This is a genomic window from Actinomycetospora chlora, assembly GCF_039542135.1.
Taxonomy (GTDB): Bacteria; Actinomycetota; Actinomycetes; order Mycobacteriales; family Pseudonocardiaceae; genus Actinomycetospora; species Actinomycetospora chlora.
In genome coordinates this window covers 1-57671 of sequence record NZ_BAABHO010000040.1, presented here as the reverse complement: position 1 = coordinate 57671, position 57671 = coordinate 1, and the positions used below count along the sequence as shown (strand labels likewise).

Annotated in this window: 48 protein-coding genes (1 of these 48 running past the window's edge); 24 read left to right on the top strand and 24 right to left on the bottom strand. The window is 75.9% G+C overall.

Features of this window, described 5'->3' with window-relative positions; all coding sequences use genetic code 11:
• On the top strand, positions 1-2905 hold the 3' portion of the coding sequence (locus tag ABD994_RS21970; RefSeq protein WP_345420132.1) for a bifunctional cytochrome P450/NADPH--P450 reductase. The gene continues 347 nt to the left of window position 1, outside the view; only the last 2905 of its 3252 coding nucleotides appear in the window; the start codon falls outside the window, past its left edge; it ends in the stop codon at positions 2903-2905.
• Positions 2906-2976: 71 nt separating this feature from the next.
• Here the strand turns inward: ABD994_RS21970 and ABD994_RS21965 are convergent, their stop codons facing one another.
• Genes ABD994_RS21965 through ABD994_RS21945 form a run of 5 tightly spaced genes read right to left on the bottom strand, consistent with a single transcriptional unit; the run spans position 2977 to position 7010 of the window.
• Positions 2977-3315 (bottom strand): HPr family phosphocarrier protein, encoded by a 339-nt coding sequence (locus ABD994_RS21965; RefSeq protein WP_425550099.1) that lies wholly within the window; start codon positions 3313-3315, stop codon positions 2977-2979.
• A complete protein-coding gene (locus ABD994_RS21960; protein ID WP_345420129.1) occupies positions 3312-4841 on the bottom strand; it encodes a PTS fructose transporter subunit IIC in 1530 nt (509 codons plus the stop codon). Before ABD994_RS21960 ends, ABD994_RS21965 begins: the two co-directional genes overlap by 4 nt.
• The gene (locus tag ABD994_RS21955) at positions 4838-5299 is read right to left on the bottom strand and encodes a PTS sugar transporter subunit IIA (protein WP_345420127.1); all 462 of its coding nucleotides are present in this window, start codon (positions 5297-5299) and stop codon (positions 4838-4840) included. The genes ABD994_RS21960 and ABD994_RS21955 overlap by 4 nt, the downstream gene beginning before the upstream one ends.
• On the bottom strand, positions 5296-6243 hold the full coding sequence (pfkB, locus tag ABD994_RS21950; RefSeq protein WP_345420124.1) for a 1-phosphofructokinase: 948 nt from the start codon (positions 6241-6243) through the stop codon (positions 5296-5298). The genes ABD994_RS21955 and pfkB overlap by 4 nt, the downstream gene beginning before the upstream one ends.
• Positions 6240-7010 carry a DeoR/GlpR family DNA-binding transcription regulator gene (locus tag ABD994_RS21945; protein ID WP_345420121.1) on the bottom strand — a complete coding sequence of 257 codons (771 nt, stop codon included), beginning with the start codon at positions 7008-7010 and terminating at the stop codon, positions 6240-6242. The genes pfkB and ABD994_RS21945 overlap by 4 nt, the downstream gene beginning before the upstream one ends.
• Positions 7011-7177: 167 nt before the next feature.
• On the opposite strand from ABD994_RS21945, the gene ABD994_RS21940 reads away from it, so the two are divergent.
• Positions 7178-8875 carry a putative PEP-binding protein gene (locus ABD994_RS21940; protein WP_345420118.1) on the top strand — a complete coding sequence of 566 codons (1698 nt, stop codon included), beginning with the start codon at positions 7178-7180 and terminating at the stop codon, positions 8873-8875.
• 6 nt (positions 8876-8881) lie between these two features.
• On the opposite strand, the gene ABD994_RS21935 is transcribed toward ABD994_RS21940, so the two are convergent.
• From ABD994_RS21935 to ABD994_RS21925, 3 genes are all read right to left on the bottom strand, one after another.
• Positions 8882-9184: an HPr family phosphocarrier protein gene (locus tag ABD994_RS21935; RefSeq protein ID WP_345420115.1), complete on the bottom strand. Its 303-nt coding sequence runs from the start codon at positions 9182-9184 to the stop codon at positions 8882-8884.
• Between the two features lie 73 nt (positions 9185-9257).
• Positions 9258-9896: a maleylpyruvate isomerase family mycothiol-dependent enzyme gene (locus ABD994_RS21930; protein WP_345420112.1), complete on the bottom strand. Its 639-nt coding sequence runs from the start codon at positions 9894-9896 to the stop codon at positions 9258-9260.
• Positions 9897-9951: 55 nt separating this feature from the next.
• Complete coding sequence (locus ABD994_RS21925; RefSeq protein WP_345420109.1) at positions 9952-10530, bottom strand: TetR/AcrR family transcriptional regulator; 579 nt, start codon at positions 10528-10530, stop codon at positions 9952-9954.
• 75 nt (positions 10531-10605) lie between these two features.
• Between ABD994_RS21925 and ABD994_RS21920 the strand changes: the two genes are divergently transcribed.
• Positions 10606-11715 (top strand): cytochrome P450 family protein, encoded by a 1110-nt coding sequence (locus tag ABD994_RS21920; RefSeq protein ID WP_345420106.1) that lies wholly within the window; start codon positions 10606-10608, stop codon positions 11713-11715.
• Positions 11716-11718: 3 nt separating this feature from the next.
• On the opposite strand, the gene ABD994_RS21915 is transcribed toward ABD994_RS21920, so the two are convergent.
• From ABD994_RS21915 to ABD994_RS21905, 3 genes are read right to left on the bottom strand one after another with little or no spacing between them, the layout of a single operon-like run.
• Entirely contained in the window at positions 11719-12540 is an 822-nt protein-coding gene (locus ABD994_RS21915; RefSeq protein WP_345420103.1) for an IclR family transcriptional regulator, read from the bottom strand.
• A gap of 14 nt (positions 12541-12554) precedes the next feature.
• Entirely contained in the window at positions 12555-13796 is a 1242-nt protein-coding gene (locus ABD994_RS21910; protein ID WP_345420100.1) for an MFS transporter, read from the bottom strand.
• A gap of 27 nt (positions 13797-13823) precedes the next feature.
• On the bottom strand, positions 13824-15383 hold the full coding sequence (locus tag ABD994_RS21905) for a bifunctional 3-(3-hydroxy-phenyl)propionate/3-hydroxycinnamic acid hydroxylase (protein WP_345420097.1): 1560 nt from the start codon (positions 15381-15383) through the stop codon (positions 13824-13826).
• Between the two features lie 94 nt (positions 15384-15477).
• On the opposite strand from ABD994_RS21905, the gene ABD994_RS21900 reads away from it, so the two are divergent.
• Genes ABD994_RS21900 through ABD994_RS21890 form a run of 3 tightly spaced genes read left to right on the top strand, consistent with a single transcriptional unit; the run spans position 15478 to position 18340 of the window.
• The gene (locus ABD994_RS21900; protein ID WP_345420095.1) at positions 15478-16437 is read left to right on the top strand and encodes an amidohydrolase family protein; all 960 of its coding nucleotides are present in this window, start codon (positions 15478-15480) and stop codon (positions 16435-16437) included.
• Positions 16434-17279 (top strand): dioxygenase family protein, encoded by an 846-nt coding sequence (locus tag ABD994_RS21895; RefSeq protein ID WP_345420092.1) that lies wholly within the window; start codon positions 16434-16436, stop codon positions 17277-17279. Before ABD994_RS21900 ends, ABD994_RS21895 begins: the two co-directional genes overlap by 4 nt.
• Positions 17280-17284: 5 nt before the next feature.
• Positions 17285-18340, top strand: a complete 1056-nt coding sequence (locus ABD994_RS21890; protein ID WP_425550098.1) for a maleylacetate reductase — start codon at positions 17285-17287, stop codon at positions 18338-18340.
• Positions 18341-18344: 4 nt separating this feature from the next.
• Here ABD994_RS21890 and ABD994_RS21885 read toward each other — a convergent pair whose 3' ends face one another.
• Together ABD994_RS21885 and ABD994_RS21880 are read right to left on the bottom strand one after the other, a co-directional pair.
• Positions 18345-19697 carry an FAD-dependent oxidoreductase gene (locus ABD994_RS21885; RefSeq protein ID WP_345420089.1) on the bottom strand — a complete coding sequence of 451 codons (1353 nt, stop codon included), beginning with the start codon at positions 19695-19697 and terminating at the stop codon, positions 18345-18347.
• Positions 19694-20344, bottom strand: coding sequence for a PadR family transcriptional regulator (locus tag ABD994_RS21880; RefSeq protein ID WP_345420086.1), 651 nt, complete (start codon positions 20342-20344; stop codon positions 19694-19696). The genes ABD994_RS21885 and ABD994_RS21880 overlap by 4 nt, the downstream gene beginning before the upstream one ends.
• A gap of 77 nt (positions 20345-20421) precedes the next feature.
• Between ABD994_RS21880 and guaA the strand changes: the two genes are divergently transcribed.
• From guaA to ABD994_RS21865, 3 genes are read left to right on the top strand one after another with little or no spacing between them, the layout of a single operon-like run.
• Positions 20422-21981, top strand: coding sequence for a glutamine-hydrolyzing GMP synthase (gene guaA, locus ABD994_RS21875; RefSeq protein ID WP_345420083.1), 1560 nt, complete (start codon positions 20422-20424; stop codon positions 21979-21981).
• A gap of 31 nt (positions 21982-22012) precedes the next feature.
• Positions 22013-23110 (top strand): aminotransferase class I/II-fold pyridoxal phosphate-dependent enzyme, encoded by a 1098-nt coding sequence (locus ABD994_RS21870; RefSeq protein WP_345420147.1) that lies wholly within the window; start codon positions 22013-22015, stop codon positions 23108-23110.
• A 46-nt stretch (positions 23111-23156) separates the two neighbouring features.
• Entirely contained in the window at positions 23157-24380 is a 1224-nt protein-coding gene (locus ABD994_RS21865; RefSeq protein ID WP_345420080.1) for an FAD-dependent monooxygenase, read from the top strand.
• Between the two features lie 123 nt (positions 24381-24503).
• Here the strand turns inward: ABD994_RS21865 and ABD994_RS21860 are convergent, their stop codons facing one another.
• Together ABD994_RS21860 and ABD994_RS21855 are read right to left on the bottom strand one after the other, a co-directional pair.
• The gene (locus ABD994_RS21860) at positions 24504-25235 is read right to left on the bottom strand and encodes an IclR family transcriptional regulator (RefSeq protein WP_345420077.1); all 732 of its coding nucleotides are present in this window, start codon (positions 25233-25235) and stop codon (positions 24504-24506) included.
• The gene (locus tag ABD994_RS21855; protein WP_345420074.1) at positions 25232-26656 is read right to left on the bottom strand and encodes an APC family permease; all 1425 of its coding nucleotides are present in this window, start codon (positions 26654-26656) and stop codon (positions 25232-25234) included. Before ABD994_RS21855 ends, ABD994_RS21860 begins: the two co-directional genes overlap by 4 nt.
• Before the next feature lie 280 nt (positions 26657-26936).
• On the opposite strand from ABD994_RS21855, the gene ABD994_RS21850 reads away from it, so the two are divergent.
• Complete coding sequence (locus tag ABD994_RS21850) at positions 26937-28355, top strand: APC family permease (RefSeq protein ID WP_345420072.1); 1419 nt, start codon at positions 26937-26939, stop codon at positions 28353-28355.
• A gap of 46 nt (positions 28356-28401) precedes the next feature.
• Entirely contained in the window at positions 28402-30348 is a 1947-nt protein-coding gene (locus ABD994_RS21845) for a primary-amine oxidase (RefSeq protein WP_345420069.1), read from the top strand.
• Positions 30349-30413: 65 nt separating this feature from the next.
• Here ABD994_RS21845 and ABD994_RS21840 read toward each other — a convergent pair whose 3' ends face one another.
• On the bottom strand, positions 30414-30689 hold the full coding sequence (locus ABD994_RS21840; RefSeq protein ID WP_345420066.1) for a hypothetical protein: 276 nt from the start codon (positions 30687-30689) through the stop codon (positions 30414-30416).
• A complete protein-coding gene (locus ABD994_RS21835) occupies positions 30682-31902 on the bottom strand; it encodes a PspC domain-containing protein (RefSeq protein ID WP_345420063.1) in 1221 nt (406 codons plus the stop codon). Before ABD994_RS21835 ends, ABD994_RS21840 begins: the two co-directional genes overlap by 8 nt.
• A 175-nt stretch (positions 31903-32077) precedes the next feature.
• Here ABD994_RS21835 and ABD994_RS21830 point away from each other — a divergent pair, with 175 nt between their 5' ends.
• Positions 32078-33391 (top strand): ATP-binding protein, encoded by a 1314-nt coding sequence (locus ABD994_RS21830; protein WP_345420060.1) that lies wholly within the window; start codon positions 32078-32080, stop codon positions 33389-33391.
• Positions 33388-34053: a response regulator gene (locus ABD994_RS21825; RefSeq protein WP_345420057.1), complete on the top strand. Its 666-nt coding sequence runs from the start codon at positions 33388-33390 to the stop codon at positions 34051-34053. Before ABD994_RS21830 ends, ABD994_RS21825 begins: the two co-directional genes overlap by 4 nt.
• A gap of 6 nt (positions 34054-34059) precedes the next feature.
• On the opposite strand, the gene ABD994_RS21820 is transcribed toward ABD994_RS21825, so the two are convergent.
• From ABD994_RS21820 to ABD994_RS21805, 4 genes are all read right to left on the bottom strand, one after another.
• A complete protein-coding gene (locus tag ABD994_RS21820) occupies positions 34060-35811 on the bottom strand; it encodes a serine/threonine-protein kinase (protein ID WP_345420054.1) in 1752 nt (583 codons plus the stop codon).
• A 110-nt stretch (positions 35812-35921) separates the two neighbouring features.
• The gene (locus ABD994_RS21815) at positions 35922-37868 is read right to left on the bottom strand and encodes a hypothetical protein (protein WP_345420051.1); all 1947 of its coding nucleotides are present in this window, start codon (positions 37866-37868) and stop codon (positions 35922-35924) included.
• A 330-nt stretch (positions 37869-38198) separates the two neighbouring features.
• Positions 38199-38516, bottom strand: coding sequence for a hypothetical protein (locus ABD994_RS21810; protein WP_345420047.1), 318 nt, complete (start codon positions 38514-38516; stop codon positions 38199-38201).
• A 96-nt stretch (positions 38517-38612) separates the two neighbouring features.
• Positions 38613-38966, bottom strand: coding sequence for a chorismate mutase (locus ABD994_RS21805; protein ID WP_345420044.1), 354 nt, complete (start codon positions 38964-38966; stop codon positions 38613-38615).
• Positions 38967-39478: 512 nt separating this feature from the next.
• On the opposite strand from ABD994_RS21805, the gene pcrA reads away from it, so the two are divergent.
• Entirely contained in the window at positions 39479-41785 is a 2307-nt protein-coding gene (pcrA, locus tag ABD994_RS21800) for a DNA helicase PcrA (protein ID WP_345420144.1), read from the top strand.
• Between the two features lie 238 nt (positions 41786-42023).
• On the opposite strand, the gene ABD994_RS21795 is transcribed toward pcrA, so the two are convergent.
• Positions 42024-43223, bottom strand: coding sequence for a M23 family metallopeptidase (locus tag ABD994_RS21795; protein WP_345420041.1), 1200 nt, complete (start codon positions 43221-43223; stop codon positions 42024-42026).
• 334 nt (positions 43224-43557) lie between these two features.
• Positions 43558-44511 carry an esterase/lipase family protein gene (locus tag ABD994_RS21790; RefSeq protein ID WP_345420038.1) on the bottom strand — a complete coding sequence of 318 codons (954 nt, stop codon included), beginning with the start codon at positions 44509-44511 and terminating at the stop codon, positions 43558-43560.
• A 292-nt stretch (positions 44512-44803) separates the two neighbouring features.
• Between ABD994_RS21790 and sucC the strand changes: the two genes are divergently transcribed.
• The 7 genes from sucC (at position 44804) to ABD994_RS21755 (ending at position 52617) form a co-directional block, all read left to right on the top strand.
• On the top strand, positions 44804-45976 hold the full coding sequence (sucC, locus tag ABD994_RS21785) for an ADP-forming succinate--CoA ligase subunit beta (RefSeq protein WP_345420035.1): 1173 nt from the start codon (positions 44804-44806) through the stop codon (positions 45974-45976).
• Position 45977: 1 nt separating this feature from the next.
• On the top strand, positions 45978-46862 hold the full coding sequence (sucD, locus tag ABD994_RS21780) for a succinate--CoA ligase subunit alpha (protein WP_345420032.1): 885 nt from the start codon (positions 45978-45980) through the stop codon (positions 46860-46862).
• Between the two features lie 43 nt (positions 46863-46905).
• Entirely contained in the window at positions 46906-48465 is a 1560-nt protein-coding gene (locus tag ABD994_RS21775; RefSeq protein WP_345420029.1) for a DUF5336 domain-containing protein, read from the top strand.
• Positions 48466-48600: 135 nt separating this feature from the next.
• Positions 48601-49989: a cell division protein PerM gene (locus ABD994_RS21770; RefSeq protein WP_345420026.1), complete on the top strand. Its 1389-nt coding sequence runs from the start codon at positions 48601-48603 to the stop codon at positions 49987-49989.
• A gap of 59 nt (positions 49990-50048) precedes the next feature.
• Positions 50049-50666, top strand: coding sequence for a phosphoribosylglycinamide formyltransferase (purN, locus tag ABD994_RS21765; protein ID WP_345420142.1), 618 nt, complete (start codon positions 50049-50051; stop codon positions 50664-50666).
• Complete coding sequence (purH, locus tag ABD994_RS21760; RefSeq protein ID WP_345420023.1) at positions 50663-52285, top strand: bifunctional phosphoribosylaminoimidazolecarboxamide formyltransferase/IMP cyclohydrolase; 1623 nt, start codon at positions 50663-50665, stop codon at positions 52283-52285. The genes purN and purH overlap by 4 nt, the downstream gene beginning before the upstream one ends.
• Complete coding sequence (locus tag ABD994_RS21755) at positions 52285-52617, top strand: chorismate mutase (RefSeq protein ID WP_345420020.1); 333 nt, start codon at positions 52285-52287, stop codon at positions 52615-52617. Before purH ends, ABD994_RS21755 begins: the two co-directional genes overlap by 1 nt.
• Here the strand turns inward: ABD994_RS21755 and ABD994_RS21750 are convergent.
• Positions 52566-53351, bottom strand: a complete 786-nt coding sequence (locus ABD994_RS21750; protein WP_345420017.1) for an NAD-dependent epimerase/dehydratase family protein — start codon at positions 53349-53351, stop codon at positions 52566-52568. The genes ABD994_RS21755 and ABD994_RS21750 overlap by 52 nt on opposite strands.
• 106 nt (positions 53352-53457) lie before the next feature.
• On the opposite strand from ABD994_RS21750, the gene ABD994_RS21745 reads away from it, so the two are divergent.
• The 3 genes from ABD994_RS21745 to ABD994_RS21735 all read left to right on the top strand — a co-directional run.
• A complete protein-coding gene (locus ABD994_RS21745) occupies positions 53458-55293 on the top strand; it encodes an ABC transporter ATP-binding protein/permease (protein ID WP_345420014.1) in 1836 nt (611 codons plus the stop codon).
• An 82-nt stretch (positions 55294-55375) separates the two neighbouring features.
• Positions 55376-56308: a hypothetical protein gene (locus ABD994_RS21740; RefSeq protein ID WP_345420012.1), complete on the top strand. Its 933-nt coding sequence runs from the start codon at positions 55376-55378 to the stop codon at positions 56306-56308.
• Positions 56305-57671: DNA polymerase Y family protein (locus ABD994_RS21735; protein ID WP_345420010.1), on the top strand; the 1367-nt coding region annotated here is incomplete at its 3' end. The genes ABD994_RS21740 and ABD994_RS21735, both read left to right, overlap by 4 nt.

The window sequence follows — 57671 nt, the reverse complement described above, 5'->3', positions numbered from 1 at the left end:
CAGCTTCTCGACCTGGGCGATGAAGGGCTACCTCGACCCGATGGTCGACATCGCCCAGCAGCTGATGCTCAAGTGGGAGCGGCTCAACCCCGACGAGCCGATCGACGTGGCGGGCGACATGACCCGGCTGACGCTCGACACCATCGCGCTGTGCGGCTTCGGCTACCGCTTCAACTCGTTCTACCGCGACACCCAGCACCCCTTCGTCGAGGCGATGATGGAGTCGCTGTCGGAGAGCCTCAAGCGCCAGCAGATGCTCCCGGTCCAGGTCAAGCTCCGCCGCGGCGCCCAGCGGCGCTTCCTGGCCAACGCGAGGTTCATGGACGACACCATCGACGGGATCGTCAAGGAGCGGCGGGCGTCCGGGGACCCGGGCACCGACCTGCTCGGGCACATGCTGGTCGGCACCGACAAGCAGGGGAACACGCTGCCCGACCACAACATCGTGGCGCAGTGCGGCACGTTCCTCATCGCCGGTCACGAGACCACGAGCGGGCTCCTGTCGTTCGCGATCCACTACCTGCTCAAGAACCCCGACGTGGTCGCGCGCGCCCAGGAGGAGGTCGACCGCGTGCTGGGCGCCGACCCGTCCGTGGCGCCGACCGTCGCGCAGGTCGGCAAGCTCGGCTACGTCCGCCAGATCCTCGACGAGACGCTGCGGCTGTGGCCGACGGCCCCCGCGTTCACGCGCCAGGCCCGGACCGCGGGCGAGACGGTCGGTGGGTACGGCCCGTTCGACCCCGGGACGGGCATCGTCGCGCTCACGCCGATGCTGCACCGGCTGACCGAGGTGTGGGGCCCCGACGCCCGCGAGTTCAACCCCGACCACATGGCCCCGGAGCGCCTCGACGCCCTGCCGCCCAACGCCTACCGGCCCTTCGGCTCCGGGCAGCGGGCGTGCATCGGGCGGCAGTTCGCGCTGCAGGAGGCGGTCCTGGTGCTCGGCATGGTCCTGCAGCGCTTCGAGCTGGTGGACCACGCGAACTACCAGCTGAAGATCAAGGAAGCGCTGACGATCAAGCCCGACGGGCTCACGATCACCGTCCGTCCCCGCGAGGGGCGGACGTGGGGAACGGCCGCGCGGCCGGCGGCCGTGGCCGCGGCCGAACCGCGCCCCGCGACGCTGCCCGTCGCGCGCGCCGACCGGCACGGGACGCCGCTGCTCGTGCTCTTCGGCTCGAACCTCGGCGCCGCCGAGGACCTCGCCACCCGCATCGCCCGCGACGCCGGCGACCGCGGCTACACCGCCCGCACCGCCCCGCTCGACGACGCCGCCGGCGAGCTGCCGACCGAGGGCGCGGTGGTCGTCGTGACCTCGTCGTACAACGGCGAGCCGCCGGACAACGCCGGGCGGTTCTGCGCGTGGCTGGACACCCCGGCCGCGTCGGCGGCCGGCGTCCGCTTCACCGTGTTCGGCTGCGGCAACCGCGACTGGGCCGCGACCTACCAGGCGGTGCCGACGCGCGTCGACGCCGGCCTCGAGGCCCGCGGCGGTACGCGCGTGTACCCGCGCGGCGAGGGCGACGCCCGCGGGGACTTCGACGCGCAGTTCGAGGACTGGTACGGCGGCCTGTGGGACGCCCTCGGCACGGCGCTGGGCCTCGACGCGTCGGCGACCGCGACGTCCGGCGGCGGGCCGCGGCTGTCGGTGGTGCTCGAGCAGCGCCGCACCGCGAGCCCCGTCCTGCAGTCCTACCGGGGCCAGGCGGCGACGGTGCGGGTCAACCGCGAGCTCACCGCGCGGGCCGGCACCCCGGGCGGGCGCTCCGTGCGCCACCTCGAGATCGCCATGCCCGCCGGCACGACGTACGCCACGGGCGACCACCTGGGCGTCCTGCCCCGCAACCCGATCGGCCTGGTCAACCGCGTCATCGCCCGCTTCGGGCTCGACGGCGGCCAGTACGTGACGCTCACCGCGCAGGGCAGCGCACCGACCCACCTGCCCGTCGGCGAGCCCTACCCGCTGCTCGCGATCCTCGCCGGCTCGGTCGAGCTGCAGGACGTCGCGAGCCGCGCCGGGCTCGCCGCCGTCGCGGCCGCGATGCCGGCGGGGCCGGAGCGCGACGAGCTCGCCGCGCTCGCCGGGTCCGACGACGCCGCGAAGGAGCGCTACCGGGAGACGATCGCCAAGCCGCGGCGCACGCTGCTCGAGGTGCTCGAGGCCCACCCCGACGCGGACCTGCCGTTCGCGGCGTTCCTCGACCTGCTGCCGCCGCTGCGCCCGCGCTTCTACTCGATCTCGTCGTCGCCGCAGGTGTCGTCGGAGGTCGCGCTGACCGTCGGCGTGCTCGAGGGCCCGGCCCGGTCGGGGGACGGCGCGACCTTCCGCGGCGTGTGCTCCGGCCACCTCGACGGCGTCCCCGAGGGCGGCACGGTGTTCACGTTCGTGCGGAGCCCGTCCATCGCGTTCCGGCCCCCGGAGAACCCCCACGTGCCGATGATCATGGTGGGCGCGGGCACCGGCATGGCGCCGTTCCGCGGCTTCCTGCAGGAGCGCGAGTCGCTGCGGGCGAAGGGCGTGCCGATCGCCCGGTCGCTGCTGTTCCTGGGCTGCCGCGACCCCGAGGACGACCTCCTCTACGCGGACGAGCTCGCCGCGTACGAGAAGGCCGGGGTGGCGACGCTGTACCCGGCGTACTCGCGGGTGTCCGGCTACCCGTACCGCTACGTCCAGCACGCGCTCGAGGGCGCCGCCGACGCGGTGTGGGAGGCGATGCAGGCCGACTCCGTGGTCTACGTGTGCGGCAACGCCTCGACCATGGCGCCGGGCGTGCGGGCGGCGCTGGTCGCGGTGTTCCGGGCGAAGACCGGCGCCGGCGAGGCCGACGGGGAGGCCTGGCTCGCCGGGCTGCGCTCGTCGAACCGCTACCTCGAGGACATCTGGGGCGAGACCGCGGTCGTCTGACGGCACCGGCGCAGCAGACGGGCCCCTCCGGTCGACCGGAGGGGCCCGTCGTGCGTGCGGGTGCCTGCGGGTCAGGCGTCGAGGTCGGTGGCGAGGAGCTCGGCGAGGGCGTCGACGCTGGCCTGCGCGCCGTCACCGTCGTCGCCGGCGGCGGTCAGCGTGACCTCCTGCCCGCCGCGGACGCCGAGCCCGAGCACCGAGAGCATGCTGCGCGCGTCGGCGGACGAGCCGTCCGGGGTGCCGATGGTGACCTTGACCGGCTGGCTCGCGGCCGCCCGGCAGAACACCGCGGCGGGGCGGGCGTGCAGCCCGATCGGGGTGGCGACGACGACCTGGCGGGAGATCACGGCGTGCTCCTGTCCGGAGGTGGGGGCGGGGTTCGCGGTGCTGACGGGGCTCTGCGGGCTCACGCGGTCACCGCCACGGTGGCGGCGGGGGTGGCCTCGACCGGCGCCGTGCCGGCTGCGCCGTCCGGGCCGGCCGTGGCGCGGGGCCGGCGGTGGGCGAAGGACTTCAGGACGACCACCAGGGTGGTGGCGACCAGCGTCCCGGCGACGACCGCGGCGAGGAAGCCGAGCGGGTTGCCCATGAGCGGCACCACGAACACGCCGCCGTGCGGGGCGCGCAGGGTGGCGCCGAAGGCCATCGACAGCGCACCGGTGACGGCGCCGCCGGCCATGATCGACGGGATGACGCGGAACGGGTCGGCCGCGGCGAACGGGATCGCGCCCTCGGAGATGAACGAGGCGCCGAGCAGCCAGGCCGCCCGCCCGTTCTCGCGCTCCACCTCGCTGAACAGCGACTTCCGCACCACGGTGGCCAGCGCCATCGCCAGCGGCGGCACCATGCCGGCGGCCATCACCGCGGCCATGATCGTCAGGGCGGTCGCCGACGGGGTGGTGAGGCCGGCGACGGCGAACGTGTAGGCCGCCTTGTTGACCGGGCCGCCCATGTCGAAGCACATCATCAGGCCGAGCAGCAGGCCGAGCAGCACCGCGTTGGTGCCGGACAACCCGTTGAGCCAGCTGGTGAGGCCGTCCGTGGCGGCGGCGATGGGGCGGCCGACCACCACGTACATCAGCAGGCCGACGACGGCCGAGGACAGCAGCGGGATGACGACCACCGGCATGATCCCGGCCAGCGCCCGCGGCACCCGCCACGTCTTGATCCACATGACGAGCCCGCCGGCGACGAAGCCGGAGACGAGGCCGCCGAGGAAGCCGGCGCCGGTGGTCACCGCGACGGCGCCACCGACGAAGCCGGGGACGAGCGCCGGGCGGTCGGCCATCGCGTAGGCGATGTAGCCCGAGAGCACCGGGACCAGGAAGCTGAACGCGGCCGAGCCGATGCCGAAGGCGAGCGCGCCCCAGGCGGTGATCGAGCCGACGTCGAAGCCGTTGGACAGGATCGTCTCGTAGAGCGGGGCGTCCTCGGGCAGGTTGATCTGGTAGCCGCCGAGGGCGAAGCCCAGGGCGATCAGCAGGCCGCCGGCGGCGACGAACGGGATGACGAAGCTGACGCCGGTCATCAGCCAGGCGCGGACCCGCGACGCGGCGCCGGGGCCGGCCGGCGCCTTGGCCCCGGCCGGGGTGGCCGCGGCCGGGGTGCCCGCGGGGGCGGTGGCGGGCGCGTTCGCGGCGGCCTCCTCGGCCTGGGTGATGAGCCCGGGGGCGCCGGAGATGGCCTTCTTGACCCCGACCTGGAGGAGGGGGAGGTGGGCGAACCGGTCCTTGTCGCGGACCTCGACGTCCGCGGCGAAGATCGCGGCGTCGGCCTCGGCGAGCTGCGCCGCGGTCAGCGGGGTCGAGCCGGCCGAGCCCTGGGTCTCCACCGTGATGGTGTGCCCGGCCTCCTCGGCGGCGACCTCGAGGGCCTCGGCGGCCATGTACGTGTGGGCGATGCCCGTCGGGCACGCGGTGACGGCGACGATCTTCACGCCGACACCTCCTTCGCGATGAAGTCGGCGGCCTCGGCCGCGTCGGTGGCGGACCGCAGGGTGTCCTTGAACGACGACCGCACGAGGCGGCGGGCGAGCGCCGCGAGGACGGTCATGTGGTCGTCGCCGCCGCCCGCGGGCGCGGCGATGAGGAAGACGAGGTCGGCGGGGCCGTCCTCGGCGCCGAAGTCGACGCCGGTGGCGCTGCGGCCGAAGCCCAGGGTCGGCACGGTGACCGCGGCGGAGCGGCAGTGCGGGATGCCGATGCCGCCGTCCAGGCCGGTCGGCATCTGGGCCTCGCGGGCCTCGATGTCGGCGAGGAACTGCTCGAGGTCGGTGACGCGGCCGGCGGCGACGAGGCGCTCGGCCAGCGCGCGCACCGCGGTGCGGCGGTCGGCCGACGGCAGGTCGAGGTCGACGAGGTCGCTGGTGATGAGGGCGGTGCTGCTGGTGGTCATGCTGCCTCTCCGGTGAGGTCGAGGGACTCCTCCGGCGCGGTCGCCGGTGTGACGGGCGGGAGGTCGGCCGGGCCGGGCACCGCGGTGCCGGGCAGTCCGACGGCGGCGGCCCCGCAGGCCACCGCGTGCACGAGGGCGTCGGCCGGGGACGCGCCGGACGTGCGGGCGATCAGGTAGCCGGCCAGGGTCGAGTCGCCGGCACCGACGGTGCTGCGCACGGTCACCGGGGCGCCCGCGCAGTGCCAGACGCCCTCGGCGGCGGCGACGAGGGCGCCGGCCGCCCCCATGCTCACGAGCACCGTGCCGACGCCGCCGGCGCGCAGGTCGGCGGCGGCCGCGAGCACGTCGGCCAGGCGGGGCAGGGGGTGACCGACGAGCTCGGCGAGCTCGGCGACGTTGGGCTTGACGAGGTCGGGCCCGGCGGCGACGGCGGCGGCGAGCGCGGGCCCGCTGGTGTCGACCGCGACGCGGGCCTGCCCGCGCCGGGCGGCCAGGACGAGGCGGGCGTGCAGGTCGTCGGGGGCGCCGCGCGGGACGCTGCCCGCGGTGACCACCCAGGCGGCCGGCGCGGCGTGCGCGGCGACGGTGTCGACCAAGGCGTCCACCTCGTGGTCGGCCAGCTCGACGCCGGGCTCGTTGACCTTCGTGGTGGTGCCGTCGGCCTCGACGAGGGCGGTGTTGACCCGCGTGACGCCGCGCGCCGGCGTGCTGACCGGCGGGATGCCCGCCGCGCGCAGCAGGTCCGCGAGCTCGCCGGTGCCGCCGGGCATCACCGCGAGCGTCGGGTGCCCGAAGCGGGCGAGGACGCGGGAGACGTTGACGCCCTTGCCGCCCGGGTCGACGCGGTGGGCGGTGGCGCGCAGCACCGCGCCGCGGGTCAGCTCGTCGATCTCGACGGTGCGGTCGATGCTCGGGTTCGGGGTGACGGTGACGATCGTGGTCACGCGATCACCAGCTCGGGGCCGGCGGCGCGCAGGGCGTCGGGGGCGTCGGGGTGGTCGGCGGCGAGGCGGCCGTCGGTGACGAGCGTGTCGACCATGTCGAGCGTCGCGAAGCGCGAGAACGAGTCGGCGCCGTACTTGCTGGCGTCGGCGACGACGATGCTGCGCGCGCCGGCCCGCAGCATCGCGCCCTTCACCGCGGCCTCCGCGACGTCCGGGGTGGTGAGGCCCCGGTCCACCGAGAAGCCGTTGGCGCCGAGCACGGCGACGTCGACGTTGACGCTCTCGAGGGTCTGCAGGGCCCAGCGGTCGACCGCGGACAGCGTCGTCCCGCGGACGCGGCCGCCGATCATGTGCACGGTGATGCGGTGCCGTCCGGCGAGCAGCGAGGCGATCGGGAGGGCGTTGGTGACGACGGTCAGCGCGACGTCGTCGGGCAGCAGCGCGGCCATGCGGGCGGTGGTGGTGCCCGCGTCGAGCAGGATCGTGGAGGCGGTGCCGAGCTCGGCGACCGCGGCCTTCGCGATGCGGTCCTTCTCCTCCTGGTGCGTGACGTCGCGCTGGGCGACGCCCGGCTCGGCCTCGAGGCGCCCGGCCGCGATCGCCCCGCCGTGCACCCGCTGCAGCAGCCCCTGGCGCTCGAGGGCGGTCAGGTCGCGACGGATCGTCTCGGTGGTGACCCCGAGCTCGGCCGCGATCGCGGTGACCTCGAGGCGCCCGAGCTCCTGGGCCCGGCGGACCAGGACCTGGTGTCGCTCCGCGGCGTACATGCCCGATCACCTCCGTTCCTGTGTGGTTCTGGTTGGAATCTTGTGGTTTTGCCTGTGGACTGTCAAGGGGTTCGGTGCGTAGCGTTCACGATGAAGCCACCGAGAACCACACATCCGGACACACATCCGGACCTGACCGGGCAACCGCCGGGGACGAGGAGTCGACGATGAGCACCACCGGGACGCGTGAGCAGCAGGCCGGCACCGTTCCCCTGCGGGGCACCCCGGCGAGCGCCGGCGCCGCCGTGGGTCCCGTGGTGCGCGTGCCGGAGCCGCTGGGCGAGCCGCCCGCCGGTCCCGCCGTGCCCGCGGAGCGCCGGGAGGACGAGGCCGCGCGGATCGCGCCCGCCGCCGCCGCGGTCGGCGCCCGGCTGATGGCGCTGGGCGGCCGCCCGGGTCTCGCCCCGGACGTGGCGAACGTGCTGTTCGCGACCTCGATGATGGCCGAGGACCCGGCGCTGCTCGACGCGGCGACCGCGCAGGTCCGCGAGCACGGGACGCCCCCGGCGCGCGCGGTGTACGAGGCGGCGGCCGGGTTCGTCGCCGCGCTCCAGGCCGCGGGCGGCTACATGGCCGAGCGCGCCGGCGACGTCGTCGACGTCCGCGACCGCGTCGTCGCCGAGCTGCTCGGCGTGCCCGCCCCGGGCGTCCCGCTCCTGGAGGGGCCCTCGGTGCTCGTGGCCCGCGACCTGGCCCCCGCCGACACCGCCACCCTCGAGCCGGGCACCGCCCTCGCGCTCGTCACCGAGGAGGGCGGCCCCACCAGCCACACCGCGATCCTCGCCCGCTCGCTCGGCGTGCCCGCCGTCGTCGGGTGCCGCGGCGCCGCGGGCCTCGCCGAGGGCGAGCTCGTCCGCGTCGACGGGGCGGCCGGCACGGTCGAGCCCGTCGACGCGGGCACGGCGGTCGGCGCGGACCGCGCGGCGTCGGGCCCGACGACCGTCGGCGGCCCGGTCACCACCACCGACGGGCACCGCGTCGCGATCGTCGCCAACATCGCCGAGGCGGGGGACGCCGAGCGCGCGGCCGGCGTGGGCGCCGAGGGCGTCGGCCTGCTGCGCACCGAGCTCACGTTCCTCTCGGCGGCGACCGAGCCCGCGCCCGCCGCCCAGCGCGCCGGCTACGCGGCGACCATGGCCCCGCTGCGGGGGCGGCCGGTGACGGCACGCACCCTCGACGCCGGGGCCGACAAGCCGGTGCCGTTCCTGCACATGGCGCCCGAGCCCAACCCGGCGCTCGGCGTGCGGGGGCAGCGGGTGTTCGACCAGGGCACCGCCGACCACGACGGTGTGCTCGACCGCCAGCTCGCCGCCCTGGTCGGGGGTGCCGCCGACGCCGGGGTCCGGCTCAAGGTGATGGCGCCGATGATCGCGACGGCCGGCGAGGCCGCGCGGTTCGTCGCCCGCGCCCGCGCGGCCGGCGCCGACGAGGTCGGCGTGATGATCGAGGTGCCGGCCGCGGTGCTGGGCGCCCGCGAGCTGCTCGCCGAGGTCGACTTCGTCTCGGTGGGCACGAACGACCTCACCCAGTACCTCTTCGCCGCCGACCGGCAGTCCGGCGCCCTCGCCGGCCTCAACGACCCCTGGCAGCCGGCGCTGCTGCGCCTGCTCGACCAGCTCTGCCGCGAGGCGGCGCTGTCGGCCACCCCCGTCGGGGTGTGCGGGGAGGCGGCCGCGGACCCAGACCTCGCGGTCGTCCTCGTGGGGCTGGGCGTGACGTCGCTGTCGGCGTCCCCCGCGGCGCTGCCCGCCGTGGCGGCGCGGATCGCGGCGCTCGACCTGGAGGCCTGCCGTCGCGCCGCGGGCGCGGCCCTCGCGGCCCCGGACGCGGCCGCGGCCCGCGCGGCCGCCCGCGGGGTCGGCTGACCGGCGTCAGGCCTCGAGCCCGACGGCCTCCTCGTCGTCGGGCTCGAGGTCCTGCGCCAGCAGGGCGGCCAGGACGTCGAGGCTCGCGTCCGCACCCGCTTCGTGCTCGTCGGCGGTCAGCGTGACCTCCTGCCCGGCGGTCACCCCCAGCCCGACCACGCCGAGCACGCTGCGGGCCTGGGCCGAGCGGCCGTCGGCGACGACGAGGTGGACCCGCGCGGGCTGCGCGCGGGCCGTGGTGGCGAAGCGGCCGGCGGCCTCCTCCCCGAGCCCGTGCGGAGACGCGACGACGACGGTGCGGCTGGGCATGGCTCCTCCTGCGACGACGATCCGTGGAGGCTGTCCCGCGCGGCCCCCTGCGGGGAACCCTCCACGGCCGACATCACCCCGTGACGCGCTCCCGCAGCGTCGCGACGCCCGGCCCGTCGAGCTCGTCGAGGTGCGCCGGACGCCCGGCCATGACCATGACGAGGGCGAGGGTCGGGCCGGTCACGAGGGGGCCGTCGCCGGTGGCGAACGGGCCGTCGGTGGCCTCGAGGCGCAGCCCGGAGCTGACCGTCTTCCCGGCGACCGTGAAGTCGCGGCTCGCGACGAAGGCCGCCACCGGCGTCGTGACGGAGGCGGGCGGGGTGCGCTGCAGGCCGAGCGGGCGCCGGATGTCCTCGGCGTGGACCACGACCTCGCCGAGCCACGCCGCGGTCGGCCCCCACGTCGACGTCGTGCTGCCGACGACCGCGCGGAAGCGCTCGAGGGTCTCGGTGGGCGTCGCGCCGCGGTGCTCGGCGAGGCGGCGGTCGTTGTGGAGGTCGACGTCGAACCGGGCGCCGAGCACGCTGCGCAGCCAGCGCCACGGGCCGACGCTGGCCGCGGCGGTGAGGTGGGCGACGGTCTCCTCGACGGTCCAACGGCCGCACAGCGAGCGGGTGGCCCACTGCTCCGGCGTGAGGCCGGCGAGGTCGTCGGCGAGCGCGGCGCGCTCGGTGCGGGCGGCGGTCCAGAGGTCGTCGGTCGTCACCGTCATCGTCGCTCCTCCTGGTGCGGGGTGTCGGAGGTGGGACGGGCGCCGGCGCCGGGAGTCATCGCTCCGGCCCGAGGACCAGGTCGAGGTGCGCCTCCAGCACGGCGAGGGCGTGCCCGCCGTCGAGGTGCCCGCCGAGCACGTGGACGGCCAGGCCCTCGGCGAGGGAGAGCAGGCCGGTGGCCGCGGCCTCGGGGTCGAGCGCCGCCACGCCGGCGGTCCGGGCCTCGTGCGCGATCGCGGCCCGCATCCCGCGGGTGTCGTCTCGCAGGCGGACCGCGACGTCGGGGCGGGCGGCGGCGTAGGCGTGGAACGCGACCGCCACCCGGCCCTCGAGCTCCCGGGCCGCGTCGAGGGGCAGGAGCTGCACCAGCAGGGTCCGCACGCGCGCCCGGGGCGTGGCACCGACCTCCTCGGCGTCCAGCCGGGCCGCCACCCGCGCCGCCACGACGTCGAGGGCGAAGACCATCATCTCGTCCTTCGTGCGGAAGTAGTGCTGCACCATGCCCGCGGTGACCCCGGCCTCGGCGGCGACGTGGCGCAGGCTGACGTCCATCAGCCCGCGCTCGGCGGCCACCCGCAGCAGGGCGTCGGCGAGCAGGGTCCGGCGCTCGTGGTGGTCGACCAGCTTCGGCACGGCGCCAGTGTGTCACGTTGCACCCGCAATGCCACCTCGTTTACGTTGCACCTGCAACGCGACAGGAGGACCGCGATGACGACGCTCCCGCTCGACCGCCCGGACCCGGTGACCCCGCCCGGCTACGCGGACCTCGCCCCGGTGGCCCGGGTGACTGCCGCCGACGGCGGGCCGGCATGGCTGGTCACGGCGTACGACCTGGTGGCCGCCGGCCTCACCGACCCCCGTCTCGGGCTGGTGCCGCCCGGCGTGACCGTCGACGAGCGCGCCTCGCTCTTCCGCGACGGTCCCGAGCACGACCGGCTGCGCCGCCTCGTGGCCCGCGCCTTCACCGCCCGTCGGGTCGAGCGGCTCCGGCCGCGGGTCGAGGCGATCGTGCGGGAGCGCGTCGCGGCGCTGGTGGCGGCCGCGACCACGCCCGGCGCGCCCGTCGACCTCGTCGACGTCCTCGCCGCCCCGCTGGCGGTGGCGACGCTCGGCGAGTTGCTCGGCGTCACCCTGCACGAGCGGTTCCGGGTGCTGGTCGAGGACGCGCTCGGCGCCGACCTGGGCGACCCCGGTGCGGAACGGGTGTGGGGCGCGCTCACGGGCTTCACCGCGGAGCTGGTGGCCGCGGCGCGCGCGGAGCCGCGGGAGGACCTGCTCTCGGCGCTGGTCGCGGTCCGTGACGCCGAGGACGGCCGGCTGTCCGACGGCGAGCTGGTCGCCCTGGTGACCGCGCTGCTCGCGGCGGGCGTGCTGACGGTCCGCAGCGGGTTGGCGGTGGCCGTGGTCCACCTGCTGCGCGACGGCGCCCTGGCCGGGCTGGCGGAGCGTCCCGGGGCCGAGGTCGCGGCGGTGGTCGAGGACCTGGTCCGGCGGATGGGCGTCGAGGTGTTCCCGCGGTGGGCCCAGCAGGACCTGGAGCTCGGCGGGGTCGCGATCGCGGCCGGCGAGCGGGTGCTGCTGCGGATCGAGGCGGCCAACCACGACCCGGCCCGCACCGGCCCGCACCTGGGCTTCGGACGCGGCCCGCACCACTGCCTCGGGGCCGCGCTCGCCCGCCTCGAGGTCACCGCGGCGCTCGTCGAGCTCTCCCGGGCCGCGCCGGGCCTGCGGCTCGCCGTCCCCCTGGCCGAGGTGCCCTGGCACCGCGGCGAGGTCGACTCCGGGCCGCTCGCGCTGCCGGTGCTCGTCGACGGCTGACGGTCAGGCCCGCCGGCGGGTGGGGGCCGCGGCGGCGACGTGCCCGAGCTCGGCGGACATCGCCGCGGTGGTCTCGAGCAGCGCGACCGCGACCTCGTCGACCACCGCGTCGGTGGCCTCGCGGGCCGGCAGGGCCAGTGCCACCACCAGCGGCAGCGACTCGCCGGTGGTGAACACCGGCGCGGCCAGCGACGCGACCCCCGGGACGACCCCGCCCGAGGTCAGCGCGTAGCCGCGACGGCGGACCTCCTCGACGATCCGGGCCACCTCGCGGTCCGAGCGCTCCTCGTCGGCGGCGCTCGCGACCTGGGCGCGCACCACCGGCGCGGTGAGCGTCGCGGGGAGGTGGGTGAGGTAGACCCGGCCCACCGACGAGGCGAGCATCGGCATCGTCGCGCCCACGCGGACGGTGATCGGCAGGGCGTACGAGCCGTAGTCCCACCGCACGATCACCGGGCCGGCGTCGCCCCACACCGCGAGGTTGACGGCGTGGCCCGTGCGGTCGCGCAGGCCGGGGATGTACTCCGAGACCAGGCCGACCTCGTCCATGCGCCGCAGCGACTCCGCGCCGAGCCGGCGCAGCGCCGGGCCCATGTCGTAGAGCCCGGTGCTGCGCGACTGGGCGACGAGGCCCGCCCGCCCGAGGCTGACCAGGTAGCGGTGGGCCTTGCTCGCCCCCATGCCGCTGGCGTGCGCGATCTGGGTGAGGCTCATCGGGCCCGCGCCCTGCTCGAGCGCGGTGAGCACGGTCATCGCGATCTCGACCGACTGGATGCCCTGCCGCGACGCGCCCGGGTCGTCGTCGTCCGTCCCGGCGCGCGCCACGGCCCCGACCCTAGTCACGCGTCGACGGGCTCCCGGACGGTGCTGCGGGCCCGGATCTCCGGCACCGCGGCGGCCAGCAGCGCCCCGAGCACGCCCGGGATGGCGAAGAGGTAGAAGTTCCACGCCACGCCGAGCCCGGAGGACAGGATCGCGGCGCCCATGAGCGGGCCGACGATCGCGCCGAGCCGCCCGATCGACAGCGCCCAGCCGATGGCGCGCCCGCGCAGCTCCGGCGGGTGGTGACCGACGATGAAGGCGTTGGTGAGCACCTGCGAGCCGATGAGCCCGAGGCCGCCGACGAACATCAGGAGGAACAGCAGGCCCAGCGCCGGGCGGGCGCTCATGACGAGCAGGCTCGCGGCGCCGGCCAGGAACGCGACCGCGACGACGGGCTTGATCCCGACGCGGTCGGCGATGCGGCCGCCCGCGACCATCCCGACGCCGGCGCCGACCCACAGGGCCGCGGTCTGCAGCAGCGAGGACCCGAGCGAGTAGCCGGCGGTCTGCATGATCGTCGGGAGCCAGGTGCTGATGCCGAACACCAGCAGCAGGCCGCAGAACGACATCGCCCAGAACAGCAGCGTGGCGCCGCGGACGCCGGGGGCGAGCAGCGGGCGCAGCCCCAGCAGGTCGCCGCGGGACCGGCCGCCCGACTCCTCGTGCACCGGGCTCTCCGGGAGCATGCGCAGCGCGAGCGGGAGCAGCACCAGGGCCGGGGCGGCGCCGATGACGTAGATCCAGCGCCAGCTCCCGCCGGTCAGCAGGGCCGCGCCGAGCAGCGGCGCGAGCAGGGCGCCGGCCGCGTAGCCGGACATCATGATCCCGACGTTGCGGGCGCGGCGCTCCGGAGCGGAGAGGTCGGCGACGTAGGCGGTCACCGTCGGCAGCACGATGCCCAGCCCGACGCCCACGGCCAGGCGGGCCGCCCCGAACAGGGCGAAGGTCGGCGCGATCGCGCAGACCAGCATCCCGAGCGAGAACAGGGCCGCGCCGCCCAGCAGGAGGCGGCGGCTGCCGGCCCGGCGGATGGTCGCCGCGCAGACAGCGGCGCCGAGCAGCATCCCGATCGCCACCAGTGACCCGACGGTGCCGGCCGCGGCCTTGTCGGCGCCGATCGCGCCGTCCTTGAGCAGGGAGGGGACGGTCACGCCGTAGCAGGCGAGGTCGTAGCCCTCGAGCGCGGCGAAGCCCGCCGACAGGACGAGGACGAGGCGCTCGGTGGCGCGGGTGGGTGGGGCGGTCGGGGATGTCGGCACGGTGTCTCCTGGCGGCGTCGGCGGGGATCAGTGGACGAGAGCGGGCGCGCCGAGATCGGCGGCGAACGCGCGGGCGAGGGCGTCGGCGGCGGCCGGGTCGCCGGCCGTGCCGTAGACGTAGAAGTCGGGCCGGACGGCGACGGCCACGGCGCCGTGGGCCGCGAGCCAGGCGAGGTGCGTGCCCTCGGCGTCGACCACGAGGCCGGCGGGCGCCGGCCCGTCGGGGAGCAGCGGAACGACGCGGACCCCGGCGTCGGCGAGGGCGCCGGCCAGGGCGTCGTCGAGGCTCACCCGCCGGGCGTCGAGCAGGAGGTGCGCCCCGGCCCCGACGACCTGGTCGAGCCGGTCGCGGCGGGTGCCGTCGTCGACGATGCCTTGCACCATCAGCTCCCCGGCGCCGGGCGAGGGGACGACCAGGCCCTCGACCAGACCCGGGAAGCGGATCTTCTCCGGGTGCTGGTCGGCCGCGCGCCGCGCGAGCAGGACGCGGTCGCGCTCGGCGGCTGCCGCGGGGTCGCGCACCGTCTGCTGGCGGCCCAGCTCGATGCCCTTCTCGATCACCGCGCGGACGTGGGGCTCGCGCTCCTGCTGGTAGGTGTCCAGCACGTCGTCCTCGAGACGACCGCGCAGGACCGCGTCGAGCTTGAAGGCGATGTTGGCGGCGTCGCGGATGCCCGAGCACATGCCCTGGCCGAGGAACGGCGGCATCTGGTGGGCGGCGTCGCCGGCGAGCAGCGTGCGCCCCACCCGCCACCGGTCGGTGACCAGGGAGCGGAACGTGTAGGTGGCGACGCGGATGAGCTCGGCGTCGTCGGGGGAGAGCCAGCGCCGGGTGCGGGCCCAGACCTTGTCCGGGTCGCGCTCGACGGCGAAGTCCTCCACCGAGTCGAGCATGTAGCTGAACCGGTGGTGGGCGGGCCCCAGCGAGATGATCGAGGTCGGGCCGGCCGGGTCGCCGACCTGGCGGGCCGTCGGCACCGCCGGGGCCGCGGCGGGGTCGCGGAAGCGGAAGTCGCAGACCATCCACGGCTCGGAGAAGCCGTAGTCGTCCATGGTCCGCCCGAGCGCGCCGCGCACGAAGCTGTTGCCGCCGTCGCAGGCGATCACCCACCGCGCGCGGACGGCCTGCCCGCCGCCGACCGCCAGCTCGACGTGGTCGGCGTGCTCGACCAGGCCCGTCACGGGGCTGGAGAGCCGGACGTCGACGCCGGCGGCGCGCACGCGCTCGTCCAGCGCCGCCTCGAGGTCGGGCTGGTACATCATGTACCACTCCGCCCAGCCGCTGCGGCCGCTCGTGGCGAAGTGGTGCTCGATGAGCAGCTCGCCCGCGGCGTTCCGCCACTCGTAGTTGTGCTGCACGTGGATCCGCGGCAGCAGCTCCTCGGCGATCCCCAGGCGCGCGAACGTCCGCATCGTCTCGTCGTCGAAGATCGCCGCCCGCGGCAGGTTGTAGAGCCCGGCGTAGCGCTCCAGCACGACGACGCGGTGCCCGGCGGCACCGAGCAGCGCCGCGGTGACCATCCCGACCGGGCCGTAGCCCACGACGGCCACGTCGACCGTCCTGTCGGCGTCGTCGGTCTCGATCATGCGTTCTCCTCCTGTGAGGTTTGACACCGCCGAACCGTAGGATTCATCATTGAGTAAGTCAATGCACGATGGTGAAAACAGGAGCGAGGGCAGGATGCGGACGATCGGCCTGGAAGAGCACTTCGTGACCCCGGAGCTCGCGCCCTACGGGGCGGGGACCGCGACGATCGCGGAGCCCCACGTCTGGGAGGAGATGTCGCGCCGGCTCACCGACCTCACCGGCGCCCGGCTCGAGCGCATGGACGCCGCCGGGCTCGACGTCCAGGTGCTCTCGCTGAACTCCCCGGGACTGCAGGCCGAGCCGGACGCCGCGCTCGCCGTCTCCCGCGCCGCCGCGGTGAACGACCTGCTCGCCGGCACGATCGAGGCGCACCCCGATCGCTTCGCCGGGTTCGCCGCACTGCCGCTGCAGGACCCGCAGGCCGCGGCGAAGGAGCTCGAGCGCTCGGTGACCCAGCTCGGGCTGCGCGGCGCGCTGGTCAACGCCCACACCCACGGCCGCTACCTCGACGACCCCGAGCTGCGGGTCGTGTGGGAGTACGCGCAGGGCCTCGACGTGCCGCTCTACCTGCACCCGGCCAACGGCGTCGACGCCGCCCACGTGCTCTCGGGGCACCCCGAGCTGATCGGGCCGATGTGGAGCTGGGGCACCGACACGGCCTCGCACGCGCTGCGGCTGATCTTCGGTGGCGTGTTCGACGACTTCCCCGAGGCGAAGCTCCTGCTCGGGCACATGGGCGAGGCGCTGCCCTTCACGCTGTGGCGCCTCGACTCGCGCTGGGACTTCCACGCCCACCACGGCATCGAGCTGGCCCGCGGCCGCCCGTCGGAGTACCTGCGGCACAACCTCTACATCACGACCAGCGGGGTGTGCTCCGCCGCACCGCTGCTGTGCTCGCTGCTCGCCCTGGGGTCCGACCACATCCTCTTCGGCACCGACTACCCGTTCGAGGAGATGGACGTCGCCACGGAGTTCCTGCGCACCGCCCCGATCAGCGAGGCCGACCGGGAGAAGATCGCGCACGGGAACGCCGAGCGGCTGCTGCGGCTGTGAGCGTCACCGAGGAGGCGGTCGCGAGCTTCACCGACACCCCCGACGAGCGCCTGCGCACGATCCTCGAGCGGGTCGTCGTGCACCTGCACGAGCTCGTCCGCGAGGTGGCGCCGACGACGGCGGAGTGGGAGGCCGCGATCGGGTTCCTCACCGCGGTCGGCGCCGCCTGCGACGACACCCGCCAGGAGTTCATCCTGCTCTCCGACGTGCTCGGGGTGTCGTCGCTGGTGGAGACCCTGAACGGGCCGCCGGTCGGGTCCGGCGGCACCGAGGGCACGGTCCTCGGCCCGTTCCACCTGACCGCGTCCCCGCCGCGCGCCCTCGGCGACAGCATCGACGACCTCGGCGGCGGGCGGCGCGCCCTCGTCACCGGCCGGGTCGTCGACCCGTCGGGCGACCCCGTGCCGGGCGCGGAGATCGACGTCTGGCAGTGCACCGAGGACGGGTTCTACGACGTCCAGGAGCCCGGGCGGCAGCCCGCGGGCAACGGCCGCGGGCTCTTCCACGCCGACACCGACGGGCGCTTCCGGTTCCGCACGGTCGTGCCCGGCCACTACCCGATCCCGACCGACGGGCCGGTCGGCGACCTGCTGCGGGCCACCCGCCGGCATCCCTACCGGCCCGCGCACGTGCACCTGCTCGTCAGTGCGCCAGGGTTCGCGACGCTGACGACGCACCTGTTCGTCGCGGGCAGCCCGTACCTCGACGCCGACGCGGTGTTCGCGGTGAAGGAGGGCCTCGTCGTCGACTTCGCCCCCGACGACTCGGAGGAGGACGGCATGGACCGGCCGTTCCGGCACGCCGACGTCGAGGTCGTGCTCGTCCCCGCGGTCGTACCGTGACCGCCGTGAGCCTCTCCTTCGTGCACGACGCGCTGCCGATGCGCGTGGTCTTCGGTGCCGGGCGCCGCGCCGAGCTGGGGGCGGAGGTGGACCGCCTCGGCCTGCGCCGCGTGCTCGTGCTCGGCACGCCCGAGCAGGAGGCGGCGCTGCAGGCGACCGCGGACGGGCTCGGCGGCCTCGCCGCCGGGGTCTTCCCGCAGGCCCGCCAGCACGTGCCGGCGGCGATCGCCGCGGCGGCGGCCGACCGAGCCCGAGAGCTGGGCGCCGACGGGTGCGTCGCGCTCGGCGGCGGGTCGTCGGTCGGGCTGGGCAAGGCCGTCGCCCTGCGCCACGGCCTGCCGGTCATCGCTGTGCCGACGACCTACGCCGGCTCGGAGATGACCCCGATCTGGGGCCTCACCGAGGACGGCGAGAAGCGCACCGGGCGCGACCGCGCGGTGCTGCCGCGCACCGTCGTCTACGACCCGGAGCTGACGCGGACGCTGCCCGTCGGGCTGTCGGTGACCAGCGGGCTCAACGCCGTCGCGCACGCCGTCGAGGGGCTGTGGGCCCCGGACGGCACGCCGATCACGGCGCTGATGGCCGAGGAGGGGGTCCGGTCGCTGCTCGCGGCGCTCCCGACGATCGTGGAGCGCCCCGACGACCTCGACGCCCGCGCCGGGGCGCTGCAGGGCGCCTGGCTGTGCGGCGCCGTGCTCGGCGCGACGACGATGTCGCTGCACCACAAGCTCTGCCACGTGCTCGGCGGCTCGTTCGACCTGCCGCACGCCGAGACCCACGCGGTCGTGCTGCCGCACGTCGTCGCGTACAACGGGCCGTCCGCCCCCGCGGCGGTCGCCGCGCTGGGCCGGGCGCTGGGCGTGGCCGCCGACCCGGAGACCGTGGCCAAGGCCCTGGCCGGCCGGGCCCGCGAGCTCGGTGCGCCCACGTCGTTGGCGGCGATCGGCATGCCCCGTGACGGGCTGCCGTCGGTCGTCGACCGGGTGCTCGCCCAGCCCTACGCGAACCCGGCGCCGGTGACGCGGGAGGGGCTCACCGCACTGCTGGAGGCGGCGTACTAGCCACTCAGACCAGTTCCGAGTCGCGCACCTTCTGCATCCCGCGGGCCATCCGGCGCTTGGCCGGCGGGATGCGGTCGATCACCCGCATGCCCGTGCGCTGCGCCAGCACCGACAGCGGACCGATCACCGGGCGGCGGGCGGTGCCGTTGTCGTTCATGAACTCCAGCGACTCGCGCACGGCGAGCGAGGAGTAGCGGCGCATGAGGTCCTCGTACTCGCCGACGGCCTCGAGCAGCGAGAGCTCGCCGTCGCGGACCCGCACCAGGCGGTCGCGCAGCTCGCGGGCGTCGCGCAGCGCGGTGTTCGCGCCGGCCCCGCGGCCGGGGGTCATGGTGTGGATGGCGTCGCCGACCATCGTCACGGTGCTCGGCGTCCACGCCGGGACGGGGTCGGCCGTGCGGATGCCCAGCGCCACCGTCGAGCCGGGGTCGGACGTCGCGATGAGGTCGAGCCAGCGCGGGTCCCAGCCCTCGCTGAGCTCGCCGGCGAGGGCCACGGCGTCCTGCCCGGTGCGCTCGAGGAGGTCCGGCGGCGCGATCGAGCGCGACGTCGTGATCGCCCACGAGACGTAGTCGGTGGTGTTATCGAAGCGCAGGCCGGGGTAGCGGGCGATCAGGTCCTCGTCGTTCGATCCAGGGGCCAGCTCCGCTCCGCTGCGTGTCCCGCCGGCTCCCCACGGCATCCGCATCATGTGCGTGATCCCGAACTGGCCGCGCCGGTCGAAGTACATGCCGAACCCGTGGCGCACCTCCTCGGGCACCAGGTGCTCGGAGCGCTCGGTGAGCAGCGTCTTCCCGCCGATCGCGACGAGTCCGGTCTCCGTGTGCGTCGCGTGCGGCAGGTACTGCTTCCGGACCCGCGAGCTCGCCCCGTCGGCGCCGACGAGCAGGTCGCCGGTGTCCTCGCTGCCATCGTCGAAGTGCGCCGTGACGCGGCCGTCGGGGTGCTGCGTGTAGTGGGTGAACCGGCGGTCGAACGTGATGACGTCCTCCATGCCCGTGAACAGCACCTGGCGCAGCGTCATGCGGCTGACGTTGTGCTCGCTGTCCTGGGGCTCGCCACTGGTGTGCGGGAGGTCGGCGAAGTCGATGCTGATCAGCGTCCGATAGCGCTCGGTGAGCATGGCGAGCGTCGTGTACGGCGCGGCCGTGGTGGCCACGAACGTCGCGAACAGCTCGGGGTCGAGGCACGCCTTGAGCGCCCGGGCGCCGTTGGGCGAGATGCCCACGCGGTAACCGTGCAGCCCGCTGGTGCGGGTGCGGTCGCGCTCGTGCACCGCGACCTCGATGCCGGCGCGCCGCAGCCCGTGCGCGAGACACATCCCGCCGGTGCCGGCGCCGATGATGATGACCTTCATGGTGCTTCCTCCGCATCGATGGGTCGAGCTCCGCTGCGCTCCGTCTCCGTGCCGGCGTCCAGCCGGCGTGCGATGTCCAGGAGCTCGGCACGGTCCCAGGTCAGGGCGCCGGAGCGCAGGTCGTCGAGGAGGCCGGCGAGGTAGGTGACGTCGGCCTCGAGGTGGGCGAGGGCGTACTCGTTGTCGAGGAGCACCGCGCGGGGCAGCACGTCGCGGACGTGGTCGAGCTCGCGGCGTTGCCGCTCGAGCTCGCTGCGCCGGTCGGACAGGCGCAGGGCCAGCGCGTCGGCGGCGACCTCGGGGTCGAGCAGCGGCAGGTAGGACAGCGCGGCGGTGAACTCGGCGAACTCGTGGCGCGGCGCGGTGAGCATGTCGAGCGTCCACGTCACCGCGAGCTCGCGACCGGCGTCGGTGACCGCGTAGACCGTGCGCTCGGGGCGCGTCGCCTCCCGCTCGGTGCCCCGCGCGACGAGCAGCCCGTCGCGCACGAGCCGGTCGATCGTCTTGTAGAGCTGCGAGCGCTGGCCGACGTTGACCACCTGGTCCTTCCCGCGCTCCCGCAGGAGCTGCTGCATCCGGTACGGGTGCATGGGCTCCTCCGCGGCGAGGGCGAGGACGGCGAGGGCGAGGCCGGAGCGCTGGGTCATGGTGATGCAGACACTAGTGTCGTCGACACTATGACGGCAAGGGTGGGTCGCTCGCGGCCGTCTGGACAATGGAGCGCGTGACCGCCAGTGGTGAGCGCCCCGTCCTCGTCGTCGACTACGGCGCCCAGTACGCGCAGCTCATCGCCCGCCGCGTGCGCGAGGCGCAGGTGTACTCCGAGGTCGTGCCGCACTCGACGCCGGTGGACGAGATGCTCGCCAAGGACCCGGCGGCGATCGTGCTCTCGGGCGGGCCGGCCAGCGTGTACGCCGACGGGGCGCCGAGCGTCGACCCGGCGCTGTTCGACGCCGGGGTGCCGGTGTTCGGCATCTGCTACGGCTTCCAGCTGATGGCCGGCGCGCTCGGCGGGGTCGTCGAGCACACCGGCGCGCGGGAGTACGGGCGCACCGAGCTGTCGGTGGGCACGCCGGGGCGCCTGCACGACGACCTGCCCGACGCCCACCCGGTGTGGATGAGCCACGGCGACGGCGTCACGAGGGCGCCCGAGGGCTTCACGGTGACGGCGTCGTCGCCGGGGGCGCCGGTGGCGGCGTTCGAGGACGTCGAGCGGCGCTTCGCCGGCGTGCAGTACCACCCCGAGGTGGGGCACTCGCCGCACGGCCAGGAGGTCCTGCGCCGGTTCCTGCGCGACGTCGCGGGCGTCGACGCGGACTGGAACACCGCCAACATCATCGAGGAGACCGTGGCGGCGGTCCGGGCGCAGGTCGGCCCCGACGGCCGCGCGATCTGCGGGCTGTCCGGCGGCGTCGACTCCGCTGTCGCCGCGGCCCTGGTCCAGCGGGCGATCGGCGACCGCCTGACGTGCGTGTTCGTCGACCACGGCCTGCTGCGCGAGGGCGAGCGCGGCCAGGTCGAGCGGGACTTCGTCGCCGCCACCGGCGTCGACCTCGTCACCGTCGACGCGGCCGGGACGTTCCTGCGCGAGCTCGACGGCGTCGTCGACCCGGAGGAGAAGCGCAAGATCATCGGGCGCGAGTTCATCCGGGCGTTCGAGGGTGCGGCCCGGTCGGTCAGCGAGGGCAAGGGCGCGGACTTCCTCGTGCAGGGCACGCTGTACCCGGACGTCGTCGAGTCCGGCGGCGGGTCGGGGGCGGCGACGATCAAGTCGCACCACAACGTCGGCGGGCTGCCCGACGACCTGCAGTTCTCGCTGGTGGAGCCGCTGCGGGCGCTGTTCAAGGACGAGGTGCGCCGGGTCGGCGCCGAGCTGGGGCTGCCCGAGACGATCGTGCGCCGCCAGCCGTTCCCGGGGCCGGGGCTGGCCATCCGGATCATCGGCGCGGTGGACGCGCCGCGGCTCGCGACGCTGCGGCGCGCCGACGCGATCGCCCGCGAGGAGCTGACGTCGGCCGGGCTGGACGAGGTGATCTGGCAGTGCCCGGTGGTGCTGCTCGCCGACGTGCGGTCGGTGGGGGTGCAGGGCGACGGGCGGACCTACGGCCACCCGGTGGTGCTGCGGCCGGTCTCCAGCGAGGATGCGATGACGGCGGACTGGACGCGCCTGCCCTACGACGTGCTCGAACGCATCTCGACCCGGATCACCAACGAGTGCGTCGAGATCAACCGCGTCGTGCTGGACGTGACGAGCAAACCGCCGGGGACGATCGAGTGGGAGTGATGGGGTAGTGGCCGAGACGATCTTCAGCGAGATGTCCCGGCTCGCGCTGGAGCACGACGCGATCAACCTCGGCCAGGGGTTCCCGGACACCCCGGGCCCGCGCGAGGTCGTCGACGCCGCGGTCGCCGCCATGCACAAGGGCTGGAACCAGTACCCGCCCGCCGTCGGCATCGCGTCGCTGCGCACGGCCATCGCCGAGCACCAGCGGCACTGGTACGGCCTGGACGTCGCGGCCGACGGCGGCGTGGTCGTGTGCTCGGGGGCCTCGGAGGCGCTGTCGTCGGCGATGACCGCGCTGCTGCGCCCGGGCGACGAGGTGATCGCGCTCGAGCCCTACTACGACCTCTACGGCGCGACCGCCGAGCTGCTGGGCGCCCGGCTGGTGCCGGTGCGCATCCACGCGCCGGACTACGCGGTGGACGCCGACGCCGTGCGCGCCGCGGTCACCGACCGCACCCGCATGATCGTGCTGAACACCCCGCACAACCCGACGGGCGCCGTGCTCTCGCGTGCCGAGCTGCAGTCGATCGCCGACATCGCCATCGAGCACGACCTGGTGGTGCTGTCCGACGAGGTCTACGAGCACCTGGTGTTCGACGACGAGCGGCACATCCCGATCGCCTCCCTGCCCGGGATGTTCGAGCGCACGATCACCGTCGGCTCGGGCGGCAAGACGTTCTCCGTCACCGGCTGGAAGATCGGCTGGGCGACGGGGCCGGCCGACCTGGTCGGCAAGGTGCTCGGCGTCAAGCAGTGGTTCTCGTTCGCCGCCGGGACGCCGTTGCAGCACGGGATCGCGACCGGGCTGGAGCTGCCCGACGAGCGCCTCGAGGCCCTGGGCGCCGACCTCGGCCGCAAGCGCGACCTGCTCACCGAGGGCCTCCGCGACCTCGGCCTGGAGGTGTTCCACTCCAAGGCGACGTACTTCGTCACCGCCGACGTCGCACCCCTGGGCGTCACCGACTCGCTGGAGTTCTGCCGCTCCCTGCCCGAGCGCGTGGGCGTCGCGGCCGTCCCGAACCAGGTGTTCCACGCCTCGCCGGTGGGCGTCGAGACCCAGGTCCGCTTCGCGTGCTGCAAGCGCGACGAGGTCCTCGCCGACGCCCTCCTGCGCCTCCGCAAGCTCTGACGCGTTCCCCGAGCTTCTCTCCATCATCGAGAGGTACGATGATGGAGTGAGTGATGTGGTGGTCGTCGGAGGCGGGCCCGGTGGGGTCCTGCTGACCTATCTGCTGGCCCGGGGCGGGGCGTCGGTGACGCTGCTGGAGTCGCGACGCGACTTCGCACGGCGCTTCCGCGGCGACACGCTCGCGCCCGGCGTCCTGGAGTACCTCGACACGCTCGGGCTCGCGGAGCCGCTGCTCGACGAGGTGCCCCACACGCGCTCGGACGCGTTCCGCTGGCACACCGCCGAGCGCACCTGGACGCTCGTCGACTACCGCGGCGCGAGCCGGCGCTTCCCCTTCTACGCCCTGATCCCGCAGGCCGAGTTCCTGCCGTGGCTGGCCGACCACGCCCGCGCGCACGGGGCCGAGATCCTCATGGGCGCGCGCTTCTCCACGCTCCGGCACGACGGCGACGGGCGGGTGTCCGGCGTCGTGTACACCGTCGACGCGGTGGAGCACGAGCTCGACGCCGCGCTCGTCGTCGGCGCCGACGGGCGGAACTCGAAGGTCCGCGCGGCGTCGGGGATCGCCGCGACGGAGCTCGGCGCGAGCCTCGACATCCTCTGGCACGCGCTCCCGCGTCGGGCCGAGGACCCGGTCTACTCCGGGCTGGACCTGTTCGGCACGCCGACCGGCAGCGTCGCCCTGCTCGACCAGGGGGAGGACTGGCAGCTCGGCTGGACGATCCGCGCCGGCTCGCTCCCCGACGTCCGGGCCCGCGGGGTGGACGCCCTGCGCGATGCCGCGGTGGGCGTGCTGCCGTGGCTCGAGGGCCGGCTCGACGACCTCGGCGACGTCTCCGACCTGACGCTGCTGCCGGTCCGGATCACCACCGTCGACACGTGGAGCCGGCCCGGCCTGGTGCTGCTCGGCGACGCCGCGCACGTCATCTCGCCCGTCGGCGGCAACGGGATCAACCTCGCCCTCGCCGACGCGGCCGACCTCGCCAACCGCCTCGTCGGCCCGCTGCGTCGCACCCCGCCCGACCCGGCCCAGCTCGACGCCGCGGCCGCGGGGCTCGAGGCGTCCCGGCGTCCCGCGGTGGAGCGCGAGCAGCAGGGTCAGGTGCGCACCGAGCGCGCGGCCGCCGCGCGGATCGCCGCCGGTGACGACGGGCCGCCGACGGTGCTGCGGGCCCTGGCCCGCGTGCCGGGGTTCCCCCGTCTCGCCGGGCGGCGCAACCGCGTCGACGTGCCCGCGCCCGTGGAGGTCATCGCGACCGGCGTGCCGTGATCGTGGCGGATTTCCTGACGATGAGTGTCAGCGTGGACGCCACGCTGGCACGCCCCGCGTGTCGTCCCGGCGAGGATGTGGCGATCCTGGCGTGGGGAGCCAGGAATGCCGCGTTGCTCGCACTCAGGCCAGCAACGGGGCCAGGTCGGTCGCGTGGTCGCGCAGGAGCGCGATGAGCTCCGTGTTCGGCGCCGCGACGCGGTCGGCCGGGCCGGTCAGGGCCAGCCCGGCGACGAGGCGCCGGTCGCCCGGGGCCCGGATCGCGACGGCGAGGCAGCCCAGGGCGGCGTGGAACTCCCCGCACTGGCGCGCGAGGTCGTCGCGGCGGACGGCGTCGAGGGCGTGGCGCAGCTCGTCGCGGTCGACGACGGTCTGCGGCGTCAGGCGGGTCAGCGGGGCGTCGGGGAGGTCGCCGTCCTCGGCGAGCAGCAGGCGCCCGAGGCCACTGGCGTGCAGGTGCCGGGAGAGCTCGTCGGCGTCGGTCGGCGGGTGGTCGGGGTCGGCGTCGAGGAACCGCAGGCGGTGCCGGTCGAACGCCACGAGGTGCGCGCCCCACCGCACGCGCTCGCGCAGCCGGTGCATCACCGCCCGCGCGGCGGTCGGGGCGGTCAGGGGCGCCGGGGCGAGGTTCGCGCTGCGCCGCCCGAGCGCGAAGCCGCCGAGGTCGGGCAGGCGCACCAGGTACTCCTCGGCGACGAGGAGGTTGAGCAGCCGGTAGGTGGTCGCCGGCGGGATGCGCAGCGCCGTCGAGATCTCCTTCGCCGTGACGCCGACGCCGGCCGACGCCACCTCCTCGAGGATCCGCAGGGCGCTGCGCACGGCCTGCGGCTGGCGGCCGCTGATCGGCGAGGTCACGCCGCGGGGAGCACGTCGGCGGTGGTCGTCTCGTCGTAGACGCCCATGGTCCGCAGCGCGGCCGCGCGCCGCCGCCGCAGCACCAGCCACCCGGCGAGGCCCACCAGCACGAGCGCGCCGAGGGTCACCAGCAGGCCGACCCCGGCGTTGAGCACCACCACGACCAGCGTGGCCAGCAGCGCCCCGGCGGCGACGACCGCGGCGACCACGACGCCCCGGGTCAGCTCCCCGATCCGGGACAGGAACCGCGGCGCGGCGAGGCAGACGAGCACGTAGGTGACGAGGAACGCGAGGGTCGCGACCGCGAGCAGGCCGCTGAACACCGCCGCGGGCGCGGCCCCGGCGAGCCCGCCGGCGACGGCCACCACGACGAGCACGGGCACCGCCACCGCGATCGCCACCGACGGCGTCAGGTGGCGCCGGTGGGTGCGCCCCAGCACCGCCGGCGCGACCCCGTCGCGGGCCAGCGAGAACAGGACGCGCACGAGCGTGGTCAGCGCGGCCAGCGCGCATGCGCCGAACGACGCGACGATGCCGAGGTCCATGAGCAGCGCGGCCCAGGTCAGGCTGCCGTCGCCGGCCGAGGACGGGCTGGTCGCGCCGGCCGTGGCGCCGGGCGCGGCCAGCAGGAGCAGCGTCGCGACGAGGTAGAGCACGGCGGTGACGGCCGCCGTGGCGCCGATCGCGCGGGGCACCGAGGCGAACGGGCGCCGCGCCTCGACCCCGAGCGCGGCGGCGCTGTCGAACCCGATGAACGCCGCGAGGGCCGGCAGCACCCCGAGCACGACGCCGACCGGGCCGCCGACCGCGCCCCCGGCGCCGCCGGTCACCGGGGCGGGCGGGGCGGGGCCCGCGGTCACGGCCAGCGCGACGAGCACGCCGAGGATCAGGGCGATCGACACCGACTCGATCACCAGCATCACCCGGCCGGCCAGCCGGATGCCGCGCACCGCGCACACCGCGACGACCGCCGCCAGCACGACGACCAGCCCGGCCGCGACGACGGGGGCGTCCGCGGCGGCCCACACCCGCGCGAGCAGCGCGCTGCCGTACCAGGACACCCCGAAGAACGCCGCGGCGACGAGCATCCCGTAGCCGACGACCATCGACACCGCGCACGCGTAGGCCCCGCCGGGACCGAGACCCTGCGCGGTGAAGCTGTAGAGCCCGCCCGCGGCGGCCATCCGCCGGGCGAACACCGCGATGCACACCGCGACGAGCCCGACGACGACGGCGGCGACCGCGAACGACACCGGCGCCGCGCGGCCCGCGACGGCGATGACGAGCAGCGGCGTCGAGGCCATCGCCCCGGCGGGCGCCGTGGTGGCCACCGACTGCGCGAACACCCCGAGCGGGGACAGCGTCCGGCGGCGCAGGCCGGCCACCGGCGAGCGCGACCGCAGACCCGGGATGCGCGTCACGACGGTCACCGTAGAGCCAACCCAGCCCGCGGCGAAGTGCCTGCGGAGCACGAGCGATCCGAATGAGAATCGTGCGCCGACGATTCTCGTTCGGCCCCCCGTGAACAGTCCGCGTCCTCCGTTCGGAGAACGCTCCCGGGCGGTGGGCCCCGTTCGTGGGAGACCGGATCCCGCACCGGTCCACCCAGCTCAACGAGGGGTTGACCCCGTCGGAACGGCTCGGCAAACGTGACCCGCGACATTTCCCCGGCACCTGTCCCCGTCCCCTCCGGGAGTCGCCATGGCCGTTCCCACCGAATCCGCTCCCGCGTCGACGTCCCGCCTCTCCGGGCGGCTCGGGGTCGGGTCCATCGTCTTCATGGTCGTCGCCGCCGCGGCGCCCCTGACCGTCATCGCCGGCACCATCCCGCTCGGTGTCGGCGCCGGGAACGGCCCGGCCTTCCCCGCGACGTTCGTGCTGTGCGCGATCGTGCTGCTGCTGTTCGCCGTCGGCTTCTGCGCGATGAGCCCGCACGTCCCCGACGCCGGCGCGTTCTTCACGTACGTGCGGGCGGGTCTCGGCCGCCCCCTCGGGCTCGGCACGGCGTTCCTCGCCCTCGCCACCTACACCGCGGTCCAGGCCGCCGTGTACGGCTACATCGGCGCGGCGATCGACGAGCTCGTCACCAGCTTCGGCGGCCCGAGCGTGCCGTGGTTCGTGTGGACGTTCGTCGTCATGGCGATCGTCGCCGTCCTCGGCTACCGGCACATCGAGCTCTCCAGCCGCGTGCTGGGTGTCCTGCTCGTCGCCGAGATCGCCATCGTCGTCGTGCTCGACGTCGTGGTGGTCGCCTCCGGCGGGGCGCAGGGGCTCTCGACCGCCGCGCTCGACCCCGCCCAGATCGGCTCCGGCGCGGTCGGCATCGCCATCATGTTCGCGATCGCGAGCTTCATCGGCTTCGAGTCCACCGCCGTGTTCCGCGACGAGGCCCGCGACCCGGAGCGCACGATCCCGCGCGCCACCTACGTCGCGCTCGCCGTCATCGGCGTGTTCTACGCGGTGTCGAGCTGGGCGGTCGTGTCGGCGTGGGGCGACCAGGCCGCGGTGGAGCAGGCCGCCGCCGACCCGGCGACGTTCCTGCTGCAGACCGTCGAGAACTGGCTCGGCCCGATCGGGCTGCACATCGTCACGGTCCTGCTCGTGACCAGCCTGTTCGCCGCGATCCTGGCGTTCCACAACGTCGCGGCGCGGTACTGGTTCGCGCTCGGCGGGCACCGCGCGTTCCCCGCGGCCTGCGCGCGCACCCACGACCGGCACGGTTCGCCGCACGTCGCGTCGCTGTCCCACACCGCGCTGTCGTTCGTCCTGATCGCGATCTTCGCGGTCGCCGGGCTCGACCCCGTCGCCCAGGTCTTCGCGTGGATGGGCGGCACGGCGACCGTCGGCGTCCTCGCCCTCATGACGCTGACCTGCCTCGCGGTGCTGGTCTTCTTCGCCCGCAACCGGGTCGACCGCCGGGTCTGGAACACGCGCATCGCCCCGGCCCTGGGCCTCGTCGGGCTGCTGGTCTGCCTCTGGCTCACCCTCGGCAACTTCACGACCCTGCTCGGCGGCTCGGCGGGGCTGGCGTACGCGATCTGCGGCGTGCTGGTGCTCGTGACCCTGGTCGGGATCGTCATGGGCGCGGTGCGGCGCCGCCCCTTGCCCGACCTGGCGTGAGCCGGAATCGTCCCGAACATCCACTTCGAGGAGGAGTGATCACCCCGTGACCGCCACCGCCCCGCGCGCCACCGCGACCGGCCTTGTGCCTGGCTCCGCGACCCATCCGCTCGACCTGGCCACCGCCGAGGAGTTCGACGCCGTCCGCGAGGTCCTCGCTGAGGCCGGGCTGCTCGGGGACGCGGTGCGCTTCTGCTTCGCCGGGCTCGAGGAGCCCGACAAGGCGTCCGTGCTCGCGTTCCGCGACGGCGACGACGTCGACCGGCGCTTCCGCGTCCTGCTGCTCGACATGAGCGGCGGGCCCTCCCGCGACGTCGTCGTCTCGGCCACGCGCCGGGAGGTCGACACCGCCGTCGAGCTCGACCCCGCGACGAGCGGCCAGCTCCCGATCATCGACAGCGAGTTCGAGATCATGGAGGAGATCGTCCTGGCGTCGTCCGAGTGGTGCGACGCCCTGCGCCGGCGCGGCATCGACCCGGCGACCGTGCGGGCCGTGCCGCTGTCGGCGGGCTCGTATTACCCGGAGGAGACCGGGCGCCGGATGGCGCGGGTGCTGGGCTTCCGCCAGGACCACGAGAAGGACTCGCCCTGGGCCCACCCGGTCGACGGCGTCGTCGCCTACGTCGACCTCGTCCGCCGCGAGGTCACCCGGGTCATCGACCACGCCGAGATCCCCGTCCCCGACGAGCCCGGCAACTTCGACGACCCCGAGCAGGTCGGCCCGCAGCGCACCACGCTCAAGCCGATCGAGATCACGCAGCCCGAGGGCGTCAGCTTCACCGTCGAGGGCAACCGGCTGCGCTGGGAGGGCTGGGACCTGCGCATCGGCTTCAACGAGCGCGAGGGCCTGACCCTGCACCAGATCGGCATCCACGGCCGGCCGCTGGTCTACCGGGCGTCGATCGCCGAGATGGTGGTGCCCTACGGCGACCCGTCACCGGTGCGCTTCTGGCAGAACTACTTCGACGCCGGCGAGTACATGTTCGCCCGCTACGCCAACTCGCTCGAGCTGGGCTGCGACTGCCTCGGCGAGATCCACTACATGGACGTCGTCGTGGCCGACGACGACGGCTCGCCGCGCACCATCACCAACGCGATCTGCCTGCACGAGGAGGACTACGGCGTGCTCTGGAAGCACACCGACATCTTCACGCAGGCCCAGGAGACGCGCCGCCAGCGCCGGATGGTCATCTCGTTCTTCACCACCATCGGCAACTACGACTACGGCTTCTACTGGTACCTCTACCTCGACGGCACGATGGCGTGCGAGTCGAAGCTGACCGGCATCCCGTTCACCTCGGGCATGTCCTCGGGCGAGCACGCGTTCGCCACCGAGGTCGCCCCCGGCCTGGGCCTGCCGTACCACCAGCACCTGTTCTCGGCGCGGCTCGACATGACCGTCGACGGCACGGAGAACGCGGTCGAGGAGGTCGAGGCGGTCCCGCTGCCGGTCGGTGACGCGAACCCGTGGGGCAACGCGTTCACCGAGTCGCGTACGCGGCTGACCCGGGAGTCCGAGGCCGGCCGGGTGGCGAGCCCGGGGACGTCGCGCAGCTGGCAGGTGGTCAACCCGTCGTCGCGCAACCGCCACGGCCGGCCGGTGGCCTACGCGCTGCAGGCCGAGGGGCGCCCGACCCTGATGACCGACCCGTCGTCGGTCGTCGCGGGCCGGGCCGCCTTCGCGACGCGGCACCTGTGGGTCACCGCTTACGACGCGGACGAGCGCTACCCGGCCGGCGACTACGTCAACCAGCACCCGGGCGGCGCGGGCCTGCCGGAGTGGACCGCGGCGGACCGCTCGCTCGACGAGGGCGGCCGGGGCGCCGACGTCGTCCTGTGGCACACGTTCGGCCTCACCCACGTGCCGCGTCCGGAGGACTGGCCGATCATGCCCGTCGACTACGCGGGCTTCCGGCTCGTGCCGGTCGGGTTCTTCGACCGGAACCCCACGCTGGACGTCCCGCCGTCCTCCAACGGCCACTGCCACTCCTGAGACGCGTTACTGGCTGGTATCGCTCGCCCAGCGAGCGATACCAGCCAGTAACCGCCGGGGCAGGGTCAGCTGCGCCGGCGCAGCGTCACGACGAGGACCGCGCAGCCGACGCCGACCGCCGCGATCGCGAGGACCCAGCGCGGGTCGACGGCCGCGAGCGAGCCGGTGAGGGCGAGGACCGCGATGACGATCGCGGTCAGCCCGGCGACGAGGGCCAGCGGGTCGGGTCCGGACCGGCGGGCCGGGTCCGTGCCGGCGTCGTCGTCCGCGGTGTCCACGGCGCCGACGCGGTCCGCGTCCTCGTGGATCGTGTAGGGCTGGTCGGGCGTCTTCTCATCCACGGCGCACCTCCACGTCTCCGCCGCCGCTGACGGCGTGCAGGTCGATCACCGGGCCACCGGGCCCGTCGGGTCCGAGGTCGCGCACCGGCCCGCCCTGGTCGTTCCGGCCCAGGCAGTCGACGTCGCCGCCGCCCGAGGTGCACTCGGCGGTGACGTCGGCGTTGGCGGGCACGAGCACGGTGACGTCCCCGGCGCCGCTCTGCACCTGGCTGCGGACCGGCGGGGTGCCGGGCGGCACCGCGGCCAGCCCGCGCAGGTCGAGCCGGGCGTCGCCGTAGGCCGTCTCGTAGGCCGGGGCGACCGCGTTCGGGGCCGGCGACCAGGAGGCGTCGCCGAGGGTCTGGACGGTGCCGGGCCCGTCGACGGCCCACGGCGGGCCGCCGCGCCACCCGTCGCGCCACGGCCCGCCCGCGGGGGCGTTCGCCGCGGCGACCACCAGCAGGGCCAGCGGGACGGCGGCCACGACGAGCCCCCGGCCGCGGCGCCGGAAGGCCGCGACGACGAGGCCCACGCCCACGACGGCCAGGGCGGTCGCCGCGAGCGGGGTGACCCCGAGCGGGACCAGGCCGAGCAGGCCGAGGCCCGCGACCGCGCCGACCGCCAGCAGCGCGATCCCCAGCGTGACCGGCGCGACCCGCGAGCGCGGCGCCACCGGCGCCGGCGGGGCGGCGGGCTCGGGGAGGTCCCAGGCGAACGGGGCCGCCCCCAGGGGGTCCCACGACGGGGGCCGGGCGGCCGCCTCCTCGGCGGTGCCGGTGGCGGCGGGCGACTCGGTCACGGCGGCGGGACGCTGCGGGTCGCGCAGGTGCCCGCGGCTGCGGTGCAGCGCGTAGAGCAGGCCGAGGGCCGTGACGACGCCGATGACCGTGCCGAGGTCGCCGGAGAACGCCGACGCCACCGCGGCGATCCCGAGCAGGGAGCCGACGACGATCGCCCACGTCGGCGTCTCGCGGCGGCCCCGCTCGTCGACGCGGGGGAGCAGCAGGATGCCGGCCAGGTAGACCAGCAGGCCGATCCCGTAGAACAGGCCCACCACGAACGCGACGCGCACCAGCGTCGGGTCGATCGCGTAGCGCCGCGAGATCGCCGCCGCGACGCCGGCGACCTTCTTGTCCTCCTTGAGGCGGGCCGGCCGCGTCGCCCACATCTCGCGCAGGGTCGCGCCGACGTCGGCTCCCGCCGGCGCCCGCGACCCCTGCCCCGGACTGCTCATCGTCCTCATCCTCCTCGCTGACGGACCCCGTGCGGGCCGGCTGCCACCCGACGCTGCTCGACGCGCGGGCCCCGGACCTCCGGGAGCCACCCCGGTCCCGACCCCGGGACGACCCCGAGGACCACCCGGGTCGGACCCACCCCACCGCGGGCGTGGGACATGTGACGATGAGTCCGTGAGCGAGGTGGACGAGCAGGTCGAGGCGCCGGTGGAACCGGCGCCGGCGCCCGCCATCGCGCCCACGCCCGTCGCCGTGACGCGCATCCGGCGGCGCCGCCAGGGCGCGGTCGTGGCCGGGGTGACGGGCGGGGTCGCCGACCACCTCGGCGTCGACGTGGTGCGCGTGCGGCTCGTGTTCGTGCTGCTGGTCGCGGCCGCGGGCTCCGGGTTCCTCGCCTACGCGGCGCTGTGGCTGTTCTGCCCGATCGAGCCGCGCGGGGTGGTGCGCGACGTGCCGCCGCGCGAGCGCCAGCAGGGCCTGGCCCTGGCGACGCTGGGCGTCGGGCTCGCGCTGGTGCTCTCCGGCCTCGGCGGTCAGCTCTCGGGCTGGGTGGTGGGGCCGCTCGGCGTGGTGCTCGCCGGCGTCGCGCTGGTGTGGCGCGAGGCCGACAGCGGCGCCGCCGTCAGCGGTCCGCGCCGCGCGCGGTGGCTCGCCGGGCGCAGCGTCGGGCTGCTGCGGCTGCTCGCGGGCGCGCTGCTCGTGGCCGCCGGGCTCGCGGCGTTCCTGCTCGGCAACGTCGACCTCTCCCAGGTGCAGTTCGGCCTGCTCGCGGTGCTGGTGACCATCGCCGGTGTCGTGGTGCTGACGATCCCCTGGTGGATGCGGCTGGTGCGCGAGCTCGGCGCCGAGCGCCGCGAGCGCATCCGCGGCCAGGAGCGCGCCGACATCGCCGCCCACCTGCACGACTCCGTCCTGCAGACGCTCGCGCTGATCCAGAAGCAGGCGGGCGAGGACACCGCCGGGCGCGAGGTCCGGCGCCTCGCCCGCAGCCAGGAACGGGAGCTGCGCGCCTGGCTCTACGGCCCGCCCGGCGGCGACTCCGGCCGCGCGACCGGCGCGGGTGACGCGACGTTCGCCGCCGCGCTGGCCGCCGCCGCGGGCGAGGTGGAGGACGACTACGGGCTGCGGGTCGCCCCCGTCGTGGTCGGCGACGCCCCGCTCGACCCGGACACCACGGCGCTGGTCGCCGCCGCGCGCGAGGCGATGCTCAACGCGGCCAAGCACGCCGGGGTCGACGAGCTCGACGTCTACGCCGAGGTGGAGCCCGAGGTCGTGGAGGTCTTCGTCCGCGACCGCGGCTGCGGCTTCGACCCCGACACGGTGCCCGACGACCGGCGCGGCCTCGCGGGCTCGGTGCGCGACCGGATGACCCGCCACGGCGGCCGGGTGCGGCTGCGCTCGACGCCGGGCGAGGGCACCGAGGTCGGGCTCGTGCTGCCCCGCCGGCGGGCCGGTGCCCAGCCCACCCACGGTGAGGAGGAACGATGAGCGACGACCAGCCCGTCACGGTGGTGGTCGTCGACGACCACGCGCTCTTCCGGCGCGGGGTGCGCGCCGAGCTCGAGTCGCTGGCCCGGCGCACCGTCGACGTCGTGGGCGAGGCCGGGTCGGTCGACGAGGCCGTCGCGCTCATCGCCCACCGCCGGCCCGACGTGGTGCTCCTCGACGTGCACATGCCCGACGGCGGCGGCGCCGCGGTGCTCGCCCGCACGCGGCCCGACCACCCGGAGGTCGTGTTCCTCGCGCTGTCGGTGTCCGACGCCGCCGAGGACGTCATCTCGGTGATCCGGGCGGGGGCGCGCGGCTACGTCACCAAGACGATCTCGGGGCGCGAGCTGGCCGACGCGGTCGTGCGGGTGAAGGCCGGCGACGCCGTGTTCTCGCCGCGCCTGGCGGGCTTCGTGCTCGACGCCTTCGCCGACCGCCCGGGCGCCACCGGCGTCGTCGACCCCGAGCTCGACCAGCTCACCCGTCGCGAGCGCGACGTCCTGCGGCTGCTCGCGCGCGGCTGGTCGTACAAGGAGATCGCCGCCGAGCTGGTCATCTCGGTGAAGACCGTCGAGACCCACGTCTCGAGCGTGCTGCGCAAGACGCAGTCGTCGAACCGCCACGAGCTCTCGCGCTGGGCCACCGACCGCCGGCTGGTCTGAGCCGGCTCAGCTGTCGCTGCCGGAGTCCCCGCCGGAGTCGCCGCCCCGGCCGCCGTTCCCGCCGCCGTGCCCGTTGCCGTTCCCGCCGCCGTGGCCGCGGCCGTTGCCGTGGTCCCCGCCGCGGTCGCCGCCCCCGCCGTCGCTGCCCGGACCCCCGCCGGGGCCGCCGCCGTCCTCCTGGGGGGCGGGGGTCGAGGCCGTCGTCGGGGCGGAGGCCTCGGAGACCGGGGCGTCGAGGCGCAGGCCGGTGGCGGCCGCGCGGGGGCTGGTCTCGTCGACGCGGTCGTCGCCGTCGATCAGCCAGCGCCCGTCGGCCCCGCGGACCATCCCGAGCTCGTGCACCTCGCGGGTGCGCTCCCGGCGGTTGGGGAAGAAGTCCAGGGTCGCCCGCACGGTGTCCGCGTCGGTGGCCGTCGCGTCGACGACCTGCACGGCCGTGATCGTCGACCAGAACGCCTGGTAGGCGGCGAACCCGCCCGTGCGCGCCTGCAGGTTCGGGCCGAGACGGGCCCAGCCGGCGGCCTCGTCGCCGGTCACGATGCCGTAGTACTCGCGGACCGCGCCGACCATCGCGGCCTGCTGGTCGCCGGGGCTCCCCCCGGGGGCGGCCGCCCCGATCGTCGCGCCGGTGGTGTCCGAGCCCGACGACGACAGCAGCGTCACGCCCACCACGCCGCCGGCGACGAGGGCGATGAGCAGCACGATGACCGCGATCGTCGCCGTCGGCCGGCGCCGGGAGCGGCGCCGGGCGGGCGCCGGGTCGGGGGCGGGCAGGCCCTGGCGCGTCGGGGGCCCGGCGGGAGCGGGCCCCGAGCCGCCCGACGCCGGCCCGGGGACCGCGGCCCACGGGTCGGACGACGAGTGCCGCGCCTCGGGCACGGGCGGCAAGCCGGGAGCACCGAGCGGCACCAGGTCGGCCAGCGGCTGCTCGGCCCGCCCGCCGGCGTGGGCGATCCGGCCGAGCTCCTGGCGGGCCTGCGCCGCGGTCGGCCGCTCGGACGGGTCGTCGCGCAGCAGCCGCATGAGCAGCGCGGTCAGCGGGCCGGCCTGCGAGGGCGGGACGACCTTGCCCGCCGCGACGTTGTGCAGCAGCGCCAGCGCGTTGTCGTCGGCGCCGAACGGGGGCATGCCCTCGACCGCGGCGTAGAGCGTGGCGCCCAGGGAGAAGACGTCGGACGCGGACGTGGAGTCCTCGCCCCGCGCCACCTCCGGCGCCAGGTAGGCGGGGGTGCCGGCGAGCATCCCGGTGCGGGTGAGCGTCAGGTCGCCGGTGGCCCGCGAGATGCCGAAGTCGGTGATCTTGACGGTGCCGTCCCCGCCGAGCAGCACGTTCCCCGGCTTGACGTCGCGGTGGACGATGCCGGCCTGGTGGGCGGCGTCGAGGGCATCGGCGACCTGCCGCCCGATGCGCGCCACCGTCCGCGGCTCCAGCGTCACCTGCTCGCCGAGGACCGCGGCGAGGCTCCGCGACGGCAGGTACTCCATCACGAGCCACGGCTCGTCGCCCTCGATGGAGGCGTCGAACACCGAGATCGCGTGCGGGTGCTGCAGGCGCGCGGCGATCCGGCCCTCGCGCAGGGTGCGCTGGCGGACCTCGTCGGCCTCGCGGTCGTCGAGGCCGGCGTGCAGGAACACCTGCTTGACGGCGACCACCCGGCCGAGCCGCTCGTCGGTCCCGCGCCACACGACGCCCATGGCCCCGGAGCCGATGCGCTCCTCGAGCCGGTACCGCCCGGCGACCACGCGGGGAGAGCTCACCGGCAGCTCCCCGTCCGCGTGTGCACGGGGGTCACAGTAGAGGTCCCGACCGGGTGACGACCACGCGCCCGCAGCCCGCGCCGTCGCCCCCGGTGCCGCCCCCGACGGGGTCAGTCACCGCCCAGCAGACCGTTGACGGTGCTGGTGACGGCCCCGGTCGTGTCCGCGACGGTGTCGGTCGCGGTGTCGGCGGCGGTGTCGGTGACCGCGCTGGTCGTCGACGTCACCTGCTCGACCGCGTCGCCGGGGCCGCTGTCGTCGGAGGTGCTGTCGTCGGAGCTGCTCTCGGCGGAGCTGCTCTCGGCGGAGCTGCTCTCGGCGGAGCTGTCGTCGGACCCGGTGTCCGTGCTGTCGTCCGCGGAGCCGGCCTCGGCGGAGCTGCTGCTCGCGGTGCCCTCGTCGCTGTCCGTCCCGCTGTCCGAGGACGAGGAGCCGCCCAGCAGCCCGCCGACGGTGTCGCCGACGGCGCCCGTGGTGGCGGTGACGGTGTCGCCGACGGCCCCGGTCGTGCCGGTCACCGTGGTGCCGAGCGCACCGGTCGTCCCGGCGACGGTGTCGCCGAGGGCGGCCGTCGTGCCGGTGACCGTGCCCCCGAGCGCGGCGGTGGTGTCCGTGACGGTCGTGCCGACCACGGCGGTCGTCCCCGTGACGGTGGTGCCGACGGTCCCGGTGAGGCCGCTGACGGTGTCGTCGACGGTGCCGCCGACGCCGGTGACGACCCCGCCCAGCGGCCCGCCGACCGCGCCCCCGGCGCCGCCGACCACGCCGCCCGCGAGGCCACCGACCCCGTTGCCCAGCCCGCCGACCGTGCCGCCCGCGGTGCCGCCGAGCCCGCTGACGGTGCCGCCGAGCGTGCCGCCCAGGGTGGTGACCGTGGAGCCGCCGGTGCCGCCCACGTCGGTGACCGTGTCGCCGACGGTCTCGCCGACGCCGGTCACGAGCCCACCCACGCCGGTGCCGACGCCGCTGACCGTGCCGCCCAGCCCGCCGCCCACCTCGCCGACGGTGCCGCCCAGGTCGGGCAGGTCGGGCAGGCCGGGCAGGAGGACACCGCCACCGCCGCCACCCCCGCCGCCGTTGCTGCCGCCGTCACCGGGGCCGCCACCGCCGCCCGGGAGGCCGGTGAGCGGGGGCAGGCCCGGGAGGCCCGGGAGCGGGCCACCACCCGCGCCACCGCCGGCCGCGCCACCGGCGGGGAGCGTGCCCGCCGGTCCGGCGAGCAGGGGTCCGTCCACACCGGCCGGCCCGCCACCGGCGACCGCCGAGCCGCCGGGGCCGCCCAGGCCGAGCCCGAGGTCGGACACCGACGCGGCCAGGGCGATCTGCGCCGGCGTGGCGAGGCCGTCGGCCGGGAGGGCGCCGGGGACGGAGCCGGGCAGACCCGGGACCGGGCCGGTCGCGGGCGGCGCGGCCTGGGGGCCGCCCGGGATCTCGTCGATGATCGGGAGGCCGGGCAGCGGGAGGCCGGCCATGGTCGCGACGGTGCCCGCGACGAGCAGGACGCCGGTGCTCGCGCCGAGGGCCTTGTTGTTGCCGCGGCGGAACGGGTTGGTGCGGCGCCGCGACGTCCGTCCCGGGGTGGGGAGCGAGCGCGACGCCGGGCCCGCGGCGCGGACCGGACGCGCGGGCGTCACGGCGTTCACGGGGCTCACGGCGGCCTCGGCGGCCTCGACCTCCTCGAGGGCCTCGGCGAAGGCGAGCGCGTCGTCGTCGTCGTCGTGGTCGGCGGTGACGGGCTCGTCGAGCGCCACGGGGGCCGGCGGGGCCGGCGAGGTCATCTCGGGGGCGTCCTGCGCCTCGCGGACCACCCGGCGGGACGCCGTGAGGCGGGCGAGGATCTCGGTGACGGGGATGCCGTCGGTGTGCCGCGAGACGTCCTGCTGCGGCACCGGGGGCGGACCGTCCACGGGGGCGCGGGGGGCGGGTACCGCGGCCGGCTCGGCGTCGGACCCGGCCACCCCGGCCGGATCGGGTGGCGGCACCGTCGGGGGCGCGACCAGCGTGCCCCCCGTGTCCGCGGGCTCCCCGACCCAGGCGTGCCGTCCCGTGCCGTCCATGTCCCCCACTCCTCCGTCGGGGCCCCACGATCCGGTTGCCGGACCGCGCGGCCGTCCACTCCGCGTAGGGATATGGCTACTCGGCCGTCACCCGCACGGGGAGAGGTCGTTGAGGGGATTGAAGGGACCGTCCGGGCGACGTCGCCCAACGGGGGATCGCTCGCGCACAACCCGAGGCGGCGCGTGCGGTCCCCGGACAGCCGGGTTTCGTGCACCGGTCAGCGACAACGGCCTGCCGTTGGGCGCACCGGCCGTCGCGGCCGGGTGCCGCCGGCCGGACCGCTCGGCTCAGTGGGCAGGGCCTGCTGCGGGGGGCTTACTGCGGCGGGGTTACTGCGGCGGGGCGGCGAGCCGCTTGCGGGCGCCCTGCAGCTGGTTGACCGCCGCGAGGCCCACCCCGCCGCCGACGAGCAGCCCGATGACGTCGAGCGGGATGCCGCCGCCGGTGAGCAGCAGGGCCACGAGCGCGCCGAGGGCGAGCCCCCCGGCGGCCGGGAGGCGCTTGCGCGCGTCGGTCGCGAGGTGGTTGGCCCCCGGGCGCTTCGAGGCCACCGACGAGATCATGAGCAGGTAGCCGCCGTAGCCCACCGCGGCGAGCAGGCTCAGCACCGTGACGATCGTGGCGATCAGGTCGATGACCGTTCCCATGACGACCAGCGTGCCACCACCGGCGTGTGGTGGGTGCTGCCGTCGACCCCGGTGTTGCCCGGGGTCCCCGGTCAGGGTGACCGCCCGGTCCCGGTGCTAGCGGCCTGACCGGCCGCCGAGGCGCCCGCGCCCGAGGCGCAGCAGCAGCATCCCGAGCTCGCGGCCCTCGGTGCCGAGGTCCCGGAAGCGGGCGAGGACCTGCATCTCGCGGTTGTAGACGATCCGCGGGCCGCCGGCGGCCATCCGGGTGAGGCCGATGCGCTGCGAGATCTCGGAGCGCCGCTTCACGAGCCGCAGGAGCTCGGCGTCGATGGCGTCGATCTCCTCGCGCAGGGCGGGGATCTCGTCGGCGCCCGCCGGGACGAGCGCGGGGGCGTCGGTGGGGGCGTCGGTGGGGGCGTCGTCGGCAGGGGTGCTGGCGGGGGCGGAGTCGCTGGTCGCGGCACTCACGGGGTTCGTCCTCCAGGGGGTGTCCGGGTCGTGGCTGCCCCGGACACGAGAACGCCCCGGGGTCCGTGGACTCCGGGGCGGCGTGGAACGGGCGCGGCGGGCGCGTCAGGTGACCACGGGCACCGGGGTCCGGTACCCGTAGAAAAATCGAACGGCCTGCGCGTGCACGGCGGTCACTATGCCACGACGACCCGGCCCGGCCAACCGGGCGAGCGCCCGGTCGGCGTGCACTGTCGGCGTGCACTGTCGGGGGGCCCCGGTAGCGTGGACCGACGATGAGCACCGGTCCCGCCACCCGCCCCGCCGCGTCCGACACAGGCCAGGACGTGGGGTCGGAGGCCGGGCCCGACACCGGATCCGACACCGGGCGGCCCCCGGTCCGCTCGGCGGCGTCCGCGCTGTCGCGCCGGCTGGCCGCGGCGGCCGCGGGCGGGGGCGACGCCGGGGCCGGCGGCGCCCTGCGCCGGGGGGCCGACCGTCCCGATCCCGCGGACGACCCGCTGCTCGAGGGCATGAACCCCCCGCAGCGCGAGGCCGTGATGCACACGGGGTCGCCGCTGCTCATCGTGGCCGGCGCCGGGTCGGGCAAGACGCGCGTGCTCACCCACCGCATCGCCTGGCAGATGCGTCACCAGGGGGTGTCGCCGGGCCAGGTCATGGCCATCACCTTCACCAACAAGGCGGCCGCCGAGATGCGCGAGCGCGTGGCCGCGCTCGTGGGGCGCCGGGCCAACGCGATGTGGGTCTCGACGTTCCACTCGATGTGCGTGCGCATCCTGCGCCGGGAGTACCGCCACCTGGAGCTCAGCTCCACGTTCTCGATCTACGACGCGGACGACTCGCGGCGCCTGGTCGCCTCGGTCGCCCGCGGGCTCGACCTCGACGCGAAGAAGTACTCGCCGCGCGGCCTGCTGGCGCGGATCTCGGGGTGGAAGAACGAGCTGGTCTCGCCGATCGAGGCCGCCGACGCCGCGGCCACCGAGGCCGAGAAGCGCACGGCCGAGGTCTACGCCGTCTACCAGCAGCGGCTGCAGCAGTCGAACTCCCTGGACTTCGACGACCTCATCGGACGCACGGTCGACCTGCTGACCCGCTTCCCCGACGTCGCCGAGTACTACCGGCGCCGGTTCCGGCACATCCTGGTCGACGAGTACCAGGACACCAACCACGCCCAGTACGAGCTGGTGCGCGCCCTGGCGGCGGGCACCGAGGACGGCGCGGTGCCCCCCGCGGAGCTGTGCGTCGTCGGCGACGCCGACCAGTCGATCTACGCCTTCCGCGGCGCGACGATCCGCAACATCGTCGAGTTCGAGCGCGACTACCCCGAGGCGCACACCATCCTGCTGGAGCAGAACTACCGCTCCACCCAGCGCATCCTCACCGCCGCCAACGCCGTCATCAGCCGCAACCCGGAGCGTCGCGACAAGCGGCTGTGGACCGACGCCGGCGACGGCGAGCTGGTGGTCGGCTACGTCGCCGACAACGAGCACGACGAGGCCGCGTTCGTGGCCGCGGAGATCGACCGGCTGGTCGACGCGGGCGAGGTCCGCTTCGGCGAGGTCGCGGTCTTCTACCGCACCAACGGTCAGTCGCGCGTCTTCGAGGACGTCTTCATCCGCCTCGGCCTGCCCTACAAGATCGTCGGCGGCGTGCGGTTCTACGAGCGCCGCGAGGTCCGCGACGCGATGGCGTACCTCAAGGTGCTCTCCAACCCGGAGGACACCGTCTCGCTGCGGCGCATCCTCAACGTGCCCAAACGCGGGATCGGCGACCGCGCCGAGTCGGTGGTGGCCGACGCCGCGGACCGCGAGCGCATCACCTTCGCCGCCACGCTGCGCCGCGCGGCCGCGGGCGAGGTGCACGGCCTGGCCACGCGCTCGCAGCGCAACATCGCCGACTTCGTCGAGATGATGGACGGGCTCGCCGAGACCCTCGTCGGGGGCGCCCCGGTCGACGAGGTGCTCGACGCGATCCTCGACCGGTCGGGTTACCGCGCCGAGCTCGAGGGCTCGGAGGACCCGCAGGAGCAGTCGCGCCTGGAGAACCTCCAGGAGCTCGTCAGCGTCGCGCGCGAGTTCGTGCAGGACGCCCGCAACGCCGAGGGGCTGGAGGGTGACGGCGAGACGCCCGCCGCGGGCACCGACGGGGTGCCCGAGCCCGGGTCGCTCGAGGCGTTCCTCGAGCGGGTGTCCCTGGTCGCCGACGCCGACTCGATCCCGGACGGCGGCGACGGTGTCGTCACGCTCATGACGCTGCACACCGCGAAGGGCCTCGAGTTCCCGGTGGTGTTCGCGACGGGCTGGGAGGACGGCGTCTTCCCGCACTCGCGCGCGCTGGCCGACCCGGCCGAGCTCTCCGAGGAGCGCCGCCTGGCCTACGTCGGCATCACCCGCGCCCAGCAGCGGCTCTACCTCTCCCGCGCGGTGATGCGCTCGGCGTTCGGGCAGCCGCAGGCCAACCCGCCGTCGCGGTTCCTCGACGAGGTGCCCGCCGACGTGTGGGAGTGGCGGCGCGTCGAGCCCAGCACGGAGCGGTCCTCGCCGGTGGGGCGCACGCGGTTCGGCTCCGGGCGCTGGGCGAGCCCGGGCACCGACCTGTCCGGGCGCTCCTCGCGGCCCTCGCCCATGCGGCCGGACTGGAAGGAGGCGCCGACCATCTCGCTCGAGGTCGGCGACCGTGTCAGCCACGACAAGTACGGCCTGGGCACGGTGGTCACGGTCGACGGCGTCGGCTCGCGGGCCACGGCCACCATCGACTTCGGGTCCTCGGGCACCGTGCGCCTCATGCTCATCGGCGGCGTGCCGCTCACCAAGCTGTAGCCGCCCCCTCCGGCACGCCGGCGGGCGGGGCGTTCCGCGAGCCGTAATGAGCGAGGGGCACCCTCGGTCGGGTAGACGGGTGAGGGGCGCCCCCGACCAGAACGCCGGCGCCGCCCGACACCGCGCGCGTTCCGACCGAGGGTGCCCCTTGCTCGGGACGGGGCCAGCGCGGGCCACGAACGACGAGGGCCCCGGAGCGTGTGCTCCGGGGCCCCTGCCGTCTTTCTCGGGGAGCGGACTAGTCCCGGGGGGATCCCAGCGAGATCCCGCGTGAGGCGAGCCACGGCAGGGGGTTGATCTTCTGCCCGCCGTCGGTCCACACCTCGAAGTGCAGATGGGGGCCGGTCGACTGGCCACGGTTGCCGATCTCGGCGATCTCCTCGCCGGCGCGGACCCGCTGGCCCTCGGAGACGTAGAAGCGGTTGACGTGGCCGTAGACGTTGATGGTGCCGTCGTCGAGGCGCACCCGGACCCACTGGCCGAAGCCGCTGGCCGGGCCGGCCTCGATGACCTCGCCGTCGCCGACCGAGACGATCGGGGTGCCGATCGGGCCGGCGATGTCGACGCCGCGGTGCGACGAGCCCCAGCGGGCGCCGAAGCCGGAGGTGAAGCGGCCCTCGGCGGGACGCACGAAGTCGGGGCGTGCGGCCTCGGCGGCCGCGCGGGCCGCCGCGGCGGCGCGGTCGCTGGCCTTGGTCAGCGAGGAGACCTGGCCTGCGCCGCCGTCGGTCGAGTCCGCCGCGGAGTCCGATGAGGTCTCCGACGACCCGGTCGCCGTACCGGCGATGACCGGCAGGACGTTCGCCGTGGCGGCGTCGAGGCCGGTGGAGCCCAGCGACCCGGCGGAGCCACCGGACGTCGAGGACGTCCCGCCCGACCCGGTGTCGGTGCCCCGGTCGGCGGCGAGGGCCAGCTCGGCGGTGGAGGGGGCGTCGCCGAGGGCGTCGAGCCCGGCGAGGCTCTGCCCCGCGGTCGCGAGGGCCCCGGCGGCGACGGCCGCGACGGCCAGACGTCCGCGCAGCGGGGACGGTCCGCGCTCGGCCGGCGGTGCCGGGCGGCGGTCGGGGCCCGGCCCGCGGCGCTGGGGGGCACGGCGGGGCTCGCGGGGGAGCTCACGCGGGAACTCACGGAGGGTCTCGTGGTGCGTGCCTCCCGCCGGCCGGTACTCGCGCGGCGGGGCCGGGGCCGGGGCCGGGCGGACGCCGAGGGGCGCGCCGGGCCGCGCGGGCAGCGGGCCCGGCGTGCGGTCGGGGCCGGTGACCAGACCCGCGGCGTCGCCGCCGCGGCGACCGCCGCGGGCGCCGAGCCCGGGCAGACCCTCGGCGAGGCCGGAGAGGTCGGGGAAGCGCGGGCCGCTCGGGCCGCCGGCGAAGGCCGGGGTGAGACCGAGGGGAGCGAAGAGGGGCGCGGACGGCGGGCGTGGGGAGCTGTGCGCCAAGACCATCCTTCCCGCGGATCGGGGCCGGTCGCGACGGCGTGAGTGGGGGCTCGTGACGGAACGTTCGGGGCCGTTCCGTGTGCCGTTCGTGACCTGACCGTGACGAGGACGGCCGAAAGGTAGCGACGAGGTCACGGGACGGGCAAACGCCACGAGTCCCTCGAGTCGGTCGCTACGCCGTGCGTGCGGGCGTGCGCGCCGAGCGGTCGTCGGCACCCGCGGAGGAGCGTCGTCACCGAGACGGGGGACACGTCATCGCCCGACCGGACCCCTGCGTGCCGCGCACCGCGACCGACGCCGGCGGAGTCGTCCACCCGCACGGTCGATCCGGTCGCTAGCCCGCGAGCTCGCGCCGCCGCTCGCGGCCACGGACCGGACACCGGCTGAGCAGCCGGGTCACGAGGTGGACGACCTCGGGGTCGATGGTCAGCGACATGTGCCCGACGTGCTCGAGCTCGATCTCGGTCACCTGCAGGTCCGGGTGGTCCAGCCGTGCCGACGACTGCGGGATGATCAGCTGGTCCTGCCGGCTCCACACGGCGAGGAAGCGGGTGGTGCAGTCCGGCGCCGGCTCGTCGAGCTCCCGCAGCAGGTCCGAGCCCGGCTGCAGCTGCTGGGGCACCCGGGTCGGGGGCAGGAAGTGGGCGATGAGGCTGCCGCGGTGCGGCGAGCCGAGCGTGACCAGGGTGTCGACGCGGGCGTCCCCGCCGAGGCGCTGCACGTAGTAGCGGGCCAGGAGCCCGCCGAGCGAGTGCCCGACGATGTGGACCTTGTCCGCGCCCGTGTTCGCGCAGAGGCGCTCGACGTGGTGGTCCAGCTCGCGGGCCGCGGCCCGGATGTCGCCGGTGAACGCGGTGAGGACGCTGAAGTTCACGGCGTGGACGACGCCGAACCCGCGCCGGCGCAGGGCGCCCGCGAGCACGGCGAAGATCGAGCGGTTGTCGACGATGCCGTGCACGAGCAGCACCGGCGTCGTCGACGCGTCCATGTCGGAGACGACGAGGCTGCGCTGGTTCGGCGAGAGGTCGGCCGTGCGGTGGTGGGTGAAGGTGCCCGCCGGGCGCAGCACCTCGTCGACCAGGCCCCACGGGTAGAGGGAGACGTGGACGGCGGTGTAGGCGACCTCGACGGCCAGGCCGCGCACGCCCGCGGGGACGCCGACGGTGCGGGCGGCGTAGCCGATGCCCCGCCACAGGGCGCCCGCGATCGCGGCGAGCGGCTTCTCCGCCGTCCCGCCCGCCTCCTCCACCTCCGCGGGGGGAGGCGACATGACGCCCGTCACGTCCATGGCGTGGACGTTAGGCGGTGTTCACTCGGATGTCCGACCGTTGACCGCCGGGACCGATCAAGAGCGGGCCCGGACGGGTGGACCGCTGCGGCGTCGTGAACGATCCAGCAGGCTCCGGACCGGGCGCTCGTGACCTGCGTCGCCCCCGCCGGGCCGCCCGCCGCCGTCCTGCGTGGATAGGGTCGCCGCGCATCCGTCGGACGTGGGCGCCCCGCTGTGGCGGGCGCCACGCGACCTCGCCCGGCGCACGCCGCGGGCGCGCGTCCGGGGAGTTGGTGAGGAGAGTTCACGAGTGGACCTGTACGAGTACCAGGCGAAGGACCTCTTCGCCGCCCACGGGGTGCCGGTGCTGCCCGGTCGCACCGTCGACACGGCCGCCGAGGCGGAGCGGGCCGCGCAGGAGATCGGCGGCCCGGTCGTCGTCAAGGCGCAGGTGAAGACGGGCGGCCGCGGCAAGGCCGGTGGCGTCAAGCTGGCCGAGAGCCCCGCCGAGGCCAAGGAGAAGGCCGAGGCCATCCTCGGGCTCGACATCAAGGGTCACACCGTCTACCGCGTCCTCGTCACCGAGGCCAGCGACATCGCGGAGGAGTACTACTTCTCCTTCCTCCTCGACCGGTCCAACCGCACCTTCCTCGCGATGTGCTCGGCCGAGGGCGGCATGGAGATCGAGGAGCTCGCGGTCGAGCGGCCCGAGGCGCTGGCCCGGGTGCCGATCGACCCGATCGCGGGCGTCGACCGCGCGAAGGCCGACGAGATCGTCAAGCAGGGCAACATCCCCGCCGAGGTCGCCGACCAGGCCGCGCAGGTCATCGTCCAGCTCTGGGACACCTTCGTCGGCGAGGACGCGACGCTGGTCGAGGTCAACCCGCTGGTGCGCGACCCGCAGGACAAGGTCGTCGCGCTGGACGGCAAGGTCACGCTCGACGAGAACGCCGACTTCCGGCACGAGACGCACGCCCAGCTGGTCGACGAGCGCACGCAGAACCCGCTCGAGGCGAAGGCCAAGGAGAAGAACCTCAACTACGTCAAGCTCGAGGGTGGCCAGGTCGGCATCATCGGCAACGGCGCGGGGCTGGTCATGTCGACGCTCGACGTCGTCGCCTACGCCGGCGAGCAGCACGGCGGCATGAAGCCCGCCAACTTCCTCGACATCGGCGGCGGCGCGTCCGCCGAGGTCATGGCGGCCGGTCTCGACGTCATCCTCGGCGACGAGGAGGTCGTGAGCGTCTTCGTCAACGTCTTCGGCGGCATCACCGCCTGCGACGCCGTGGCGAACGGCATCGTCGAGGCCCTGGGGATCCTGGGCGACGACGCCACGAAGCCGCTGGTCGTCCGCCTGGACGGCAACAACGTCGACGAGGGCCGCCGGATCCTCGCCGAGGCGAACCACCCCCTGGTCACGGTGGTGGACACGATGGATGACGCGGCCGCGAAGGCCGCCGAGCTGGCTGCGGCAGGGGCCTGAGATGTCGATCTTTCTTGACGAGAACAGCAAGGTCATCGTCCAGGGCCTGACGGGCTCCGAGGGCATGAAGCACGCCACCAAGATGCTGGCGGCGGGCACGAACATCGTGGGCGGCGTCAACGCCCGCAAGGCCGGCACGACCGTCGAGATCACGGGCACCGACGTGCCGGTCTACGGCGCCGTCGAGGAGGCCATGAAGGAGACCGGGGCCGACGTCTCGGTGCTCTTCGTGCCGCCCCGCTTCGCCAAGGACGCGGTGGTCGAGGCCATCGACGCCGGCATCGGCCTCGCGGTCGTGATCACCGAGGGCATTCCGGTGCACGACTCGGCCTGGTTCTGGGCGCACGCCGGCGCCAACGGCAACCGCACCCGAATCATCGGCCCGAACTGCCCGGGCATCATCTCGCCGTCGAAGTCCCTCGCGGGCATCATCCCGGCGAACATCTCGGGCCCCGGGAAGATGGGCCTGGTCTCGAAGTCCGGCACGCTGACGTACCAGATGATGTACGAGCTGCGGGACATCGGCTTCTCCACCGCCATCGGCATCGGCGGCGACCCGATCATCGGCACCACGCACATCGACGCCCTCGCGGCGTTCGAGGCGGACCCCGAGACCGAGGCCATCGTCATGATCGGCGAGATCGGTGGCGACGCCGAGGAGCGTGCCGCCGACTACGTGAAGGCCAACGTCACGAAGCCCGTGGTGGGCTACGTTGCTGGGTTCACGGCCCCCGAGGGCAAGACGATGGGCCACGCCGGCGCCATCGTCTCCGGCTCGGCGGGGACCGCACAGGCCAAGAAGGAAGCGCTCGAGGCGGCGGGGGTGAAGGTGGGCAAGACGCCGACCGAGACCGCCGACCTCGCGCGCTCCCTGGTCCGCGGCTGACCCAGCCCGCCCACGCCGACGTCGCCGTCCGGGAGGACACCTCATGAGCTCACCGACCCAGGGCCCGCCCCCGGGCGGCCCGTCCGGCCAGCGGCCGGGCCAGGCGTCCGGTCCCGGGTGGGGCTCTCCGGGTGCTCCGGGCTCCCCGGGTGCTCCGGGGCAGGGCTCACCGGGGCAGGGCTCGCCGTACGGCGGCTCGCCCTACGGAGGGTCCTCCTGGGCGGGTGCCGGGCAGGGGCAGCAGCCCTACGGCGCGCCGGGCCCGGGCGGCTACGGCGCCCCGGGCCAGGGGCAGCCGCAGGGTCAGCACCAGGGTCAGCCGCAGGGTCAGCCGCAGGGTCAGCCGCAGGGGCAGCCGGGGTGGGGTGCGGGTCAGGGCGGGCCGTCCTCCCCGTCCACCGGCGGCTTCCCGGCGGCGACCACGGCGATCAGCACGGCGCCCGACCAGGGTGCCGGCACGGCGACGCCCGCCGGCGGGTCACGGCCCGCCGGCGGGGCGGCCGGCACGTCCGGGGCCGAGCGCGGCGTCGCGCTCGCCGCGGGCGCGCTCGCGCTGCTGGCCTACGTCCTGACGTTCTTCGGCTCGGCCGACGCCTCCGGCGTCGCGTCCGACCTCAGCGCGGCCTTCGGGTCGCTGTTCTACCTGCCGCTCGTGCTCGCGGGCGGGCTGCTCACGGCGGCCTCGCTGCTGCCGCGCGCGCCGCAGACGCTGGTCTCCGGCGCGGTCGTCGGGGTCACCGGCGCGCTGGCCATGCTGCCGCTGCTCGCCTACGCGGACACGCTGCTGGTCATCCAGGTCGTGCTCGCGGTCCTCGCGGCCGTGGCCTCGGTCGTCGCCCTGCTCTACGCGCAGGGCGTCCTGAAGGCCGGGCCGGGCCGTCCCGCGTCGGCGGGGTTCGGCGCGCCGGGCGGGCAGCAGCAGCCCTGGGGCGGGGCGCCCGCCGGCCCGTCCCCGCAGCCGGGCTACGGCGCCCCGGGCGCCCAGACCGGCCCGGGCTCGGGCCAGTTCAACGCCCCCCGCGGGCCGGGCGGCCCCGGTGGGCCCGGCGGCCCGCCGTCGGGACCGTTCGGCGGCGGCTACGGCGGGTCCGGCGCCACGTCGTTCCCGGCGTCGTCCCCCGGCGCCGACAGCGGGTCGGCCGCGACCACGCAGGTCGTGCCCGGTGCCACGGCCGCCGGGGGAGACACGTCCCGTCGCGACGAGCCCGGCCCCTCCGAGCCGGGCGCCACGACCGTCACGCCCACCGGGGCGTCGGGACCCGGCGGCTTCGGCACCTTCGGGTCCGGCTCCGCTTCCGGGTCCGCCTCCGGGTCGACCCCCGGCGAGGGCGGCTCGTCGGCCGACGGACCCAGCACCCCGCCCGCGGGCTCGCCGTCCCCGTCGGGGGGCAGCTCGACCCCGGGCTACGGCATCCCGAACACCGGCTGGGGCGCCCCGTCGTCGGGCTCCTCCACCTCGTCCCCCGGCGGCGGGCCCGTCGCCCCGGCCCCCGGGCAGGGCGAGCAGCGCGGCGCCCACGAATCCGGAGAGGACCCCGGCCGCCCGCAGGCCGGCTCGACCCCGCCCGACGACCGCCGCGGCGAGTGGGGCTCGCCCCGCTGACCCCTCGTTCCACCGCAGCGAACGCCCTGTTCGCTGCCTCGAGGCGCGCGAACTCCCTGGTGATCACCGCTCGACGGGCCGCCGCGCCCGGCGTGGCGGCCCGGACGGGCCGGCGGTCTCTGTCAGGGTCGGGTCGTGACGGTGCCGACGAGCGACCCCCCGCGACGCGGACGCCGCACCCGCCCCGAGCCCGCCACCGTCACGACCCCCGGCTGGCTGCCGGTGCTCGCGCGCGTGGCGCTGCTGCCGCCGGCGCTGCTCTACGGCGTGGCGGTGGTCCTCGCCGGCGTGGTCGCCGCGCTCGCGTCGGGCACCACCCCGGGCGGTGAGCCCGGTCTCGGGCAGGCCCTCGCCGTCGGCATCCCGCTGTGGCTGGTGGCCCACCTGGTCCCGCTGCAGGTCACGGGTGTCCCCCTGGGCGTGCTGCCGCTCGCGCCGGCCCTGCTGCTCGCGACGCTGATCGCGGCGGTCGCCCGCGGCGCGGTGCGCCGGCTCGGCCCCCGCGCCGAGGCGCGCGGGCCGCTGCACGGCGCCCTCGTGCCCGTCGTCGCGACCGCTGCCGCCGCGCACGCCGTCATCGGCGTCCTCGCCGCCGCCCTGCTCACCCCGGAGACGGTGGTCGACGCGTCGCCGGGGCTCGCCGGCGTGACGTGCGGGGTCCTCGCCGGGGTCGCCGCGTACGCGGGCGCGGCCCGCCCCTGCGGCGTGCCGGCCCTGCCGCGCACGCTGGCCCCCTGGGTACGGCACGGACTGCGCGGCGCCCTGCTCGGGGCGGTGGGGCTGCTGACGGCGGGCGCGGGGCTCCTGCTCGCCGCCTCGATCGCCGACGCCACGGCGGTGCACGACGTGGTCGCCGACATCGCCCCCGAGGCGGGCAGCGGTGCCGGCCTGACGCTGCTCACGGTCGCCTACCTGCCCAACGCCGTCGTCGGGGCCACCGCCTGGCTCGCCGGGCCGGGCGTCGCGATCGGCGCGGCGTCGGCGACGCCGATGGAGATCACCTCCGGCCTGCTGCCCCCGATCCCCCTCGCCGAGCTGCTGCCGCAGAGCACCCCGCCGAGCTGGGCCGGGCTGGCCTTCGCGCTGCCGCTCGCGGTCGGCAGCGCCGTGGGCTGGCGTCTCGCCCCGACCGCCCCCGACGTCGCCACCCGCGTGCGCTCGACCGTCACCGCCGCCGTCGGCGCCGCGATCCTCGTGGGGGCCGCGGCCTCGCTGTCGGGCGGCCGGCTGGGCGCGGGCCCGTTCGACCCCGTGTCGATCCCCGCCGTGCCGGTCGCGCTGGCCGTCCTGGGCTGGATCCTCGTGCCCGGGCTCGTGGTCGCGCTGCTCGCGGTGCCGATCGGCACCTCCGGGACCCGCCGCGTCCCGTCGCGTCCCGCGCGCACCGAGCCCGAGCAGCCCGATGCCGCGACCGAGGTCACCCCGGACGAGGACGTCGCCGACGGGGACGCCACCGCGGAGGACGAGGACGGGGGAGAGGTGCCTCACGAGGGCGTCCGTCCTGGTGGCGACGCCCGCGGCTAACCTGGAGGGGTCATCCACGCGGCCGGGGAGCAGCGCTGACCACCACCGAGCAGCACCGTCTGCGCCTGCCCGTGCCCGCCCGCGTCGTGGTGCTGGCCTCCGGGTCGGGGAGCCTGCTGCAGGCCCTCCTCGACGCCCACGACGACCGCGAGCACCCCGCCCGCGTCGTCGCCGTCGTGTCCGACCGGACCGGGGTGGGCGCGCTGGACCGGGCGACCGCGGCGGGCGTCGACACCGCCGTCGTCCGGCCCGCCGACCACGCCGACCGGGCCGACTGGGACGCCGCGCTGGCCGAGGCCGTCACGGCCGCGGAGCCGGACCTGGTGGTCTCGGCCGGCTTCGCCCGGCTGCTCGGGCCGGCCTTCCTGGCCCGCTTCGGCGGCCGCACGATCAACACGCACCCGACGCTGCTCCCGGCGTTCCCGGGCGCGCACCCGGTGCGCGACACCGTCGCCTACGGGGTGAAGGTCACCGGCGCGACGGTGCACCTGGTCGACGCCGGCGTGGACACCGGTCCCGTGCTGGCCCAGGAGGCCGTCGCCGTCGAGCCGGACGACACCGAGGACACGCTGCACGAGCGCATCAAGGTGGTGGAGCGCCGGATGCTGGTCGAGACCGTCGCGGCGCTCGTCCGCCACGGCGCCACCGTCACCGGACGAGGAGTGAGGATCCCATGAACGCGGCGAGCGCGACCACCAGCCCCGTGGCCGACACCGTGACCGAGGGCCGTCGCCCGATCCGGCGGGCGCTCGTGAGCGTGTTCGACAAGGCCGGGCTGCTCGACCTCGCCACCGGCCTGCACGCGGCCGGCGTCGAGATCGTCTCCACCGGCTCCACCGCGTCGCGGATCGCCGACGCCGGCGTGCCCGTGACGCGCGTCGAGGAGGTCACCGGGTTCCCCGAGTGCCTCGACGGGCGGGTCAAGACACTGCACCCGCGCGTGCACGCCGGGCTGCTGGCGGACATGCGGCTGCCCACCCACGCCGAGGCGCTCGAGTCGCTCGACATCGCGCCGTTCGACCTGCTGGTCGTCAACCTCTACCCGTTCACCGCCACCGTCGCGTCCGGCGCCTCGCCCGACGACTGCGTCGAGCAGATCGACATCGGCGGGCCCGCGATGATCCGGGCCGCGGCGAAGAACCACGAGTCGGTCGCGGTGGTCACCGACCCGACGCGCTACACCTGGGCGCTCGAGCAGGCCCAGCAGGGCGGGATCACGCTGGTCGACCGCCGCCGCCTCGCGGCCGAGGCCTTCCGCCACACCGCGTCCTACGACGTCGCCGTGGCCTCCTGGATGGGGAACGTCCTGGCCCCGGACCCGGACCGGTCGGTGGAGGGGTCGCCGTTCCCGGGCTGGGTGGGCACCACGGCCCGGCGCCGCGCGGTGCTGCGCTACGGCGAGAACCCGCACCAGGCGGCCGCGCTCTACGGCGACCCGGAGGTCACCTCCGGCATCGCCGGCGCGGTCCAGCTGCACGGCAAGGAGATGTCGTACAACAACTACGTCGACACCGACGCGGCCTGGCGCGCGGCGCACGACCACGACGGCGTGTGCGTGGCGATCATCAAGCACGCCAACCCCTGCGGCATCGCGGTGGCGACGGGTGACGACGACGTGGCCGCGGTGCACCGCAAGGCCCACGCCTGCGACCCCACCAGCGCGTTCGGCGGCGTCATCGCCAGCAACACCGAGGTCTCGACGGCGATGGCCGAGACGATCTCGGACATCTTCACCGAGGTCGTCGTGGCCCCGTCCTACGCCGACGGCGCGGTCGACGTGCTCTCCCGCAAGAAGAACATCCGCCTGCTCACCGCCACCTGGGCGCCGTCGCCGGTCGAGCAGCGCCCCGTCTCGGGCGGGCTGCTCCTCCAGCAGCGCGACGCCGTCGACGCCCCTGGCGACGACCCGGCGTCCTGGACCCTCGCGTGCGGCGAGCCGGCCTCGGCCGAGCAGCTCGCCGACCTCGCCTTCGCGTGGCGGGCCTGCCGCGCGGTGAAGTCGAACGCGATCCTGCTGGCCCACGACGGCGCCACCGTCGGCGTCGGGATGGGGCAGGTCAACCGCGTCGACGCCGCCCGCCTCGCCGTCGCGCGCGCCGGAGACCGCGTCACGGGCGCGGTCGCCGCGTCCGACGCGTTCTTCCCCTTCCCCGACGGGTTCGAGGTGCTGGCCGAGGCCGGCGTCGCGGCCGTCGTCCAGCCGGGCGGGTCGGTGCGCGACGAGCTGGTCGTCGAGGCGGCACGGAAGGCCGGCGTGACGATGTACCTCACCGGCACCCGGCACTTCGCCCACTGATGGGCGACCCGGAGGAGGAGCTGGCCGACCTGCGCGGGCAGCTCGACGAGATCGACACGGCGCTGTTCGCCCTGGTGCGGGACCGGATGCGGTGCATCGAGCGCGTCGGGCAGGTCAAGGCGCGCGCCGGGATGGCGGTGTTCCAGCCCGGTCGCGCGGCCGAGGTGCAGCGCCAGGCCGCGGCCCGGGCCCGCGAGCACGGCCTCGACGAGGGCTTCTTCGTCCGGATCGCCGACATGCTGATGGCCGAGGCCATCCGCGTCGAGGAGACGGTGATGGATCAGCTGCCGCCCGCGTCGAACGCAGGGCCGCAGAACTCCCCGCCGACGTAGGAGTCGGTGTCGGAGGTGCGGTCGCCGACCTCGGCCGCGTACGCCTCGGCGTCGTCGCGGGGGCGGTAGCCGAGCTCGTGGGCGCCGGCCAGCGACCAGCGGCGGCGGGTGTTGGCCGAGACGCCCCACACCACCCGGAAGCCCGGCGCCCGGCACGTCAGCGCCGCCTCGACGAGCCGGCCGCAGTCGTCGGGCGAGAGCCACGTCGCGAGGGCGCGGGCGTTCGGCGGGGTGTCGCTGCAGGTGCCGATCCGCAGGCAGACGACGTCGAGGCCGTAGCGGTCGTGGTACAGGCTCCCGAGCGCCTCGCCGGTCGCCTTGCCCACGCCGTAGAAGGTGTCCGGGCGCGGCGGCAGGTCCTCGCCGACGGGGTCGGTGGCCGGGTGGAAGCCCACGGCGTGGTTGCTGCTGGCGAACACGACCCGCCCGACCCCGGCCCGCCGCGCGGCCTCGAACACCGCGTACGTGCCGTGGACGTTGACGGCGAGGACGTCGTCCCACGCCTCCTCGCCGGCGTACCCGCCGAGGTGGACGACGGCGTCGACGCCGGCGCACGCCGGGGCCAGCGCGTCGAGGTCGGTCACCGACGCGGTGACGGCCTCCTCGCCCTCGCCCGCGCCGTCGACCGGGACGACGTCGAGCAGGCGCAGCGTCCGGCCGGGACGCGCGAGACGGGCCCGCAGGTAGCCGCCGATCCGGCCCGCGGCGCCGGTGACGAGGACGCGCTCGGTCATGGGGCGACCCTGCTCCACCCGCGCGGGCCCGGCGACCCGGAGCGCGTCCCGGGCCTTCTCCGCCCGTCGCTACCCTTCGCCCGACGTCAGGTGATCAGGGGGTGCGGTGGACGGCATCGATTGGGGCACCGAGTGGCTGTCGAGCCTGATCTGGATCGTCGGCTTCTTCGTCGGCACCGTGGTGGTGGTCGTGATCGTGGGCGCGATCGTCGCCCGCACCACCACGTGGGGCCGCCAGGTCACCCGCCTGGTGGGTCCCTGGCTGCGCCCGGGGGGTGAACACGGCTGGCGGCCGACCCTGTTCGTGCTCGGCCTGCTCCTGCTGGTCGTGGTCTCCGTGCGGCTCAACGTGCTGCTGTCCTACAACGGCAACGCCCTCTACACCGCACTGCAGGACCTCGACGCCGCGACGTTCTGGCGGACGCTGGGCATCTTCGCGCTCCTCGCGACGATCTACGTCGTCATCGCGCTGGTGGCCTACTACGTGGGCCAGGCCTTCGTCATCCGGCTCCGGGAGTGGCTGAACGAGCGGCTGCTCGGCGACTGGCTGGGTGGGCGCGCCTACCACCGGTCGCGCTTCGCGCCGACGCAGGTCGACAACCCCGACCAGCGCATCCAGGAGGACATCACCTCCTTCGCGACCACGTCGTACAGCCTGTCGGTCGGGTCCAGCGGTGCGGTCAACGCGGTGCTCTCGGTGGTGTCGTTCACCTACGTCCTGTGGGAGCTCTCGGGTCCGCTGTCGATCCTCGGGGTGGAGATCCCGCGGGCGATGACGTTCCTCGCGTTCCTCTACGTCATCGTCGCGACGGTCATCGCCTTCCGCATCGGCAAGCCGCTCATCCGGCTCAACTTCCTCAACGAGGGCCTCGGCGCCACCTACCGCTACGGCCTCGTGCGCGTGCGCGACAACGCCGAGAACATCGCCTTCCTGCGCGGCGAGCCGCTGGAGAAGCGCAGCCTCGACGGCCGGTTCGCCGCGGTGATCGCCAACTACTGGCGGATCGTGCGGCGGACCCTGGGGTTCCAGGGCTTCAACCTCGCCGTCTCCCAGGTCGCGGTGGTGTTCCCGATCCTCATCCAGGCCCCCCGCTTCTTCGCGCAGACGATCACCCTCGGCGACGTCCAGCAGACCGCGACCGCGTTCGGCCAGGTGCACGACGGGCTGTCGTTCTTCCGCAACGCCTACGACCAGTTCGCCGCCTACCGGGCGGTCCTCGACCGTCTCACCGGGCTGCTCGACGCGGACGCCGAGGCGCGGCGGCTGCCCGAGGTCGACGTGGCCGACCGCGCGGACGGCGTGGCCGTCCGGGACCTCACCGTGCGCCGCCCCGACGGGGAGGTGCTCGTCTCCGACCTCGACCTGGACCTCGGCAAGGGCGACAGCCTGCTGGTCACCGGGCGGTCCGGCTACGGCAAGACGACGCTCCTGCGCAGCCTGGCCGACCTGTGGCCGTTCGCCGAGGGCGACGTCGCCCGGCCGCTCGGTCCGCGCGCGGTGTTCCTCTCCCAGCAGCCCTACGTCCCCCTCGGCACGCTGCGCACGGCGCTGGCCTACCCGCAGGCGCCGGAGGAGGTCGACGACGAGCGCGCCGCCGAGGTGCTGCGCTCGGTGGCGCTGGGGCAGCTGGCCGACCGGCTCGACGACGAGCGGGTCTGGTGGCGCGAGCTCTCCCCCGGCGAGCAGCAGCGCCTGGGCTTCGGCCGTCTCCTGCTGGCACGGCCGGACGTCGTCTTCCTCGACGAGGCCACCGCGGCGCTGGACGAGGGGCTGGAGCACGAGCTCTACACGCTGCTGCGCCGCGAGCTGCCGGAGCTGATCCTGGTCAGCGTGGGGCACCGCACGAGCCTCGAGGCGTTCCACGACACGCGCCTGGAGCTGCAGGGCGACGGCCGGTGGGACCTCGGGCCGGTGGCGGTGGAGCCGGCACCGTCGGGGTGATCCCCGCCCTGCGGGGCTCGGCGGTTGTCGGGGGTCCGGGTTAACCTTCTCCTCGTTCGAACACGTGTTCGAGGAGGACGGCGTGAGTGGTGCCGGCGTGGGTGGTGCGGGGTCGTTGCCGTCGTTGCTCGACGGGCAGGGTGCCCCGTCGCGGCGGTGGTCCGAGCTCGGGGTGGTGCGGGCCTCGGAGCTGCCGGGTCGGCGGGCCGGGCGTCGGGGCCCGGTCACGCCGGCGCCGGTCGCCGAGCCGGTCGCCGAGCCTGTCGCGGAACCGGTCGCGGGGCCGGTCGAGGGGTCGCCGCGGGCGGATCCGGAGGGGAGCCGGATCCTGCCCGTGGCGGCCCCGCTGGCCGGGCTGCTGCCCGACGGTGGGCTGCGGCGCGGGTCGGCGGTGGCGGTGTGCGGGTCGACGTCGTTGCTGCTCGCGCTGCTGGCCGAGGCGTCGGGGTCCGGCTCGTGGTGCGCGGTGGTGGGCCTGCCCGATCTCGGGGTGCAGGCCGCGGCCGAGGCGGGGCTCGACCTGGCGCGCACCGCGCTGGTGCCCCGCCCCGGCCCGCGGCCGGCGGCGGTGGTGGCGGCGCTGGTCGACGGGGTCGACGTGGTCGTGCTCGACACCACGCTGCCCGGCGTGCGGTGGCCCGCGGGCGACCGGCAGCGGCTCGGGGCGCGGGTCCGGCAGCGGGGCGCGGTGCTGGTGCCGGTCGGGGCGCCGGGCTCGTGGCCGGGGGCCGAGGTCGAGCTGCGGGCCGAGGGCAGCGCGTGGGCCGGGCTCGGGGGCGACGGCGCGGGACGGCTGCGCTCGCGGCGGGTCCACGCGCGCGCCACCGCCCGCGGCCGTCCCGGCGAGCGGGAGGTGCCGCTGCTGCTGCCCGGCCCCGCCGGCACGTGCGTGCCGGACGGCGAGCTGCCGGTCGGGGCGCCGCTGACGGGGCCGCCGCGCCCGATCGGTGGGACGGCAGGGGAGCCGCTCGGTGAGCATCTCGGGGAGCCGGTGCGGATCGGGGTGGCGGGGTGAGCGCGCGGGTGCTGGCGCTGTGGTGCCCGGACTGGCCGGTGGTGGCGGGTGCGGCCGAGGCCGGCCTGCCCGCGGCCCGGCCGGCGGCGGTCCTCGCGTCCCACCGGGTGGTGGCCTGCTCGGCGACGGCACGGGCGCAGGGGGTGCGCCGCGGGCTGCGCCGTCGCGAGGCCCAGGCCCGGTGTCCCGACCTCGCGGTGCTGGCCCGCGACCCCGAGCGCGACGCCCGCTGCTTCGAGCCGGTCGCGGCGGCGGTGGAGGAGGTCGTGCCGGGGGTGGAGGTGGTCCGGCCGGGACTGGTCGCGCTCTCCGCGCGGGGCCCGGCACGGTACTTCGGGGGCGAGGAGGTCGTGGCCGAGCGCCTGGTCGACCACGTCGCGGCGCGCACCCGCACCGAGTGCCAGGTGGGCGTGGCCGACGGGCTGTTCGCGGCCGGGCTCGCGGCGCGGCGCTCGCTGCTGGTCCCGCCGGGGGAGAGCCCGGCGTTCCTGGCGCCGCTGCCGGTCACCGAGCTCGAGCTCGAGCCGGGCGTCGAGCCGGACACCGCCGGCGCGGACGACCACGCGAGCGCGGCCCGGGCGGAGCTCATCGGCCTGCTGCGCCGCCTCGGGCTGCACACGCTGGGCGACCTCGCCGCGCTGTCGGCCACCGACGTGGCCTCGCGGTTCGACGCGGCCGCCGTCCGGGCGCACCGGCTGGCCCGCGGGCTCGACGAGCGTCCGCCCTCCCGGCGCCGCATCCCCGACGAGCTCACCGTGGAGCTCCCGCTCGACCCCCCGGTCGACCGTGTCGACGCCGCCGCCTTCGCCGCCCGCTCGCTGGCCGAGCGGCTGCACGAGGCGCTGGGCCGGGCGGGCCTGGCGTGCACGCGGCTCGGCGTGCAGGCGCGCACCACGGGCGGCGACGAGCTGGCCCGCGTGTGGCGCTGCGCCGAGCCGCTGACCCCGAACGGCACGGCCGACCGCGTGCGCTGGCAGCTCGAGGGCTGGCTCTCGCGCCGCGGCCCGGGGGACGAGGGTGGGGGCCTCACCGTGCTGCGCCTGGTGCCCGAGGAGGTCGTCGAGGCCGGCCGGCTGCAGCTCGGGCTGTGGGGCGAGGTCGGGGTGGCCGACGAGCGGGCCGGGCGGGCGCTGGTGCGCGTGCAGGGCCTGCTCGGCCCCGAGGAGGTGCTCACCGGGGTGCCCGGCGGCGGGCGGGGGCCGGGCGAGCGGATCCGGCTCGTGCCGTGGGGCGACGAGCGTGTCCCCGCCGTCGATCCCGGGGCGCCCTGGCCGGGCACGCTGCCCGCGCCCTCGCCCGCACGGCGCCCGCCCGAGCCGCGGCCGGCCCGCCTCGTCGCCGTCGACGGCGCCCCGGTGCGCCG

Bases quoted from the DNA above. Each gene is read 5' to 3' on its own strand.
- ABD994_RS21870 (WP_345420147.1), top strand. From the start codon at position 22,013: ATGTCCCGGCTCGCGCTGGAGCACGACGCGATCAACCTCGGCCAGGGG.
- ABD994_RS21940 (WP_345420118.1), top strand. From the start codon at position 7,178: ATGAGCACCACCGGGACGCGTGAGCAGCAGGCCGGCACCGTTCCCCTG.
- ABD994_RS21930 (WP_345420112.1), bottom strand. From the start codon at position 9,896: ATGACGGTGACGACCGACGACCTCTGGACCGCCGCCCGCACCGAGCGC.
- purH (WP_345420023.1), top strand. From the start codon at position 50,663: ATGAACGCGGCGAGCGCGACCACCAGCCCCGTGGCCGACACCGTGACC.
- ABD994_RS21955 (WP_345420127.1), bottom strand. From the start codon at position 5,299: ATGACCACCAGCAGCACCGCCCTCATCACCAGCGACCTCGTCGACCTC.
- ABD994_RS21790 (WP_345420038.1), bottom strand. From the start codon at position 44,511: ATGGACGTGACGGGCGTCATGTCGCCTCCCCCCGCGGAGGTGGAGGAG.
- ABD994_RS21750 (WP_345420017.1), bottom strand. From the start codon at position 53,351: ATGACCGAGCGCGTCCTCGTCACCGGCGCCGCGGGCCGGATCGGCGGC.
- ABD994_RS21775 (WP_345420029.1), top strand. From the start codon at position 46,906: ATGAGCTCACCGACCCAGGGCCCGCCCCCGGGCGGCCCGTCCGGCCAG.
- ABD994_RS21815 (WP_345420051.1), bottom strand. From the start codon at position 37,868: ATGGACGGCACGGGACGGCACGCCTGGGTCGGGGAGCCCGCGGACACG.
- ABD994_RS21905 (WP_345420097.1), bottom strand. From the start codon at position 15,383: ATGATCGAGACCGACGACGCCGACAGGACGGTCGACGTGGCCGTCGTG.
- ABD994_RS21900 (WP_345420095.1), top strand. From the start codon at position 15,478: ATGCGGACGATCGGCCTGGAAGAGCACTTCGTGACCCCGGAGCTCGCG.
- ABD994_RS21880 (WP_345420086.1), bottom strand. From the start codon at position 20,344: ATGACCCAGCGCTCCGGCCTCGCCCTCGCCGTCCTCGCCCTCGCCGCG.
- pcrA (WP_345420144.1), top strand. From the start codon at position 39,479: ATGAACCCCCCGCAGCGCGAGGCCGTGATGCACACGGGGTCGCCGCTG.
- ABD994_RS21920 (WP_345420106.1), top strand. From the start codon at position 10,606: ATGACGACGCTCCCGCTCGACCGCCCGGACCCGGTGACCCCGCCCGGC.
- ABD994_RS21850 (WP_345420072.1), top strand. From the start codon at position 26,937: ATGGCCGTTCCCACCGAATCCGCTCCCGCGTCGACGTCCCGCCTCTCC.
- ABD994_RS21755 (WP_345420020.1), top strand. From the start codon at position 52,285: ATGGGCGACCCGGAGGAGGAGCTGGCCGACCTGCGCGGGCAGCTCGAC.
- ABD994_RS21835 (WP_345420063.1), bottom strand. From the start codon at position 31,902: ATGAGCAGTCCGGGGCAGGGGTCGCGGGCGCCGGCGGGAGCCGACGTC.
- ABD994_RS21885 (WP_345420089.1), bottom strand. From the start codon at position 19,697: ATGAAGGTCATCATCATCGGCGCCGGCACCGGCGGGATGTGTCTCGCG.
- ABD994_RS21810 (WP_345420047.1), bottom strand. From the start codon at position 38,516: ATGGGAACGGTCATCGACCTGATCGCCACGATCGTCACGGTGCTGAGC.
- ABD994_RS21945 (WP_345420121.1), bottom strand. From the start codon at position 7,010: ATGTACGCCGCGGAGCGACACCAGGTCCTGGTCCGCCGGGCCCAGGAG.
- ABD994_RS21825 (WP_345420057.1), top strand. From the start codon at position 33,388: ATGAGCGACGACCAGCCCGTCACGGTGGTGGTCGTCGACGACCACGCG.
- sucD (WP_345420032.1), top strand. From the start codon at position 45,978: ATGTCGATCTTTCTTGACGAGAACAGCAAGGTCATCGTCCAGGGCCTG.
- ABD994_RS21935 (WP_345420115.1), bottom strand. From the start codon at position 9,184: ATGCCCAGCCGCACCGTCGTCGTCGCGTCTCCGCACGGGCTCGGGGAG.